Origin of the sequence: Streptomyces sp. Ru71 (assembly GCF_002920535.1) — a bacterium.
Taxonomy (GTDB): domain Bacteria; phylum Actinomycetota; class Actinomycetes; order Streptomycetales; family Streptomycetaceae; genus Streptomyces.
This window is the reverse complement of record NZ_PQSS01000013.1, coordinates 57,672-115,342: the sequence shown is the minus strand read 5'-3', so window position 1 is coordinate 115,342 and position 57,671 is coordinate 57,672. Positions and strand designations below refer to the sequence as shown.

General features: G+C 67.7%; 44 protein-coding genes and 9 pseudogenes (2 of these 53 cut by a window edge). 24 read left to right on the top strand and 29 right to left on the bottom strand.

Annotated features, from left to right (window positions below; genetic code table 11):
• The 3 genes in view from C3489_RS11250 to C3489_RS11240 are tightly spaced (at most 15 nt apart) and all read right to left on the bottom strand, a layout consistent with a single transcriptional unit that may run on beyond the window.
• Window positions 1-1,613, bottom strand: partial view of an integrase gene (locus C3489_RS11250; RefSeq protein WP_103781603.1) — the 5' portion only. Its footprint begins 10 nt before the window's first position; the window shows 1,613 of its 1,623 coding nt (coding positions 1-1,613); the start codon lies at window positions 1,611-1,613; the stop codon falls past the left edge of the window.
• A gap of 15 nt (window positions 1,614-1,628) precedes the next feature.
• Window positions 1,629-1,943 (bottom strand): helix-turn-helix transcriptional regulator, encoded by a 315-nt coding sequence (locus C3489_RS11245; RefSeq protein ID WP_103781602.1) that lies wholly within the window; start codon window positions 1,941-1,943, stop codon window positions 1,629-1,631.
• Window positions 1,940-2,869, bottom strand: a complete 930-nt coding sequence (locus tag C3489_RS11240) for a site-specific integrase (RefSeq protein WP_258054644.1) — start codon at window positions 2,867-2,869, stop codon at window positions 1,940-1,942. The genes C3489_RS11245 and C3489_RS11240 overlap by 4 nt, the downstream gene beginning before the upstream one ends.
• A 265-nt stretch (window positions 2,870-3,134) precedes the next feature.
• On the opposite strand from C3489_RS11240, the gene C3489_RS11235 reads away from it, so the two are divergent.
• Window positions 3,135-3,314, top strand: a complete 180-nt coding sequence (locus C3489_RS11235) for an ATP-binding protein (protein ID WP_374936730.1) — start codon at window positions 3,135-3,137, stop codon at window positions 3,312-3,314.
• Between the two features lie 927 nt (window positions 3,315-4,241).
• Complete coding sequence (locus C3489_RS11230) at window positions 4,242-4,538, top strand: transposase (protein WP_258054655.1); 297 nt, start codon at window positions 4,242-4,244, stop codon at window positions 4,536-4,538.
• Between the two features lie 949 nt (window positions 4,539-5,487).
• Here C3489_RS11230 and C3489_RS11225 read toward each other — a convergent pair.
• Window positions 5,488-6,192, bottom strand: a complete 705-nt coding sequence (locus tag C3489_RS11225; RefSeq protein WP_103781600.1) for a hypothetical protein — start codon at window positions 6,190-6,192, stop codon at window positions 5,488-5,490.
• Window positions 6,193-6,878: 686 nt separating this feature from the next.
• Between C3489_RS11225 and C3489_RS11220 the strand changes: the two genes are divergently transcribed.
• The 5 genes and pseudogenes from C3489_RS11220 to C3489_RS40010 all read left to right on the top strand — a co-directional run.
• Window positions 6,879-11,192, top strand: coding sequence for a LamG-like jellyroll fold domain-containing protein (locus C3489_RS11220; protein WP_103781599.1), 4,314 nt, complete (start codon window positions 6,879-6,881; stop codon window positions 11,190-11,192).
• Window positions 11,193-11,730: 538 nt separating this feature from the next.
• Window positions 11,731-18,219, top strand: coding sequence for a polymorphic toxin-type HINT domain-containing protein (locus C3489_RS11210; protein WP_103781597.1), 6,489 nt, complete (start codon window positions 11,731-11,733; stop codon window positions 18,217-18,219).
• Window positions 18,219-18,851 (top strand): SMI1/KNR4 family protein, encoded by a 633-nt coding sequence (locus tag C3489_RS11205; RefSeq protein WP_181139631.1) that lies wholly within the window; start codon window positions 18,219-18,221, stop codon window positions 18,849-18,851. The genes C3489_RS11210 and C3489_RS11205 overlap by 1 nt, the downstream gene beginning before the upstream one ends.
• A gap of 676 nt (window positions 18,852-19,527) precedes the next feature.
• Window positions 19,528-19,791 (top strand): GMC family oxidoreductase, encoded by a 264-nt coding sequence (locus tag C3489_RS11200; protein WP_219821944.1) that lies wholly within the window; start codon window positions 19,528-19,530, stop codon window positions 19,789-19,791.
• A gap of 10 nt (window positions 19,792-19,801) precedes the next feature.
• Window positions 19,802-20,152 (top strand): annotated as a pseudogene (locus tag C3489_RS40010) (histidine phosphatase family protein); the annotation flags it as partial.
• Window positions 20,153-20,209: 57 nt separating this feature from the next.
• On the opposite strand, the gene C3489_RS39305 reads toward C3489_RS40010, so the two are convergent.
• The 4 genes and pseudogenes from C3489_RS39305 to C3489_RS11180 all read right to left on the bottom strand — a co-directional run.
• Entirely contained in the window at window positions 20,210-21,022 is an 813-nt protein-coding gene (locus C3489_RS39305) for a hypothetical protein (RefSeq protein ID WP_258054643.1), read from the bottom strand.
• 9 nt (window positions 21,023-21,031) lie between these two features.
• Window positions 21,032-21,916 carry a helix-turn-helix domain-containing protein gene (locus tag C3489_RS11190; protein ID WP_103781596.1) on the bottom strand — a complete coding sequence of 295 codons (885 nt, stop codon included), beginning with the start codon at window positions 21,914-21,916 and terminating at the stop codon, window positions 21,032-21,034.
• On the bottom strand, window positions 21,913-22,143 hold the full coding sequence (locus C3489_RS11185; RefSeq protein WP_103781595.1) for a hypothetical protein: 231 nt from the start codon (window positions 22,141-22,143) through the stop codon (window positions 21,913-21,915). Before C3489_RS11185 ends, C3489_RS11190 begins: the two co-directional genes overlap by 4 nt.
• A gap of 530 nt (window positions 22,144-22,673) precedes the next feature.
• A pseudogene (locus C3489_RS11180) lies at window positions 22,674-23,036 on the bottom strand (Scr1 family TA system antitoxin-like transcriptional regulator); the annotation flags it as partial.
• Between the two features lie 101 nt (window positions 23,037-23,137).
• On the opposite strand from C3489_RS11180, the pseudogene C3489_RS11175 reads away from it, so the two are divergent.
• Window positions 23,138-23,500: pseudogene (locus C3489_RS11175) on the top strand (XRE family transcriptional regulator); the annotation flags it as partial.
• 343 nt (window positions 23,501-23,843) lie between these two features.
• A complete protein-coding gene (locus tag C3489_RS11170; protein WP_146075307.1) occupies window positions 23,844-25,904 on the top strand; it encodes an NACHT domain-containing protein in 2,061 nt (686 codons plus the stop codon).
• Window positions 25,905-27,113: 1,209 nt separating this feature from the next.
• On the opposite strand, the gene C3489_RS11160 is transcribed toward C3489_RS11170, so the two are convergent.
• The 4 genes and pseudogenes from C3489_RS11160 to C3489_RS11150 all read right to left on the bottom strand — a co-directional run.
• The gene (locus C3489_RS11160; protein WP_181139628.1) at window positions 27,114-27,425 is read right to left on the bottom strand and encodes a barstar family protein; all 312 of its coding nucleotides are present in this window, start codon (window positions 27,423-27,425) and stop codon (window positions 27,114-27,116) included.
• 102 nt (window positions 27,426-27,527) lie between these two features.
• The gene (locus C3489_RS40005; protein ID WP_374936732.1) at window positions 27,528-27,803 is read right to left on the bottom strand and encodes a ribonuclease domain-containing protein; all 276 of its coding nucleotides are present in this window, start codon (window positions 27,801-27,803) and stop codon (window positions 27,528-27,530) included.
• A pseudogene (locus C3489_RS11155) lies at window positions 27,777-28,553 on the bottom strand (IS5 family transposase); the annotation flags it as partial. The pseudogene C3489_RS11155 and the gene C3489_RS40005, both read right to left, overlap by 27 nt.
• 224 nt (window positions 28,554-28,777) lie before the next feature.
• Window positions 28,778-29,035 (bottom strand): annotated as a pseudogene (locus tag C3489_RS11150) (maleylpyruvate isomerase N-terminal domain-containing protein); the annotation flags it as partial.
• Between the two features lie 174 nt (window positions 29,036-29,209).
• Between C3489_RS11150 and C3489_RS11145 the strand changes: the two are divergent.
• The 4 genes and pseudogenes from C3489_RS11145 to C3489_RS11130 all read left to right on the top strand — a co-directional run bounded on the left by C3489_RS11145 (window position 29,210) and on the right by C3489_RS11130 (window position 32,807).
• A complete protein-coding gene (locus C3489_RS11145; protein ID WP_258054642.1) occupies window positions 29,210-30,112 on the top strand; it encodes a hypothetical protein in 903 nt (300 codons plus the stop codon).
• 112 nt (window positions 30,113-30,224) lie between these two features.
• Window positions 30,225-30,959, top strand: coding sequence for a hypothetical protein (locus tag C3489_RS11140; RefSeq protein ID WP_103781591.1), 735 nt, complete (start codon window positions 30,225-30,227; stop codon window positions 30,957-30,959).
• Window positions 30,960-30,998: 39 nt separating this feature from the next.
• Window positions 30,999-31,772, top strand: a complete 774-nt coding sequence (locus C3489_RS11135; RefSeq protein WP_103781590.1) for a transposase — start codon at window positions 30,999-31,001, stop codon at window positions 31,770-31,772.
• A 217-nt stretch (window positions 31,773-31,989) separates the two neighbouring features.
• Window positions 31,990-32,807 (top strand): annotated as a pseudogene (locus tag C3489_RS11130) (IS5 family transposase).
• Window positions 32,808-32,948: 141 nt separating this feature from the next.
• Here C3489_RS11130 and C3489_RS11125 read toward each other — a convergent pair.
• A complete protein-coding gene (locus tag C3489_RS11125; RefSeq protein WP_258054640.1) occupies window positions 32,949-33,629 on the bottom strand; it encodes an HNH endonuclease family protein in 681 nt (226 codons plus the stop codon).
• A 256-nt stretch (window positions 33,630-33,885) separates the two neighbouring features.
• On the opposite strand from C3489_RS11125, the gene C3489_RS11120 reads away from it, so the two are divergent.
• Together C3489_RS11120 and C3489_RS11115 are read left to right on the top strand one after the other, a co-directional pair.
• Entirely contained in the window at window positions 33,886-34,122 is a 237-nt protein-coding gene (locus C3489_RS11120) for a DUF6207 family protein (protein WP_103781589.1), read from the top strand.
• Between the two features lie 12 nt (window positions 34,123-34,134).
• Window positions 34,135-34,356: a hypothetical protein gene (locus C3489_RS11115; protein ID WP_103781588.1), complete on the top strand. Its 222-nt coding sequence runs from the start codon at window positions 34,135-34,137 to the stop codon at window positions 34,354-34,356.
• Between the two features lie 306 nt (window positions 34,357-34,662).
• Here C3489_RS11115 and C3489_RS11105 read toward each other — a convergent pair whose 3' ends face one another.
• From C3489_RS11105 to C3489_RS11075, 6 genes and pseudogenes are all read right to left on the bottom strand, one after another.
• The gene (locus C3489_RS11105; protein WP_103781586.1) at window positions 34,663-35,154 is read right to left on the bottom strand and encodes a DUF5994 family protein; all 492 of its coding nucleotides are present in this window, start codon (window positions 35,152-35,154) and stop codon (window positions 34,663-34,665) included.
• Between the two features lie 153 nt (window positions 35,155-35,307).
• Window positions 35,308-36,429, bottom strand: a complete 1,122-nt coding sequence (locus C3489_RS11100) for a PP2C family protein-serine/threonine phosphatase (protein WP_103781633.1) — start codon at window positions 36,427-36,429, stop codon at window positions 35,308-35,310.
• A gap of 297 nt (window positions 36,430-36,726) precedes the next feature.
• Window positions 36,727-36,948: pseudogene (locus tag C3489_RS11095) on the bottom strand (transposase); the annotation flags it as partial.
• Between the two features lie 61 nt (window positions 36,949-37,009).
• Window positions 37,010-37,660: a muconolactone Delta-isomerase family protein gene (locus C3489_RS39840; RefSeq protein WP_103781585.1), complete on the bottom strand. Its 651-nt coding sequence runs from the start codon at window positions 37,658-37,660 to the stop codon at window positions 37,010-37,012.
• A gap of 1,131 nt (window positions 37,661-38,791) precedes the next feature.
• Window positions 38,792-40,672: a Na+/H+ antiporter NhaA gene (gene nhaA / locus C3489_RS11085; RefSeq protein ID WP_103781584.1), complete on the bottom strand. Its 1,881-nt coding sequence runs from the start codon at window positions 40,670-40,672 to the stop codon at window positions 38,792-38,794.
• A gap of 182 nt (window positions 40,673-40,854) precedes the next feature.
• On the bottom strand, window positions 40,855-41,514 hold the full coding sequence (locus C3489_RS11075) for a TetR/AcrR family transcriptional regulator (protein ID WP_103781582.1): 660 nt from the start codon (window positions 41,512-41,514) through the stop codon (window positions 40,855-40,857).
• Window positions 41,515-41,539: 25 nt separating this feature from the next.
• Between C3489_RS11075 and C3489_RS11070 the strand changes: the two genes are divergently transcribed.
• The 5 genes and pseudogenes from C3489_RS11070 to C3489_RS39830 all read left to right on the top strand — a co-directional run.
• Window positions 41,540-41,944, top strand: a complete 405-nt coding sequence (locus C3489_RS11070; RefSeq protein ID WP_258054639.1) for a nitroreductase family protein — start codon at window positions 41,540-41,542, stop codon at window positions 41,942-41,944.
• 50 nt (window positions 41,945-41,994) lie between these two features.
• The gene (locus C3489_RS11065; RefSeq protein ID WP_103781581.1) at window positions 41,995-42,912 is read left to right on the top strand and encodes an NADP-dependent oxidoreductase; all 918 of its coding nucleotides are present in this window, start codon (window positions 41,995-41,997) and stop codon (window positions 42,910-42,912) included.
• A gap of 187 nt (window positions 42,913-43,099) precedes the next feature.
• Entirely contained in the window at window positions 43,100-43,450 is a 351-nt protein-coding gene (locus C3489_RS39835; protein WP_308460805.1) for a hypothetical protein, read from the top strand.
• 583 nt (window positions 43,451-44,033) lie between these two features.
• Entirely contained in the window at window positions 44,034-44,447 is a 414-nt protein-coding gene (locus C3489_RS11055) for an integrase core domain-containing protein (protein WP_103781580.1), read from the top strand.
• Between the two features lie 18 nt (window positions 44,448-44,465).
• A pseudogene (locus tag C3489_RS39830) lies at window positions 44,466-44,852 on the top strand (phosphatase PAP2 family protein); the annotation flags it as partial.
• A 79-nt stretch (window positions 44,853-44,931) separates the two neighbouring features.
• On the opposite strand, the gene C3489_RS39280 reads toward C3489_RS39830, so the two are convergent.
• Window positions 44,932-45,213 carry a hypothetical protein gene (locus C3489_RS39280; protein WP_258054657.1) on the bottom strand — a complete coding sequence of 94 codons (282 nt, stop codon included), beginning with the start codon at window positions 45,211-45,213 and terminating at the stop codon, window positions 44,932-44,934.
• A gap of 1,145 nt (window positions 45,214-46,358) precedes the next feature.
• On the opposite strand from C3489_RS39280, the gene C3489_RS11045 reads away from it, so the two are divergent.
• Window positions 46,359-46,703, top strand: coding sequence for a hypothetical protein (locus C3489_RS11045; protein ID WP_103781579.1), 345 nt, complete (start codon window positions 46,359-46,361; stop codon window positions 46,701-46,703).
• A gap of 201 nt (window positions 46,704-46,904) precedes the next feature.
• On the opposite strand, the gene C3489_RS11040 is transcribed toward C3489_RS11045, so the two are convergent.
• The 6 genes from C3489_RS11040 to C3489_RS11015 all read right to left on the bottom strand — a co-directional run bounded on the left by C3489_RS11040 (window position 46,905) and on the right by C3489_RS11015 (window position 52,319).
• Window positions 46,905-47,483 carry a suppressor of fused domain protein gene (locus C3489_RS11040; protein WP_103781578.1) on the bottom strand — a complete coding sequence of 193 codons (579 nt, stop codon included), beginning with the start codon at window positions 47,481-47,483 and terminating at the stop codon, window positions 46,905-46,907.
• A 128-nt stretch (window positions 47,484-47,611) separates the two neighbouring features.
• A complete protein-coding gene (locus tag C3489_RS39825) occupies window positions 47,612-49,066 on the bottom strand; it encodes a transglycosylase family protein (protein ID WP_103781577.1) in 1,455 nt (484 codons plus the stop codon).
• A gap of 122 nt (window positions 49,067-49,188) precedes the next feature.
• Window positions 49,189-50,862 (bottom strand): hypothetical protein, encoded by a 1,674-nt coding sequence (locus tag C3489_RS11030; protein ID WP_146075305.1) that lies wholly within the window; start codon window positions 50,860-50,862, stop codon window positions 49,189-49,191.
• Between the two features lie 102 nt (window positions 50,863-50,964).
• Window positions 50,965-51,486, bottom strand: coding sequence for a hypothetical protein (locus C3489_RS11025; RefSeq protein ID WP_146075304.1), 522 nt, complete (start codon window positions 51,484-51,486; stop codon window positions 50,965-50,967).
• 376 nt (window positions 51,487-51,862) lie between these two features.
• The gene (locus C3489_RS11020; RefSeq protein ID WP_103781574.1) at window positions 51,863-52,132 is read right to left on the bottom strand and encodes a hypothetical protein; all 270 of its coding nucleotides are present in this window, start codon (window positions 52,130-52,132) and stop codon (window positions 51,863-51,865) included.
• Window positions 52,133-52,139: 7 nt separating this feature from the next.
• Window positions 52,140-52,319: a hypothetical protein gene (locus C3489_RS11015; RefSeq protein ID WP_103781573.1), complete on the bottom strand. Its 180-nt coding sequence runs from the start codon at window positions 52,317-52,319 to the stop codon at window positions 52,140-52,142.
• Window positions 52,320-52,597: 278 nt separating this feature from the next.
• Between C3489_RS11015 and C3489_RS11010 the strand changes: the two genes are divergently transcribed.
• Complete coding sequence (locus C3489_RS11010; RefSeq protein WP_103781572.1) at window positions 52,598-53,584, top strand: helix-turn-helix transcriptional regulator; 987 nt, start codon at window positions 52,598-52,600, stop codon at window positions 53,582-53,584.
• A gap of 402 nt (window positions 53,585-53,986) precedes the next feature.
• On the opposite strand, the gene C3489_RS11000 is transcribed toward C3489_RS11010, so the two are convergent.
• From C3489_RS11000 to C3489_RS10990, 3 genes are all read right to left on the bottom strand, one after another.
• Window positions 53,987-54,400, bottom strand: a complete 414-nt coding sequence (locus C3489_RS11000) for an HNH endonuclease family protein (protein ID WP_103781570.1) — start codon at window positions 54,398-54,400, stop codon at window positions 53,987-53,989.
• The gene (locus tag C3489_RS10995) at window positions 54,397-54,960 is read right to left on the bottom strand and encodes a hypothetical protein (protein ID WP_181139626.1); all 564 of its coding nucleotides are present in this window, start codon (window positions 54,958-54,960) and stop codon (window positions 54,397-54,399) included. Before C3489_RS10995 ends, C3489_RS11000 begins: the two co-directional genes overlap by 4 nt.
• 696 nt (window positions 54,961-55,656) lie before the next feature.
• Complete coding sequence (locus tag C3489_RS10990) at window positions 55,657-56,010, bottom strand: hypothetical protein (protein WP_103781569.1); 354 nt, start codon at window positions 56,008-56,010, stop codon at window positions 55,657-55,659.
• A gap of 229 nt (window positions 56,011-56,239) precedes the next feature.
• On the opposite strand from C3489_RS10990, the gene C3489_RS10985 reads away from it, so the two are divergent.
• Together C3489_RS10985 and C3489_RS40000 are read left to right on the top strand one after the other, a co-directional pair.
• The gene (locus C3489_RS10985; RefSeq protein WP_146075303.1) at window positions 56,240-56,845 is read left to right on the top strand and encodes a hypothetical protein; all 606 of its coding nucleotides are present in this window, start codon (window positions 56,240-56,242) and stop codon (window positions 56,843-56,845) included.
• A gap of 798 nt (window positions 56,846-57,643) precedes the next feature.
• A pseudogene (locus C3489_RS40000) lies at window positions 57,644-57,671 on the top strand (DUF2795 domain-containing protein) (its annotated part continues 227 nt past the right edge of the window); the annotation flags it as partial.

Here is a 57,671-nt window from a genome sequence, read left to right as displayed (position 1 = left end):
GGCAGACGGCCCTCGTCGATGTGGTCGGCGAGATAGATCAGGGTGGCCTGAGGGTCCATGCCGAAGGCGGCGGCGACGAGCTTGGGGTCCATTGTGTTCACCATGTCGACAAGGCGGGTGCTGCGGATCATCCGGGGCGGGAAGCCACAGTCGTCGAGGACGTGGGAGAGGTATGCGGTGGAGGCCGGGTTCCGCCCGGCCTTTGTTCCTTTGGTGACCACGACGTGAGGGTTGTCGGTCCGCCATGCCTGGCGATGGGCCAGGCAGCGTTGCAGCACCGTCCATGAGGCGGGATCGAGCGGGACAGGATGGGGCCGCTTGCCGAGCCGGACCGTTTGGGCCTGCTGGTCCACGTCGTTGACCTGCAACATTCGGGCCTCTGAGCTGGAGGCGCCATGCAGCAGAGCGAGTATTCCCACGACTGCCTCGTGGGGATGGACCTCCTCGCTGGTCGTCCAGCGGCGGAAGAGATAGCGCTGCTGGTCGAGGGTGAGGGTCCTGCCGCGGAAGCCCTTCGAACTCTTGGAGGTCATGTTCCGGGTCGGATCGATCAGCACGATGTGCTGGGTCCGGGCGAAGCGAAAGAACTGGCCCAGTACGACCAGCTGGCGCTTGCGTGCTTTGGGCAAGGTGGCGAGGAACGCTTCGACGTCGTGAACATCGGTGAGGGCCCAGTCATTCTTGTTCCGCTGGTTGATCAGGAAGAGGGCCAGGTCACGCAGGATGGTCAGGGCTGTTTCCAAGGTGTGGTTGCTACGGGGGCGGGTGCCGGCCCGCCGGGCCCGCTGCTGGGCCCGCATGCGGGAGGCATCGAAGGCGATCACGGCCTGCTTCAGCGGGTCGGGGACCGCGTCGATGCGGCGTCTACGTCGACCGGCCGCGAGCTGTTCGGCCTGGTCAGTGGGCAAGGCCAGGCTATGGAGGGTGAAGAAGTCCTCAAGTGCACGGGCGAAGGAGCCCATCGACCGCCCCGGCCTGCGGGACCGCTCCAGCAGGGCCTGGGGTGAATTGGAGTGCTCGTCTTTCAGGAGTCGGCCCAAGTCGGTGACGAAGCCACAGGCCCTGGAGACGCAGTGGTTGCCCGCGACACGGGCGACGAAGGCATCGAGCCACTCCGGCGGGTCGGTGAGTTGGTCACGGAGGTGTTCACCGCGGATGAAGGGGCGGCCGGGATGCTTTTGCCAGCATGCTGAGCACAGCCCGAGTCCGGCATGTCGTCGCACCTGGCCGCATTCGTGACAGGTCCGCGGCGGTTGTTTGTCCTGGCGGGGCCGGGAACAGTGACCGCACCAGCCGGTGTCCTCGCGCAGATAGCCGGGCCTGCCGCAGCGCGGACAGACCTGCTGGGCTGCGATCTGCCCGGCTTTGCGGCGGCAGTCCCGGCACAGTCGGGTGTCGGCCGAGCGGACTGGATGGCCGCATTCTTCGCAGACGCGGGAGCACGTGACGCACCGGCCGGTGTCCTGCTGCAGCACGCGGTCCTTGCCACAGGCCGGGCATATCGCCTTGGCCGCCTGTTCCTCGATCTGGCGCCGACACCGGCAGCAGTGCAGCCGGTCGAGGAATCCGACGGGAGCCCCGCAGGTGACGCAGTCTCGTTGTTTCTTGCCCATCTCGCTCTCCGCCGATCACAGCGGCGGCATCGACCGGCCCCTTCCGGAGGCCGCCTGCGGAAGGTCGGCGACCGGCCGGGGTGGAGCGATGGGCCGCTCGACGGGGGTGGTGTCGACCTCGATCAGGTCGTTGGGGGTGCACTCAAGCGCGGTGCACAACGCGGCCAGCGTGGTCATCTTCATCTGCGATGGTTCCTTGGTGAACAGTGCGGACACCGATGCCGAGGACAGCTCCAGGCCGGCCTTCTCGGCCAGGAGCCGCCGCAGTTCCGTCCCGGTCCATACCTCTCGCTGGGCAGCGGCCATTCGCAACCGCCACCGGATCTTCATGCCGTGGTGTCCTTCCCCGTCAGCTCGGCCAGGGTGCTGGCGACCGCCCGCTGATAGGCGTCCTCGATGAAGGTCGCGGAGGGACGGACGTATCGCATGGTCGAGCTGACCGTCCAGTGTCCGAGCATTTGCTGGATCGCCACCAGGTCGACGCCGCGTTCGTAATTGTGGGTCGCACAGGCCCGCCGGAGGGCATGCGGGCTGAACCGCTCGTCGGCCGGCCGCCCTTCCAGTTGCATGAGATACCGCAGCCGGTTGCGGATCGTGCCGCGATGCAGAGGGCCGCCGGACTCGTCGGCGAACAGCACTGGCGAGCTGGGGAACTTGGGACGTACGTCTTCCAGGAACCACCGAAGCACGAGGTCGAGACCGTCGAGCATGGGAACCCAGCGAGGGCGGGGCCCGGAGGTGTGGGCGCCCTTACCGAAGCGGACGTGGAGTTTGCCGAATGGGCCACGGGCGAAGTGCGCGTCCGGCTTCTCCAGCAGCGAGGCTTCTTCCGAGCGGAGCCCGGCGTGATACAGCGTCCGGAACATCGCATAGTCCCGGGCGGCGGGTCCGTATTTCCGGGCGGTGGCGATCCTCTGCTTGATGAAATCGAAGAACACGGCCACCCTTTCCGGTGTCGGCGGTGGCAGCAGAGCCGGGGAGTCGTCGCCGACATGCCGGGAAGCGTTGAACTCGTCGACCGGGCAGACCAGCCGGACGCCGAACGCGGCCTCGATCTCGGCCGCCTTGCGGGCCTGCAGGAACCGGTGGAAGCCCTTGAAGATCTGCACGTACTCGCGCCGGGTCGAGGTCTTACGGCCCTGGACCGCGAGGTCGCCGACGACGCGGTCGATGTCCTCGGGCGTCACGTCCCACGCGGGTCGGCCGAGCGCCGTGAGGGTCCGCTCCAGCAGCCCGATGTCGTTGTCGACGGTCACCGGGCAAAACCCACGAGCCCTCCACGAAGCGACGAATGCGTCGACACACGCCGCCTGGAACTGCCACGGATCCGTCGTCAGCGGGGCCTGAGGGACGGCCCCGCCCGCGATGACCTGCAGTCTCGCCTCGGCCACCGGCACACCTTCCTCGCACCTGAACGGTCAAGGCAGCACCTTGAAAGTCAGGTTGCTACCGCGAGAACCAACGAGGACCTCAGGAGAGGGATACGGCCAGGTGGCAGCGGCAACCCGTGTGAGGGAACAAGTGCCAGCCCCAGATGACTGGGCCGGCGCCTTCGGCGACGCCACCGTCGCTGCCGCGATGCTCGACCGGCTCCTGCACCGGGCCGCTGTCGCCGGCATCGACGGCCCCTCCTACCGGCTCCGCGGTCACCAGAACCAGGCCGAATCCATCCGAGCCGGGGTGAACGCCCGTGTCTCCTGACCACGCTCCCGACACCGCCGAGGTCGAACCCGAGATGGCCCGTCGCTGCCCGGTCTGCGAGACCGTCTTCACCGTCGCCTACCGCTACAGCCGACAGGTCTTCTGCTCGCCCACCTGCAAAGCAGCCAACCGCAACAACAAACCGGCCCGGCAGACGTGCCCGGCCTGCGAGAACGAGTTCACCACCACAGTCGCCCGCCGCCGGACCTACTGCTCCGAAGAGTGCCGCAACGCCGCCCGCACCAGCGACGACATCCGGGAACAGCGCGTCTGCCCAGTCTGCGACGGCCCTTTCGCGACCCTCAAAACGACGCGCCAGATCTACTGTTCGCCAGCCTGCCGCAAAGACGCTGAGCGCCGACGCGACCAGGCGAGAGACGAAGACCGTGCCCGTCGCCTCGCCGAAACCACACCTCTGCCATCGCGGGCAGAGCTGCCACCGCCCCCCAGAACCCTCAGCAGGTCTCCCTCACGCCAACCAGTGGCTCCCGAGCGTGACCCGCTGGAACCGACCGCGACCCGGAGCTGCCCCCACTGCAACCAGCCGGTCACCATTGTCGCGCTTCTTGCGACCCCTGAAGCCGCCCGCCCCTCCGTCCCCACCACAAGCCCTGACATCGTCCCGCTAAGAAGGACCCCATGACAGTCGTCCACTGACCGTCACTGATCACCGGGCCCGCCGACCTGACGGTCGGCGGGCCCGCGCACGTGCTCCTCGCTCCCCACCTTCCCCACACCCTTCAACGGTGAACGAAGTGGGGCGAAGAGCATCAGCGGCCGTTTTCAGGAATCGCCATCATTCCACGGCTGCGGTCGGCACGGGCATGCCGCGGCGCAGGGCCTCGCGGGTAAAGGACGCTGGATCAAGCGTCGTCCTGAGAGCTTGACCAACAGTGAAAGCACCCGGTTGGACCGTGTCATGGAGGCCTGCCCCGATCTGAGCGCTGCCCGCGACCTCGCGCATGCCTTCAACGCCATAGCCCGCGAGCGGCGAGGCTCCGAACTCGTTCAATGGATGACCTGAGCGACGGACCGAAGCAGATCCAGTCCTTCGCCACATTCCTCCAACATGACTGGGATGCGGTCGTTAACGGGTTCAGCCTGCCCTGGAGCTCCGGGGCCGTCGAAGGCCAGGTCACACGGATCAAGCTGATCAAACGCCGGTCATACGGGCGAGCGTCCTTCGCTCTCCTCCAGACGCTGGTCCTCGCTCAGCCGCCGTGATCGTCAGAACGGCAGCACCCACTCGTGATCTTCGACCGCCTCGGTTCCTGCTGGCACGGCGGGCGGACAGGCGCCGGGAATGGCTTCAACTGGCTGATGGGGCGGGATGCTGGGCTCGTACGCCTGTGCGCCCGCTACGCCCTCTCCGCGGCCCCGGCTAGCGTCGCGCACCGTCGAACCCATGGGGGCTACCGGTCAAGCGTGTGCACGGCGTGGGGACTGCACAGACTGCCCGAACCGAACGGCGACGCCCTGGTGGAGGGGGTCCGATGCCAGGGCTGCCTCTAATACTGGGAGCTGGACGCGACGGCCCCGGAACGCCGGCTGGTCACGGATGACGGTCTGACCCGGCCGATGGGGGACCCGTGGGAGATCGGGCCGGGTACTGCCGCAAAGGGGCTTATGCCGCCTTTCCTGCACTCCCTTGCGTGTCCTCGTTCTTCCTGCGGCACGAATAGTGCTCCGGTAGCCCTTCCGGCCCCGGCATGCTTGCGGGCATGCCACACCCGAAGCGGCAAAGGGGGATCGGTTGCCCTGATGCATCGACGGAAACCTGGTGTGGCTCCGCTTCCTGGGCGGGTCGGCTCTCAAGGACGATCGTGCGGCTCCCGCACCTCTCCTTCGGCGCGGCACGCACCTCTGACGCCGGACGATCCTCAGTGCACCGGTCCCGCCGGTCGCCCTGCCGAACTGGTGACGCGCGCTCCTTGTCTTCCCAGGCGGGGCCGTTCGCTTCCAGGTACTTCTGCCACTGCTGTGAGGGGAGCCAGCCGTGAAGGCCGTTGTGCACGAACGGGACACGCTCGCCGGCCGCCGCTTCCACGATGAACTGAGTCAGGGTCAGGCGGCCGGTCCCCTCGAAGGTCCTTGACTGGTGAACGGGAACGAGGATGCGGTGCCAGTCTCCGCAGTACCCGGCGTCAGCCGGGTTCTCCGGGTCGTACGGCTTCTACGGGCATCGGGCGATCGCGCCCCTTGGGCTGCACTGGCCTTCCTCGACGACGAAGTTGCCGTCTCGGATCGCGATGGGGTTCTCCTGGACGCGGATGACGGAGGCCGGCAGGTTCGGTGTGCGAACGTAGGGGACAGCGCCGATACCCGAGTGGTCGGGGTCCGTGAAGTCCCACACGGACTGGATCCCACCGCGGCGACGGAACCCTTCTCGTACCCGCATTCCCCGGGCGGTCTGGTCACTCAGCTGAGGCTCGTAGCCCAGGACGATGCCGTTGGCGCCGCGTATGCGAACGTCAAGACGAGCGTGCCCGTCGGCGGCCAACGACTCGATGTCCGCGGAATAACCGTGGTCTTCGGAGTCCTTCGCTACGCGTTCTTTCCGGGCGAGATGCTCGTCCGACTCGTGACTAATGGGCTTCTCGCCAGGCTTGCGGTAGTGGGATGCGAGCAGCACTCCGTCGCGCTGGACGAGGTACATGGGGACGCGCCGGCCCCGGAGAGCCCGGCAGTCGGGGCAGATCAGCCCACGCCTTTCGACGGGAACACGGTTGCGCATCCGAAGGAGTTCGTCCAGAAGGCCCTCGCCCTGAGGAAGGCCGAGGTCCGCCCGGTCCAGGTCGAGGTTGCAACCAGCCGGTTCGAAGAAGACCGGGTTCCGAAAGAGGTCTTCGTCGCTGTCGCGCTCAAAGTCGTCGTCCATCGGCACTCCCCGCAGCCGCTTCGAGTAGGACTTGCTTTGTACGGTACGCGCATGCACTGACAACCCCGGCCTGAAATGCGACAACGCCCCCAGACCGAAGAGCCCAGGGGCGCGCTGTACGACGGTCAGGCTTCCTCGCGGTGGCGGGCGACCTCTTCCACACTCCAGCCCACGAATTGGGCGACGTCCTCGTCTGTCGTTGACGCCAGCCCAAGCCAGTCCTGCAACGCGTCGGCGAGGCTGGCCGGAATCCCGATGGGTTCTACGTCGACCTCAACGCAGTGCAAACCCCCTTACCACCAAGAAGCTCGCCCGCGACTACGGCGTGGCCTTCCGCGTGAACCCCGCCATCGGCCGTCCCGCGGCCATCCGCACGCACTGGCATTCCGCATCACGCTGACGACCGGCTCCTGATGAGGCCAGCACCAAGAGCGACCTTGGAAACGACGGCAGCGTGGATCACCGAGGAGGAGCGTTCGTCCCCTCACGGCGAAGCACGGTGCAGGGGCGGCGACCGCTGAACCGAGAGGTGGACGTGAGATGAATCACGTGCCGATATGCCCGGTAGGGGCTCTTGGGATGTAAGTGGAAAGTAAATCCCACGTGCCGAAAGTGTGCGCGACAGGTAACGTTCCGTGTCTGATTACATGATCTTTACATTCACTTGAACAGGTCGGGGGGCCTTCATGGGGAGGGGAAAACGTCGCCGCAGAGCGACGTACGGGGTCGTCATCGCCACGCTGACGACCGTAACGGCGGCAGGCGTCTCGGCCTTGCCGGCCAGCGCCCAGGACACGGCCACCGCGCTCCGTGCCAGCGCTATTGCCGCCGCAGCCGAATCGGGCGAGGCAGCCAACGAAGAACTGGCCAAGGCGGCCGCCAAGGAGAGCGGCCAGCCGGTGGAGGCCCTCAACCTGCGCGGTGAACGCCGTGACGTGGTAGCCAACGCAGACGGTTCTTTCACGGCGCGGGAGTACACGCAGCCGGTGCGTACCGTGCAGGATGGCAGCTGGGTGCCGGTCGACGACACGCTCGTGAAACAGGGCGACGGCACTTGGGCGCCGAAGGCCGCAACAGTGGGGCTTGAGTTCTCCGACGGCGGCGAGGGTCCGTTCGCCCGGATGAACCGGGTCGGGCGCGAGTACGCGCTGACCTGGCCCGGCGGCGTCCTGCCCGCACCGCACGTGGAGGGCGATACTGCCCGCTACGCGGAAGTCCTTCCCGGTGTCGACCTGGCTGTCCGCGCCGATGTCGAGGGTTTTTCGCACTACCTCGTCGTCAAGACGGCGGAGGCTGCTGCCAATTCGCAGCTTGAGTCGATCGAGCTGGGGCTCACGACGAAGGGCCTGACGGTCACCGAGACCGACAGCGGTGCTCTCGAGGCCGTCGACTCCGCCGTGGGCGGCACGGTTTTCGAGTCGGGCAGCGCGAGTATGTGGGACTCCTCGGCAGCCGCCGGGACGAGCACGGCGCCCGCCGCCCGCACGGCACTGTCCACCGCGGTTTCGGATCCCGCCTTGGATGCGGCCGACGGGGGCCGCAAGGCTCCGTTGGACGTCGATGTGGCGAAGGGCAAGCTGACCCTCAAGCCCGACCTGAAGCTGCTGCGTGGCAAGAGCACCCACTACCCGGTGGTGCTCGACCCGACGCCGCGGACCACGGGGGCGACCGCGTGGACGTCGGTGATGTCGGGGATGCCGAGTGAGCAGGACTGGAAGTACTCCGGTCATGCCGGCATGGGCAAGTGCCCGGCCGACTACAACCCGACGCAGTGCGCGGGGATCGGGGTGCGCCGGCTGATGTTCAGCGTCCCGATGTCCTTCTACAGCGGGAAGAAGATCCTTTCGGCGTCGTTCTCCGCCCGGGTCGGGGCCGTGTACTGGGCGGACGCGCGGGCGGAACCGGTCGATCTGTACCGGATCGGCGGGCAGAACTACACGATCACCTCGTCCAGCAATTGGTCGAACACGTCAAGCTCCTGGTCCGACTACCTGATGACGGTGGACCAGAAGATCTCCCCGACCACCTGCTCGAGCCCGGCCAATCTGCACTTCAGCAACGGCGAGCTCCTCACCGATGTCCAGGACGCGGCGTATGGCGGCTGGTCGACGATGTCGCTGGGCCTACGGGCGAAGGATGAGTCGACGTACGGCGGCTGGAAGAGGATCTGCGGCAACAGCTACCTGTCCATCACGTACAACACTCCACCGGCGCAGGTCGCGACGTCGCTGATGTCGTCGAACCCGGGCGGCAAGTGCGTCGTCGACGCCAACAAGGCTCCCTACATCGACTCGCTTCCGCAGCTGCGGACCGAGGCGAGGGATGCGGACAACTCCAGCTCTTACACCGACCAGGTGAAGGTGCAGTTCCAGGTCTTCTACAAGGACAAGGGCGGTGTTGAGCGCAGCTATTTCGCGGACACCCTGTACAAGTCCCCGAACCCTGGCACGGTCTTCTCCCACCAGGTGGTCCAGCCGGCGCTCGGCGCCGGGGTGGGCATGTGGGAGCCTTCGACGCGTACCTTCCACCTGCGCAACACGGCGACGGCAGGCTTCCCAGACTCCAAGCCGGCTTTCCCCGAAGCTGGAACGGTTCCGCTCACCGGTGACTGGGACGGTGACGGTGTCGAAACGATCGGCATGTTCGACCCCGCAACTCGTATCTTCCACTTGCGCAATAAGAACGATGGCCCCGACAGCTGGGCTGTCCAGTTCGGCACCGTCGGTGACATCCCTGTGGTCGGCGACTGGAACGGCGATGGCACTGACACGGTCGGTGTCTGGCGGCCGAGCAACCACTACTTCTACCTGAACAACGAGCACACCAATACGACCACGGACGTGTCCTTCGTCTACGGTGCCACCGGCATGACGCCCATCACGGGTGACTGGAACGGCGACGGCTACGACACGATCGGGATGTACGACTCGTCGAACATCATGATCTACCTGCGCAACTCCAACAGCGGTGGCGGCAACAGCAACGAGATCCGCTACGGCAGCGCGGGCGACAAGCCTGTCGTGGGCGACTGGGACAAGGACAAGATCGACACCGTCGGCGTGTGGCGGCCCGACACGCACTACTTCTACCTGAACAACGAGCTCACCAATAACGTCGCTGACCTGTCCTTCGTCTACGGCGCGGACGGCATGCTTCCCCTGAGCGGGAACTGGAGCACGGACAGCGGTATCCCCGCCGAGACGACGATCTCTTACCAGGCCCGCGCCTTCGACGGGGACCAGTGGGGGCCATGGAGCTCCGCGAATGGGGTGGGTCGCTGCTACGTCAAGCGCGACGCCGTCACGCCGAAGGCGCCGACGGTGGCCGGTGCGCCGTACAAGGACGACGAGGTGTGGCGCAGCGGCGTGGGCAAGTCCGGCACATTCAGCTTCGACGCCGCTGACACCGACGTCGTCGGCTACCGGTGGACCATCGACGACGAAGTCCAGGATCCCGTGCCTACCTCGGGAGGAGCGTCGAAGTCCGTGACCTGGACGCCGACCTGGCAAGGCCGACACACCCTGTCCGCCGAGGCCTACGACGCTGCCGGCAGAACAAGCGCCAGGGCCGAGTACTCGTTCAAGGTCGTCGACGACGGTCCCGTCGGCCAATGGAACCTCGGCGACCTGCCGGGTTCCGTCAAGGCCGTTGAAGAGATGGATCGCGCGCCCGCCATGGCGGGTTCAGGCGTCACCTTCGGCGTCCCGGGCCCGGCTTCCAGGACCGACTCCGCAGCACGGTTGGATGGTACGGCGGACGGTTACCTCACGGTGCAGGCCGCGGACACGGACACCGACCCGCTCAAGCGGGCCGCTGTCATCGATCCGACGCAGAGTTTCTCCGTCAGTGCTTGGGTAAAGCCTGCCACCCTTGACCACGACATGGCTCTCCTGAGCCAGGACAGTCTGAACGACGCTGGTTTCGTCCTCGGATACAGCGCGAGCGACAAGGGGTGGTTCTTCGAAGCGCCGGGCACCGACGCGGGAACGACCACCCGCTGGCGGGTGAAGGCCGCCGGCAGTGTCACAGCGAACCAGTGGGTTCACCTGACGGCCATGTTCGATGGCAAGGCCGCCACCGGACCGCGCTTGTCCCTGCAGGTCAACAACAATGCGGCCACCACGGCCGCGCGCACCTCGACCATGACGGTGGGCGGTGACTTCCAGATCGGCCGGGCCAAGACCGGCCAGACCGAGACCGGGGCGTTGTACGGAAGCCAGTTCGTGGGCGACATCGCAGATGTCCGCGCCTTTACGCGGACGGTTTCCGCTGCGGAAGTGGCGCAGTTCCAGCGCACCATTCCCGACCGTAAGGCGTACTGGCAGTTCGATGCGGCGGCCGACACCAGCGTCACGAACGTTCAGGCCGACGGCCAGCCGCTGACGCTGCAAGGTGCCAAGGTCCACGTCGCCACCGACGCGTTGGACGACTTTCAGGCGCTGACCGGGCAGGGACACCTGGAGCTGGACGGTGTGAACGACTGGGCGGCCACCTCCGCGCCTGTTGTCTCTGAGACGGGCAGTTACACGATAGCCCTGCGGGCTCGCCTCACCTCCTTGGACCCTGACAAGTCGCAGACGGTTCTGGCCCTCCCGGGCCAGAACACCGACCGTCTCGTCGTCAGGTATGACGCGCCCACCCAGCGCTGGCAGGCCGTGGTGACCGCATCGGACACGGTTGGTGCGCCGGCCACGGTCGTCACGTCGACGGCGCAGGCCGAGCCGACGCGGGACGGGTTCGGTGACCATCTCGCCGTGGTGTATGACGCCGTGACACGTCAGGTGCGCCTCTACGTCAACGGCGCAAGCGCCCCCGATGATGCGCGCCTCAACATTTCGCCGTGGAACTCGGTCGGCGCCGTCCAGGTGGGCCGTTCCGCCAAGGCTGCAGGCGGCGAGTACTTCGCCGGCGCCGTCGACGAGGTTCGCTTCTACGCAGGTGCCCTTGACCGTAACGGGCTGAGGCTCCTCAAGGGCCTCCAGGCCGACCCCGGCATCTAGAACTCCTGCAGGTTGGGCAGCTGTCGCATCTGACGGCTGCCCAACCCAGCTCCCTTCTTTTCACACGCGACCTGCGCGCACGCACTCGTCGCACTCTTCCATCCGTTCCCTCGTGGAGACCTTCATGCCCATACGCGGCCATTTGCTCGCCGCCCGTATGCCCAGGCGCTTGGTCACCGGTACCGTCCTTGCTCTGTCGCTGGCCCTGTCGGCCAGCGCAGCCGAGGCGGTGCCCGTCCAGCCCAAGGCAGCCGGGCTGCCGGGATTGCCCGACAACCCCGACCCCGTGACCGGTAAGGACGCGGCGAAAGCGAAGCTTCGTCTCAAAGACCATGCACGCAAGTCCGCAGTCAAGACCCTCGCCCCCGCGGCCTGGCCGGGTGCGGGCAGCGCTGAGCTGACCCTTTCGTCGGCCGCGCCGCGCTCCGCCAGGAGCGCCCTCTCGTCGGCCGTTGCGAAGGCGGACATCGGTGGTCTCCCGGTCACGGTTGCCCCCGCCTCCGGAAAGAAGGCCGCGAAGGCAGCGCCGCCTGGGAAGGTGAAGATCGCCTCCCTCGGCTCGGCGAAGGCCACGCGCTGGGGCAGCGCCGCACTGCTGACCGTGCAGCGTCAGGACGCCGCCTCCGCCCCGGCTCCGCTGCGGATCTCGCTCGACTACTCGAAGTTCGCGGACGGTGCGGGCGGTGCCTACGGTTCCCGGCTGCGCCTGCTGGAGCTGCCGGCCTGCGCCCTCACCAAGGCCCCCGGCAGCGCGGGCTGCACCGCGGTCCCGAAGGCCGTGGAGTCGGTGAACAACCCAGGCGCCCGTACGGTCACTGCCGACGTGAGTGCCACGTCATCGAGCAGCGGCCCCACCGTGTACGGGCTGTCGGCCGGCGACTCCTCCTCCAAGGGGGACTACAAGGCCACCTCGCTCGCGCCGTCGGCGAGCTGGTCGGTGGCCAACTCCTCGGGTGGTTTCTCGTGGGACTACCCCCTGCGCACGGTGCCCACTCCGGGCGGGCTGGTGCCAACCATCGGACTGGGCTACTCCTCTCAGTCGGCGGACGGCCGTACCTCGGCCACCAACAACCAGGGCTCCTGGATCGGTGAGGGCTTCAGCTACGAGCCGGGTTATATCGAGCGCACGTACAAGCCGTGCTCGGACGACGGTCACGCCGACTCCAGCGAGCAGTGCTGGGCGTTCGACAACGCCACCGTCATGCTCAACGGCAGCGCCAGCACCCTGGTCAAGGACAACGCGAGCGGCAAGTGGCACTTCGCCTCGGAGAACGGCGCGAAGATCGAGCAGCTGACCAGCGCCGACTACGTCACCGGCAACGGTGACAACGACGGCGAGCACTGGAAGATCACCACGACGGACGGCACGGAGTACTACTTCGGCCTGAACCGTCTGCCCGGTTGGACCACGGGCAAGGAGGTGACCGCCTCCACCTGGACCGCGCCCGTCTTCGGTGACGACTCCGGTGAGCCCTGCTACAACGCGACCTTCACCAGCGCGTACTGCAAGCAGGCCTGGCGGTGGAACCTCGACTACGTCAAGGACCTCCACGGCAACGTCATGTCGTACTTCTATGCCGCGGAAACCAACTACTACGCGCTCAACGGCAAGACGGACGTCAACGGCACCGCCTACCACCGCGGCGGCTACCTCAAGCGCATCGACTACGGCCAGCGCGACAATGCCGTCTACACCACCAAGGCCCCAGCGCGGGTCTGGTTCACCACCGCCGAGCGGTGCATTCCGGAAACCACCACGGACGACCCCCCAATCGTCACCTTCGACTGCGCCCCGTCGAAGATGACGATGGCGAACGCCACGCACTGGCCCGACACCCCTGTCGACCGTGCCTGCGCCGCAAATACCAAGTGCACGGCCAGCCAGTCCACGCAGACCTTCTGGACGACCAAGCGGCTGGTGCGCATCACCACACAGATGAGCACCAGTTCCGTCGCCGGCGAATACGCCAACGTCGACGCCTGGACCCTGACGCACCTCTTCACCGACAACGGTGACGACACCAAGACCCTGTGGCTGTCCAAGATCGACCACGAAGGCAAGGTAGGCGGCAGCCTCACGATGCCCTCGGTCGAACTCGGCGGCACCCACCTGATGAACCGGGTCGACAGCGACACCGACAACACCGACCCCTTCCGGCGGCTGCGCCTGGCCACCGTGGTCAGCGAGACCGGCGCGCAGCTGGACATCACCTACGCGCCGCGGGAATGCACCCCGACGTCTTTGCCGAAGCCGGGTGAGTCCACCAAGCGGTGCTATCCGGTGATCTGGTCCCCGCCGGGCTCCATCGCGCCGAAGACGGACTGGTTCCACAAGTACGTCGTCCAGGACATCGTCCAGACCGACCGCACCGGCGGCGGGGACGACCTGGTCACCCACTACGCCTACCAGGGGGCGGCCGGCTGGCGGCACGCCGAGCCCGACGGCATCACCGACCCCAAATACCTGACCTGGAGCGAGTGGCAGGGCTACGGCAAGGTCACCGTCACCAGCGGCAACGGACAGACCAACGCCACCCGCATCGACTACACCTACCTGCAGGGCCTCAACGGCGACGAGCTGCCCGACGGCACCACCCGCACCGAGACCGTGACCGACTCCACCGGCAAGACATACACCGGGCACAAGGAGTTCACCGGCTTCCAGATCGAGGCCCAGACCTACAACAACGCCACCGGCGGCAAGGTCGTCGCCAAGACAATCAGCGAGCCGTGGAAGGGCAACACCGCCACCCAGACGCGGACCTGGAAAGACCCGGCCACCAACAAGGACGTCTCGGTCACCACCTACGCCACACGGGTCCTGTCGACGGTCAGCCGCGGCTACACCATCAAGCCCGACAACACCTGGATCGCCACCAAGACGAGGTACGCCTACGACCTGACGGCGCCCAACGGCCGGCTGACCAAGACCGAAGACCTCGGAGACGTCTCCACCCCGAGCGACGACACCTGCACCGCGCTGTGGTACGCCGACGACCCCACGCACAACCTCTACGACCTCCCCGCGCGCAGCGAGGCGCTCACCGTCGACTGCTCCACAACGCCGGACCGCGCAACGCAGGTCATGGCCGATGAGCGCACCACGTATGACGACTACGGCAACGCGGTCAAGACGGAGCGGCTGACCGCCCACGACGGCACCACCGGCACCTACCAGGTGACCGGCACCACGGAGTACGACATCTACGGCCGGCCCACGCTGCAAAAGGACGCGGAGCAGAACCCGACCACGATCGAGTACACCGACGTCAACGGCCTGCTGTCCCAGGCCAGAAGCACCAACGCTCTCGGTCACGTCACCACGACCGACTACAACCCGGCCTGGGGCATCTCAGCCGGCCAGACCGACCCCAACGGCAAGCGCACGGATCTGGCGTACGACGCGCTCGGCCGGCTGACCTCCGTCTGGCTCGCCGACCGCAGCAAGAGTTCCTCGCCTACGACGCCGAGCATCAAGTACTCCTACAACGTCCGCCGTGACCTGACCACCGTCGTCAAGACCGAAAAGCTGCAGAACGACGGCACCTACGGCGCGGAGTACCAGCACTACGACAGCCTGCTGCGCGCGCGCCAGCTGCAGACCGAAGGTGCGAACGGCAGCCGCATGGTCGCCGATGTCTTCTACGACGGCACCGGCAAGCCGAAGAAGACCAACGCCACCTACAACGCGGCCGGCGCCCCCTCCGACCAGCTGCTGACCGTCACCGACGGCCAGGTCGGCGCCCAGACCGCATACACCTACGACGGCCTGGGCCGCACCACCGCCGAGATATCCCTCATCGGGGGCGACGAGCAGTGGCGCACCACCACCATCTACGACGGCAACCAGACCCACGTCGACCCGCCCACCGGCAGCGTGCCCACCACCACGATCACCGACGCCCAGGGCCGGGTCAGCGAGCTGAGGCACTACCGTTCGGCCTCGCCCCAGCCCACCGGCCCCGCCCAGTACGACACCACCAAGTACACCTACACCCGGCGCGGCCAGCTGGAGACCGTCACCGACGCCAAGGGCAACGTCTGGCGCAACGAGTACGACCTGCTCGGCCGCAAGACCAAGAGCATCGACCCGGACGCCGGAACCTCGCAGACCGCCTACGACGCCCTCGACCGTCCCAAGTGGACGATCAACGGCAACAACAAGAAGATCTCCTACCAGTACGACAAGCTCGGCCGCCCCACCTTCACCTGGGAAGGAGAGGCCAACACCGGCACCAAGCTCACCGAGACCCGCTACGACCGGCCCGGATACCTCGGCGAGGCCTACGCCGAACTCCGCTACACCAGCCCCACCGAGTACTTCGCCAGCGTCGTACAGGGCCGGGATGCCATGTACCGGCCGCTGCGCACGGACTATGTGGTGCCGGCCTCTGAGGGCAATCTGAAGGGCACCTACACCTTCACGACCACCTACCAGCTGGACGGCACCGTCGACACGACCGGCATGCCGGCCGCGGGCGGCCTGCCCGTTGAGACGTTCGCCTACGACTACGACAGTCTGCAGCGTCCCGTCTCCATGACCAGCACGGTCTCCGACTACGTCACCGACACCCTCTACACCGAGAAAAGCCAGCTCAAGAGCCTGATGCTGTCCACAGGCAGCGGCAAGAAGGTCCAGCAGTCCTTCCTGTACGAGAAGGGCACCGACCGGCTCACCAACTCCACTATCGACATTGAGGGCATCACCACTCCGGCGAAGAAGTCGCAGTACTCCTACGACCAGGCCGGCAACATTCTCTCGATCTCCGACCTCGGCGGCACCACGCCGGACGTGCAGTGCTTCGCCTACGACTCCGGCCAGCGCCTGGCCGAGGCCTGGACCCCGGCAGCCACCCAGACCGAAGCCACCGGCTCCGGCACGGTCGGCGCCACCATGAACGGCAAGACCCCCAGCGCCTGCACCAACGCCCCCGGCACCAAGGCACTGGGCGGACCGGCACCGTACTGGAAGTCCTACACGGCCGACGCGATCGGCAACCGCACCCAGGACATCGTTCACGACACCGGCCTGGACGCGTCGAAGAACATCACGCGGACCTACAGCTACGGCGACAACGCTGGCCCGCACGCCCTCACCAAGGTCGTGGAGAACACCCCGACCGGCGACCGCCAGTCCCTCTACACCTACGACAAGGCCGGCAACACCGACACCCGCACCATCGGCGGCAACACCCAAACCCTCCAGTGGGACGCCGAGGGCAAGCTAGCCAAGACCACGGAAGCAGACGGCAAGGAGACGACGTACCTGTACGACGCCTCTGGCGACCGCGTCATACGCCGCGACGCCACCGCGACCACCGTCTACCTGCCTGGCATGGAGCTCAAGCTCCCCAAGGGCGGCACCGAAGTCCAGGCCACGCGCTACTACACCTTCGCCGGCCAGACCATCGCCGTCCGCGAAACCAACGGCACGCTGTCCTGGCTCGGATCCGACCATCAAGGCACCAGCAGCCTCGCCATCAACGCCACGACCGGAGCGGTCTCCCAGCGGCGCTTCGACCCCTACGGCGCCGAACGCGGCAAGCCCACCGGCACCTTCCCCGGAGAGAAGGGCTTCGTCGGCGGCACCCTCGACCTGCAAACCGGTCTGACACACATCGGGGCGCGTGAATACGACCCGGGCATCGGCAAATTCATCTCCGTCGACCCCATCATCGACTACACCAAGCCACAACAGATCAACGGCTACGCCTACGCGGGCAACAGCCCCGTTACGCTGTCTGATCCGTCGGGCCTGATGTACGACGAGTGCACGAAATATTACCGGCAGTGCTCCGGCGGACTCCCCGTCAACACCACGCCCGCGGAGAAGGCAAAGGACGACGAGGACAAGGCCGCTCGTGAGGTCGAGGGCGCCCAGCAGAACATCAATCACACCAAGCAGCGTCTCCAGAAGACGGTCAAGACCCTTGCCAAGATCGCCATGGAGGAACTGGGCGTCGATGCAGCCCTGGACTGTTTCTCCAGCGGTGACCTGGGAGCATGCGGCGAAACCGCACTCAACATCGCCGGCAGCTTCGCCGGCGGAATCGCCGGCAAACTCCTGCGTAAATACGGCAAGCCCTGGGACTGGGCCAAGGGCTGGAAACTCGTCAAACGCATCACCAGACTCGTCAACAAACTGATCAAGGGCGTCAAGGAACTCTGGGAAGACTCCAAAGCCCTCGGCAAGGCGAAAGACGCTCTAGCCGCAGCCCGTGCCAAGGTGAAGGACCTAGCCGGTAAAGGCTCGTGCACAGTCCCGCACAGCTTCCTGCCAGGCACCAAAATCCTACTCGTAGACGGCTCCACCAAAAACATCGAAGACATCGCCCTCGGCGACAAGGTCATAGTCACCGACCCCAAAACCGGCGAAACCACCGTCCGCGAGGTCGCCGGCACCATCGTCACCAAGGACGACAAGCACTTCGTCGACCTCACCATCACGACCAAGGCTGGCAAGCCTGCCGCACTGGTCTCCACCACGACCCACCCATTCTGGATCCCCTCCGAACACCGGTGGGTCGAAGCCGGCGACCTCAAGCCCGGCATGACGCTGCAGACGCCGTCCGGCGACAGCGTCACCCTCACCGCAACCCGCCACTTCGACGAGCACCAGCGCACCCACGACCTCACCATCACCGGCATCCACACGTACTATGTGCTCGCGGGAGCCACACCGGTCCTGGTTCACAACTGCGATGGCGTCCCTGACGTTGTGATCAGTAGGAGCGACTACCCGGAAACAGCGCAGCACGTCGAAGATGCACAAGCGGCTGGATATCCTGACCACTTGACAATCGATCGAAGCGGCGCAAAGCAGAGGCGCAAAGAATCGATGCGAGGTCACAAGACAGTGCCAGGAAAAGATCGCGACGAGTATCCGCCCGCGATGTTTGAAGAGGGTGGTACAGGCTCGAGCGTCCGGCCAATTGATCGCAGCGACAACAGAGGGGCCGGATCATCCATGGGGCACCAGTGTTCAGGATTGCCTGACGGAACCGTCGTTCACGTGGTGGTGTGTTAATGCGAGACTCGACCAGGAAACTCCTCGCGCTTGCCACGCCGCCACTGTCATCAGACAACCGCCCGTTTGAGCTGAGCAGCACTCTTGGCCGTCTGGGCGATGAGCTGTCAGAAGTACTGGAGACAGTGAACGGTTTCTACGCTTTCGAGTCGGCATTGCATGTATTTCCAACGCGCTCGACAACGGGCGCAATGGACCTCGAAAGATGGAACCATTCAGAGCTTTGGCGTTCCAGGTACAGAGGCATGGCAGATAGCTACCTCTTCTTCGCTGAAGACATCTTCGGTGGGCAGTTCGCAGCGAAGGACGGAACCGTCTTTTCGTTCGATCCGGAGACGGGCGAGGGACTTCCCATGGCTTCCAGTATCGACGAATGGGCAAGCCGCCTACTTGCCGACTTCGAAGTCGAGACCGGGTTCCCCTTGGCGCACGACTGGCAGGTCAGGAATGGGCCCATTCTTGAGGGGTTCCGCCTCCTACCCAAGACTCCATTCGTACTTGGAGGAGAGTACGAGGTAGAAAACCTCCATGCACTGGAATCCTCAAAAGGGATGAGACTGCGCGCGGAACTCGCTGTCCAGATCCGAGATCTCCCGGATGGGGCGATGATCAAGTATTCCGTCACCGATTGACGAGCCCTAGAGCATGACTGGATTGGAGGTCGGTGGCCGATGGTCTCCGACCTCCACGTAGGACGCATCCAAGCGTGCGACGTCCTGGGCTTCAAGGCTCCGTTTTCTACGGCGCAATCGTTAGTTGCGCCCGGCAGGTAACCGCGCCTGCGCGACGCAATGCACGCACGGGTTTCCCCGCGAGAGAGTAAGACTCTGGGCAGCGCACCACTACAGAGCTATGTTCAGACCACGCCAAGTCCTCTGTCCCAGGCGGATAACCGCTTGCCCGTCCGAGTACGAACGGCGGGCAAGCGGCATACCTCGAACGGCCTATAGGCCCCACATTCCCCGCCTAATCGGGCAACTTCAGGCGCTGCTTGCGCGGCTGCGGGAGCGGCGAGCGGAAGCCGTAAAGATCACAACCGAGGTCCTGCGGGTCCTCGGCCAGCGCACGGGAGAAGCCGCGGACTTGGCTGCTCGATTGGCCCAACCATGACGCAGGCAGGTGACGGTTGACGGCAAGCAGACGGGGTTGCCTTCGAAGTCGAGAAGTTCTGCCGGAGGGGCGCCCAGCGCGCTGGCGTCAATGAGTGGAACGCTAGCGCGCTGCTGTCCGCGCCCCGGGCGCCATCTCCGGCAAACTAAACCAAATCCTCAGCCCACTACCCTTGGCTACTGACCAGGACCAGGCGCAGTGCCGGACACCGCCGGCGCCGAGGACATCGACCCCCTGCAGCCGACGCTCAAGTACAACGGCGCAGGCCACCCAACGGGCACCACTCGCATGGGCGCCGACCGAGCTACCGCCGTCGTCAACGCCGACGGCCTCTCCCACGCCCATTCCAACCTCTGGGTCGTCGGCTCCGCGGTCTTCCCCACTGCTGGCACCGCCAACCCCACCCTCACCCTGGCCGCCCTCACCCTGCACACGGCGGACAAGCTCGCCGCCACCCTCTGAGAGCAACGCGGTGACTGTCACGGCGCGGCTGGTCATTGCCCGCCACAGCCAAGCCCGGTGCAACGTCGAAGGACGCGTCGGCGGCCCCAAAACTTGCACCGGACTCACCAGCACCGGCCACCACCAGGCGCATCTGTTGGCCGCCCACCTCGCCGCAGAGGCACAGGGCGGCGGGTCGGTCTTCGACGCCGTGCGTGCTGGGACCCGGCCACGCGTCCATGAGACCGGCACCATCCTCGCTGAAGCGCTCGACTTGCCGCTAATCACCGATCCCGGACTCGACGGGCCCGAGCACGGGGACGCCGACGGCCGGTCCTGGCGCGAAGTCGAAGACGCCTTCCAAGGCTCGCCCGACGCCCAACCCCAACCTCCGATCCTGTGGCCACCCGGCAGACCATGGCTCGTGGCTGGATGTCCACTACTTCCTGGTGGCCGCCGCTGCCGGGTCATGGGGAGGGCGTGCTGTACGCCTGGCAGGCAGTGCTGGTCCGGGGGTGCGGGATGGCCTGGTGTGTCTCGGCCAGGGCAGTGTGGCAGTCAAGAGCCATTCGACGCGGTCGGCGAAGCGGGGCTCGGGGATGGGGAGCTCCACGTTGGGATGGCGCCTGTAGTGGCGGGTGACAGTCTCCGCGACGTAGTTTGTCAGGGCGATGATGCGGTGGCGGCGGCGCCGGGGAGTGGCTCCGGGAGCCGTGGCGAGCCGGCTGAGGGTGCGCAGGAGCGTGGGGAGGCTGGCGTCGAAGCGGATCTCCTGGGGTGGGCAGGTGCCGGCCACCGTGAGCGTGTCGGTGTGGATGGTGGTCTCCAGTTGGGTCTGGCAGCGGTAGAAGTCCGCCGCGTGCTGTTCAGCGCGGGCTTGGTGGTAGAGGAACAGGGAGTAGCAGGCCAGGGCGTGGCCGTCGCCTGCGGCGTATTGCCACCAGAATCGGGCGCCGTCTTCGATGCCGGCGACGTGCAGGGCGCAGCCCAGTAGCCAGGCTGAGTGCAGGTCGGGGATCTGGTCGGTGAGGAAGTCCAGTGTGTTCGGGGTGAGGGTGGCGATGGCTGTCTCGCACAGCGCACGTAGGTGGTCAGCTGCGGCCTGGTCGGGGAGTTCGGTGGTGCTGGGCCGGGGGCTGGCCGGTGGCAGGTCGGTGGGGTAGGGGGTGTCTTCGTAGGGGACGGTGTCGTCGGGGACGTTGGGCTGGGGGTGGAGACGGGCGCGGGCGAGGAGCTGGTCGATGGCAGGCATGGCGCGCGGTTACTCCGGGTTCGGGGTGCTGATGATGGTTTCGATGGTGGCGCGGGCGTGGTGGTCGACGGCGTGGGTGAGGGCGGGGGTGATGCCGAGGGTGTGGGCGATCTGGTCGTCGGGCATTCCGCACAGGTAGCGCAGGACGGCAAGGTCCATCTGGTCGGTGGGCAGGCGGGTGATGGCGCTGAACAGGTCGATGAGCTCGGTCAGGCCGACGAAGTGGCCGGGGTCTGTGGTGTGGTCGTGGACCTCGCTGGTGGAGAAGACGGCGGCGCGCAGGTCGGGACGGCCGTCGGTGTGGCGGGCGGCGCGGATCATGACGCGGGAGCGGAACAGGCGCCAGGTGTAGCGGTAGACGTTTGCGCTGGCGGCGGCCTGGTTCCAGTACAGCCAGAGGATGTCGAAGGCTTCGGCGACCACCCACCGGGCGCGTTGGTCTGTGAGGAGGAAGGCGCGCGCGTAGGAGGTGTAGGTGTCCTGGACGTCCTCGGTGAGTGCCCGGTAAGGCAGGGGCGGGGCTTCGCCGTCGTGGGCGACCTGCTTTATGGAACGGCGGATCCAGTCGTTGTCCTTGTGGGCTTCGCGGGCAGCTGCGGTCCACAGTCGGCGCAGGGGCTGGGTGGGCAGACCCAGGGCGCGAGTGACGCTGAAGGTGATCTCCCATGGTGGGTAGTAGCCGTTGCCCCGAAGGAGTTCGCTGATGCGGGTCTTGGAGTACCCGGAGCGGTCGACGAGGTCGTCGAGGGTCAGGCCGCTGGCGAACAGGACACTGCGTACGGGTTCGAGCCAGGCGCGGTGGGATGGGCCGGCGGCTGGGGAGATGGGTGCTGGAGGCCGGCCACGTCTGGCCGTGGGTACTGGCGGGGGTTGTGCCTCTTGGGAGTGCGTCACCGTGCCGCCTCCTCGCCGTCGTGTCCGGCGGGGGCGGCGTCGATGGGGTCAGCGGCGGTGCGACCAGGGCGGTCGTATGCCGTGATGGCCTGGACGATCTGCTGAACGAGCAGGCCCAGGGAGGGCAGTAGGACCGCGGCCGCAGCCGCATGTCCCAGCACGATCATGACCGTGCTCCATGTGAGGACCACCGCCAGGACGGCGGCGGTCACCACCTTCTTCGACATGCGCTCAAGGTTTCTGTGATGACGGTAGGCAGTAACTTCCCTTCCTGCAGGCGGTGCTGAAGCGCCATCAGGAAGGACCGCCAGAATGACCCCACCTTGGCTTGCCACGCCACGTGATCAAGGAGTTACGGAACAATGGCCTGATGCGCCACGGTGCGCTACCCCCCGCCACCCTGATCACGGAGCCAGAACTCAGCAAATTCAGCACTTTGGGGCGGATACATCACTTTCACCCCTTGGCGCTACGGCATCAGTCATCATGGAAGGCATAGGCGCCCTTCGACGCCGCGCTCCCGTGCGGCCCCCTGTGCTGAGAACCAACCAAGAGGGGGCCGCACGGTTGGAGGGTGTCCGGCTGATCATGGGCGGAGCCGGATCGAGGCGAGGGTGGCGGTCCCGTGGACGATGCAGGGCGCGGGACGCGGGTATCGCGGCGCATTGCGAGGCTGAACAGACCGGCTCTCGTCCGCTGACGGTGGTAAGTGCAGGGCCTCGATGGCGGGGACGATCAGGGCGCGAGCGTCCGCGCCCTACACGGCCACGGTGCGCAGCTCCTCGAAGACACGCAGGTAGAGGGCGATTTCGGAGGGCTGGGTGATTCGCACCCGGGCCGAGACGAGTTCGACCGAGACGAGCTGGTCGTCGTAGATGTGGAAGGTCTCCCGGGGCCACTGCGTGCGCTCGGCGGTACGGCTCGGGATGATACCGAGGGACACCTGCGGTAGGGCGCCGGCCGTCGGCAGGTGGCCGAGCTGGGCGGCCATCCCATCGGCGTTGCAGACCTGGTAGTGCGGGGCCGCCTCCTCGATGACGACGACGAACCGGTGGCCTGGCTGGCGGATGATGTGGGACTGCTCCACTCGGGCGCGGGCGGCGTCGGCGCTGTCGTCGACGGAACTCGCCCGGCTGCTCGGGGTGTACGCGTCGCGGGTGATGACGCCGCGCGGATCGACCGCGATGACGGGCCGGGAGCTGATGACCGCGCTGCATCGGCCGACCCGATCTCACCGCGCGCCTGGAGCGCGAGGTGAAGAGGCGGTGGCAGCCGCAGATCCGGGCCAAGGCCAGGGCGGCGAGCACGGGCGGCATCGTCATCGACACGCGGGCCCGCTTGGGCTACACCGCGCTGATCGAGTCGACGGACGAGGACCGCATCCGGCATCTGACCGTCGCCCTGCCGCCCGTCTACGCCGCACGCCTCTTCGAGCCCCAGGAGGCCGGCGCCAGCGACGCCCGGCTCCAGGAGATCGCGGCCGAAGCGCTCAGGGAGGTGTACTTCCAGGACGGCGGCCGCCGTGCCGGCCAGCTGGAGGAGGTCCGCTTCACGGACATCGAGCACCTCGAGTTCGACCTGTAGCAGCCGCGCGCCCCGAGCAGCCCGCGAGCCCGGTGTGACTGAGCGCTTCGGTTGGCGAGTGAGCGCTTTGCTTGGCGGGCTGTGCGCTGGGTGATCGAGGACTTCGGTGTGACGCTCGGCGTAGGTGTCGAGGTACCTCGTCACCCTCACAACTGAGGTCGTGACGTGAGCGGAGCAGGCGCCTTGGCGACCCTGTGAAGGCTCCTTGGACGAGAGGTATGCCTCTCCGGTAGGTCTCTCACTACCAGCCTTCCCCCTGCGGCAAGATCGAGTGGGACCGGACGGCGCGGAGTAAAGGACCTGGGGCATGGGCGGGGGAACGCGGTGGCTGAGTCGGTTGTACGTGGCGGTGGTGCTGCTGGCCGTGACCGGAGTCCTGTGGGCTTGGGGCGTGGACCGGGTCGACGCCGTGGGCAAGGTGATCGGTGTGGTGACCGCGCTGCTGGGCCTGCCGCCGCTGGTGTTTACAGCCTTCCGGCTGCGGTGGGGAACACCGGGACCCGGCAGTGTCTCACTCGGGGAAGCCGCTGACATGCTGGCAGAAGCGGCGCGGCGCCAGTGGGAGGCGGAGACCCGGGTCCGGCGACTGAACGATCCGTACCCGCTGCCCGTTGCATGGGAGGCGGCCGATCCCGACTCGGCGGAAGACTGGGCCCTGTTGCGCGCCGCTGCTGAGCAAGCCCCCGGCGGCCCGTCGAACGATCCCAGCCGCTGGGCCGACGGCCCCGAGGGGCTCAACGGCTCAGGGAACGACATCGAGGAGGTCTTCCTCCAGCGCATCCCGACACGCAGACTTGTGGTTCTTGGGGAGCCGGGCGCCGGCAAGACGATGCTGTTGATCCGGCTCCTGCTTGCGTTGCTCAGCCCTGCTCACCGCGAGCCAGGCGGCCCCCTGCCGTTTCTGTTCCCCTTGGCTACCTTCGACCCGACGCGCCAGGACCTGCGCGCCTGGATGACCCACCAGCTGATCCGGGAGTATCCGATGCTTGGATCCCCCGCCGCAGGCATCGGCGCGGGATCCGGGCTGCGGGACGACTCCCTGGCCCGCGCCTTGATCGACAACGGGTTAGTGATCCCTCTCTTCGACGGTCTGGACGAGCTGCCCCGTGCTGTCCGTCCCCACGCCCTGCAGTCGCTCAACGAGGCGCTTCCTGCCCAGCACCCACTCGTTCTGTCCAGCCGCACCGCAGAATACGGGCAGGCCCTCGCACCGGCACGGAACGCCACCGTCGTACGGCTGAACGGCGTTGCCGGGATCGTCCTCAAGCCCCTCAACGCCGCCGTGGCCACCGCTTACCTGAGCCGGGACGCCGGGGAGGGAACCGGCCGGAACGCCGGCCGCTGGTCCAGGACAGCGAACGCGCTGCAGGACGACCCCGGCTCGCCGCTGGCGCAGGCACTGAGCACCCCGCTCGGACTCTTCCTGGCCCGTACCATCTACAACCCGCGTCCGGGCGAATCAACCGCTGAGATCCCCCACCCCGACGCCCTCCTCGACATCGACCGGTCCTCCCGGGCCGCTGTTGAACATCACCTTTTCCGCGCGTTCCTTCCGGCTGCCTACCGCCCCCACCCCTCCCACCCCTGCCCCTGGAGTCTGGAGCAGGCCGAGCGATATCTGGCCTTCCTCGCCCGTCACTTGGAGGACACTCTGGCCGGCAGTCCTCACATCGCCTGGTGGCAGCTTTCGGCGTCCTTCCCGACCCGCCGTCTGATACTCGCACTCGGTTTCGCCGGCCTGCTCACCAGCCTGCTCGCCGGTCTCCTCCTTGGCTGGCCGGTGCTGGGCGGCGGCATCCTGGTGGTGGCCCTCCTCTGCGCCAGCGCCACGGCAGGCGCCCTGTTCACCCCTGTGCACGAGCACTCGGGGCCCAACATCCGCATTGGCTGGCTGCCCAACATCTTCGTCGTTGTGGGAGCCGGCTCCGGGCTCGTGGCTGGGCTGGTACTCGGCCTGCCGTTCGGCCTGTGGAACGCGGTCACGACCGCGGTGGGTGCCGCCCTGGTCGGTGGTCTCGCGGGCGGGTTGAGCGCCGGCGTCCCTACAACTTCCGCCGCGCTCAGTCCGCATGATCTCCTGACCGTCGACCGCCGGGTGTTCATCGGCCTGTGGATCACCGGCGCCCTCGCTGCCGGCTCCGTCGTCGGACTCGGTACCCGTTGGCAGCTTGGAGTCCTGTGCGGCCTGGCCTTCGGTACTTTTCTGGCCACAGGCGGTGCAATGTGGTGGCGATACTCAACGGCACGCATGCTGCTGGCCGCCCAACGGCGTCTCCCATGGCGTCTGATGCGCTTCCTGGCAGACGCTCACGTACGCCGGGGAGTCCTGCGCCGTGTAGGTACCGTCTACCAATTCCGCCACCTCACCCTGCAACGCCATCTGGCCCGCCGGGACGTCTCCTAGGCGCACGGGCGGATCGGCTAAAACGGCCAACTCAAGCGCCCAGTAACACCCGGACCGACTGATCGGTCCGGGCTCGCTTGCGTATCCGTGAGGGGTTGGATGTTCATGAACGCGATGCCATGCTCAGCGTCGCCGCCAGCCTTCGGTCATCCGCTGGTGGCGGGGCCGGGAGAGGGCAGGTCCTGACATGTTGATCTTGTAGCTGTCCGAGTAGTGGCTGGTGACCAGGTAGCCCTGGCCGGCGTCGTCCCAGAACGGGCATGGGTCTCCTAGCCGGAGGTCCGCCACACCACCGTCAGCGGATGCCACGGCCCGGACGGCGAGGGGGCCGACGTCATGAAGAAGCCCCCGCCTGGGTGTTGAAGTACACCCAGTACCGGCCCGCGTGATAGCGGATGGCCCCGGCCCACACACCACGGACGAAGCGGTTCATCTGCTCCCAGTTCAGATCGCACGTTCGTCACGCCATGCTCGGTATTGGCCGCTTCTGCAACGTCCCCTCTGCGGGCAGAGCCCCAGAAAAAGTTGACCGACTCGGCAATTCGATCATTTAAGAGACAATCCGGGCGAGACCCTGACACCATACAACCCATTTGCCAGCAAATTACCTACGGGAGGTCAGTCACCGTGAAGCCGGAAACGCCTACGTCGCGAAGACAGGGCACAACTCTGGACAAATACCATTCGAAGTCCACGAAGCCACTTCCGTCTCCGCGAAGAACTGTGTTTCTTATCGGCTCAAGGCTCACCGATTCACCGAAGGAGTGCACGAGAAACGATCCACCTACACCCGAATCCCCCAAGGTGAAAATTACTGCACAGGAGCCGTGTCCGACGCGCGCGGCCTCCAAGGCCTGCACGACAGTTTCAAGATCGCCGATATCCGCAGTCACCCAGTCGAACATGTCAGGATCGGTCAAGTAGCTAATAGCGTCGCCGTCTTCCTACCGATCGCCAGCTCCGCGAGATCGACCAGTCCTCATCGGGGCCGAAACGTGCCATTTGGAGCCCGGCCGGAAGGACTTCCGGCCGGGCTCCAAAATTCATTGCACGGAGAAGCTGAGGTGTGGTGCGGGCTAAGAAGAACCCGCACCACAGGATCTCAGCCTGTCACCCTCCAGGGAGGATCACATCGGTCGGCGGCCAGCAATCACATGCAGTTGAAGGAGCCACCATCGGAACTGCGCTGTGCTCGGGTTCAACCAAGAACTACTCTCTTGAAACGAAGACACGAACCTGTTTTGGGCGTCCGACTGTAAACGTCTCATCGGCTAGAGACTCGGCGACTTCAGCCAGTACCGAACATGCGTCCTCAAATCCCTCCGGAGAATCCTCGAAAAAATGCAACGAGTCTTCCCAAATGATCGCCAGTTTCTGGTCATCGGTTGAGTAGATCCCGCCCCAGAGCGAATCAGAAAGCGCGTCCAAGCTTTGCGAGCCTACCACCGGGGGATCCAACGGAAGTACCGCGCGAACGGCGTTGAAGAATGCCGCGCGACCCGTACCACCGGCAGTGGTCATGGAGTACACGCAATAACCCTGCCGGGCGACACTACTCGCAAGAGAATAGATTTCATCACCACGGACCCACGTAAGCCCTGACTTAAAACCCGTCATGCCCGATCACCGAACCTGAACAAATGCCGGATCTCCGGAATCACCATAGTGCGTCCATGTGTCGTACGTCTCACCCGTCTGATCGTTGCGGACCACGCGAAGAGGGCCAGCCCCTGGAGTGCCGGGTGGCGGCTCCACACGATACTCGCGGTAGGGAGAGCTGGCCCCCTGCCCACCAGGCAACTTTCCTTCTCGATTCCTAAATGGAATGCCCCATCTCCTTGCGGTCGGACCAGTAGGGACTGTTCCCGTGGCGGCGAGGCCGAGGAAGGCTTCGTGGATGTCGTCGCGTCTCTCCCAGCGGATACGCAGGCGGCGGCAGACGTGCAGCCAGGAGATCGTCCGCTCGACGACCCAGCGCAAGATGCCCAGGCCGGGACTGTGCGGCTGCCCGCGCTCGTCGATCACGGGCCAGATGCCCCGCTGCCAGAGCAGGCGCCGGTACTTGTCGTGGTCGTAGCCTCGGTCGGCGAAGAGTATGTCAGGCCGTCTGCGTGGCCGCCCGACGGCGCTGGCAACCGGCGGGGACCTTGTCCAGCAAGGGCAGGAGCTGAGTGACGTCGTTGCGGTTGCCGCCGGTCAGCGACACCGCGAGCGGGACGCCCTGCCCATCGGTCAGGACGTGGTGCTTGCTGCCCGGCCGTGCGCGGTCGACCGGGCTGGGACCGCTTTTGGGCCCCGCCGCGCCGCCCGCACATGCGAGGAGTCGATCACCGCCCGAGACTAGTCCAGCTTCTTCGCCGACCGCAGCTTCTTCAGCAGCACCACGTGCAGTTCGTCCCACACACCGGCCTCGTTCCAGGCGGCCGGGCGCCGCCAGCAGGTCATGCCCGAACCGAAGCCCAACTCCTGCGGCAGGTACTCCCACTGGATCCCGGTGTGCAGCACGAACAAGATCCCGCACAATGCTTGCCGGTCCGGCACCCGAGGCCGGCCTGCGACCAGCTTCGGGCCTGGCTCGGGCAGCAACGGCTCGATCAACGACCACAGTTCATCCGAGACGATCCACGGCCTCGGCTGGTGCTTCCCCACGGCTACACCAACGAACAACCGAACCGGCAGTCACATGATCATCAGCTTCTGTTAGGACCTCTAAGACGGAGCAGGCCTCGCCATGAGGCGGTTTCGCTTGGGTCACGGCGGGGCGAGTGATGGCGGCCGTTCCCGGGTGCCACCCTGGTGCGATGCGATCTGGAACCCTGGGTACGGAGTTTCGGGTGCGAGGCGGTAGTCGACGCTGACGACCAGAGCCGGTCCTCCTGGGCACCGTCGTCGACGAAGGAGCCCGGCGACACCAGCGCCTTCTCCACCAGGACGTGGAAGGCGTCCGTGTCGGTCGCGGCCAGCAGCGCCGAATGGTCCGTCCAGGCGAGATGCGCGATCTGGTGGGCGACGCTCCAACCGGGCGCCGGGGTGGCGAGCGCCCACTGCGCGGCTTTCAACTCGGCCACCAGCCGGTCGAGTTCCTCGCTCTTCTCTCGCAGGTCGTCGAACACGGGCGTCGGATCGGACACGGGACGCTCCCCTCGGGCATGGCAGCGCCGAAGAAAACAAGCAAGCAAGCATGCTTGCATAATTGTGGCCGTTCGGTGCACAACCCGGGGCGAAGGCTGCGCGGAACCTGTGTGCTCAATACACTCGGCGATCGCGGCCATCGCGGCGCACACTCGCATATCGGGGGACGAACGATGAGCAACTGGAACCCGGGCGGACAGCCGCCCCAGGGGCCGCAGCCCTACCAGCCGCAGCCACCTCAGCCCTATCCGCCCCAGCCCTACGTGCCGCCACAGCCCCAGCCGCCCTACCCGGGGCCGCCGGTGCCGCCGCCGGGCGGGCCGATCACCCGGCTGCGGCGGCGGATCGGCCCCATCCACACCGCGCGCAGGGTCTTCACCCCGTCACGGCCGGGCATCGTCTCGGATCCCGAGGTGGCGCGGATGCGAAAGATCAGGACCCTGGTCGGCGTCGGCGCGTTCCTGTGGATGTCCTACGCCTACAAGCTCGCCCCCAAGCTCAGCGATGCGGCGGACGAGCAGGTCGACAAGTCGTGGACCAGCGCCCTCGTGCTGGCGGCGACCCTCCCGGTCGTCGTCGGCATCCTGTACGGCCTGGCCGCTCCGGCGGCGCGACGGGACCTGCTGCGCCGGGCGGGGCGGTGCTTCGGCGCGATCGTGGCCATGATGGCGGCGGCCTCCGTCTTCCCGATCATCGTGCTCTCAGGGTTCTTCGAGGGCCAGGAACCCCTCGTGGAGGGCCATTTCACCGTGACGAAGGGCCTCATCCTCGCGTTCACCCTCTTCATCCTCTTCTGGGTGACGCCGTTCGTCGTCTGGGGCGTGGGACTCGCCGTCCAGCACGTGTTCCGCACCGCGGACATCCACGAGACGGTGCCGCCGCTGCTGGTCATGGCGTTGGCGTGGGAGATGGCACTGATCGACATGTTCACCGGCGCCCACGAGGGCGTGCCGACGGTGATCCGGTACGTGTTCATCCTGGGCGCCCCGCTCTCCGTCACGGCGGTGGGCCTGTGGGAGCTGCACCGGCTGCGCGTGCACTATGGGCTGGGGATGCGGGGACTGCTGATGCGCTAGGAACGGCGCCTCGCAGGACGTACTAAGGGCTGTCCCGCCATGGCCAGGGAGGCTCGTTGCCCTGCCGTCCTGCAAGTTGGCAGCGTGGCTGTGGGAACAGTTGAATGCCCTCGTGACGGACTGGACGCAGGTGGTCGATGCTCACGGGGCGGTTGGGCGCGTGCCACTGCTCCTGGATCAGGTGGAGCGAGAGGAAGTTCCGGAGGCCTGGGACGAGCTGTGGGACCGTCTCTGCCTCCACGGTGAGACAGTCTCCACGGCGAGCTTCGCAGCTCTACCGCGCCTGGCAGCTCTAGCTCCCGCATGTGCCCAGGCACTCGAACTGGCCAGTGCCATCGTGCGTGGCACGCTGCGACATCCCGACGGTGAAGCCCTGCTCGCGGGCTGTCCGAACGAGGTCGACCGGTTGCGGGAACTCGTAGACCAGAGGCTTCGGACGCGTCCGGCCGACTACAGCCGCCTCTTCGGTGATCTGCTCGCCCTTGCAGGGCAGTACCACTGGAGCGCCTCCTTGGGGGACTTCACCGACGACTTCTACACCATGTCCTGCCCCGGCTGCGAAGCGGAGGTGACCATCGCCGTCGGCGACTACGGCTGCTACGCGGCCATTCGAGACTGGGATCAGGGCGACATCGAGCGGCGGTCGCTGAGGCCCGCCCCGGCCGAGGAGCTTCGCGACCCGGGCCGATGGATGCACGCCACAGCTGGCTGGGACGGGCAGCAGCGGCTCGCCGAGGGGATCAGATACGTCTTTGGCCGGGCAGAGTGTCCGGCTTGCGCGAGTGTGTTCAACATTGCGGAGACGCACACGGCCGCGAACCTTCCCCCAGCCCTCGAAGCGTACTGAACAGGGAGAGGCGGTCCGGTCGCTTGCGATGATCTTGAAATGGCTGGCGTCATCACGGCTTCGGATCCCGCGTGGATACCCCCGTTCAGCGGGCTGAGCCCGAGGCAATTCGGCAAGCTGATCACCGCGCTCCGGCGCGAGGGCGCCGACCCGGTCCGCAGGGGCCGGCCGTGGGGCCTGCCGCTGGAGGACCGGGTGCTGCTGGTCGCCGCCTACTGGCGCACCAACCTCACCCTGCGCCAACTGGCACCGCTGTTCGGGGTGTCCAAGTCCGCGGCCGACCGCATCATCGACCACCTCGGACCCGCGCTCGCCCCCCCCCAGCAGCGCAAACGGTTCCGCACAGACCCCGTCCTGATCGTGGGCGGCACCCTGGTCGCCACCCGCGACCACAGCATCGCCGAGCAGTCCAAGAACTACCGGTACTCCACCAACCACCAGGTCGTCATCGACGCCGACACCCGACTCGTCGTCGCCGTCGGCCGGCCGCTGCCCGGCAACCGCAACGACTGCAAGGCGTGGTATCTGTCCGGCGCCAAGGCCGCCGTCGGCCGCACCACGGTAATCGCCGACGGCGGCTATCGGGGCACCGGCCTGGTCATCCCGCACCGCCGCGCACCCGGCCAGGATGGCCTTCCGGCCTGGAAAGAGGAGCACAACCGCTCACACCGCAAGGTCCGCGCCCGCATTGAGCACACCTTCGCCCGCATGAAGACCTGGAAGATCCTCCGCGACTGCCGCCTCAAAGGTGACGGCGTCCACCACGCCATGCTCGGCATCGCCCGCCTGCACAACCTCACCCTCGCCAGGTGACCGGGGAACGGCGATGGTCAACCAGCATGCCGTAGATCATTTACGGGACAACGCTTAGGTGCAGCGTACCTTCATGCACCTTACCGTCGCGGGTTTGATATGAGGGATGGTTGTCCGGATTGAACCCCTCAGCTTCCGAGGCTCGCTGTCCCTTAAGAAGTCCTAACAGAAGTTGTTGATCAAGTGACCGTCGGCTTGTCTGCTCGTTGGTCCCATCGTGGGGAAACGCCAGTCGCGGCCGTGGATCGTGTCGGACGAACTGTGGTCGCTCATCGAGCCGTTGCTGCCGGAGCCGGGTCCGAAGCTGGTAGCGGGCCGCCCGCGGGTGCCGGACCGGCAGGCCCTGTGCGGGATTCTGTTCGTGCTGCATACCGGGATCCAGTGGGAGTACCTGCCGCAGGACCTGGGCTTTGGATCCGGCATGACCTGCTGGCGGCGCCCGGCGACCTGGAACGAGGCCGGCGTGTGGGAGGAACTGCACCGGGTGCTGCTGAAGAAGCTGCGGTCGGCGAAGAAGCTCGACTGGTCGCGGGCGGTGATCGACTCCTCGCATGTGCGGGCAGCCCGGCGGGGCCCAAAAGCGGTCCCAGCCCGGTCGACCGCGCACGGCCGGGCAGCAAGCACCACGTCCTTGTCGACGGCCAGGGCGTCCCGCTCGCGGTGTCGCTGACCGGCGGCAACCGCAACGACGTCACTCAGCTCCTGCCCTTGCTGGACAAGGTCCCCGTGGTTGCCGGCGCCGTCGGGCGGCCACGCAGACGGCCTGACATACTCTTCGCCGACCGAGGCTACGACCACGACAAGTACCGGCGCCTGCTCTGGCAGCGGGGCATCCGGCCCGTGATCGCCGAGCGCGGGCAGCCGCACAGTCCCGGCCTGGGCATCTTGCGCTGGGTCGTCGAGCGGACGATCTCCTGGCTGCACGGCTTCCGCCGCCTGCGTATCCGCTGGGAGAGACACGACGACATCCACGAAGCCTTCCTCAGCCTCGCCACCTGCCTCATCACCCACCGCCACGTCCAACGCCTTTGTTAGGACCTCTAAGGCCAGCGACGGCTTCGGCAAGACGCTCCGTCACGATGGCATACGACGCGGCAGCGGACGGCTGGGAAACCGTCCGCTGCCGCGGGCGTGAGCGTGGTCGTGAACGGCCGTCGCCTACAGGACCGGGGCGCTTTACCGGGCGAGCGTGACGGTGATCGGCGCGTTGGGGCAGCGGCTGAGGTTCTCCGCCAGGGCGGCCTCTTCGCTGGGGTCGATGCTCAGGCTCCACCGCAGCTTGTCGGCGATCCAGTCGGTGACGTACTGGCAGCGGTATCCCTCGGCCGGCGGCAGCCACGTGGTGGGATCCTGGTCCGCCTTCGACCGGTTCGACGCCGCCGACACCGCGATCAGCGCCCGGTCGTCACCCAGGTCGTTGGCGTAGGCCTCCCGCTCCGCGGCCGACCAGGCCGAGGCGCCGGAGTCCCAGGCCTCGGCGAGCGGGACGAGGTGGTCGATGTCCAGGCCGCGCGGGCCCTGGATGTAGCGGTCGTCATAAGGGCTGTACCACTCTCCCCCGGACAGTGCGCAGCGCGGGCCCTGCTCGGGTGCGATGACGGCCTCGGCCTTGAGGACCTCGGCGCGGGTGTTGCAGCCGTCCTTGTCGGCGTCGACCCAGTGCTTGAACGCCTCGCGCTGGTAGCCGGTGCGGTCCTCGTCCACGATCGGCAGCTGGGCCAGGGCGTCACGCACCGGTTCGGTGATCGTCTGGCCGGGATCACGCATTGCGGCGCCGGCCGGGGCGGCGTGGGCGCTGGCGGGAAGCAGCAGGGCCGCAAGCGTGGCGGCCGCGGCGGCGGTACGGGCGAAGCGCACGAAGGGGGGTCCTCTCGAAGATCACCGACTGGTCGTGATCTTCGTAGCGGGCCCGGCAAGCGGCACGCCCGGGAAGCGGCAGGGGCTCTACCCGATCGGGGGTTAAGTGCGATGGTCGGCCCGGTCGCTGTGCCCTGACAGCACCTGGTGGTCTGACAGGCCGCTACACCGCCGCTGCCCGCAGACGGACTACCCGGTCGGGTGAACCAGGCCCGAGTCGCAGAACCACGACGAGCCTGAGGACGTACTGCCGGTCATGAAGCCGATCAACGAAGTTCACGTTGCCGAACCGGGCCTGGTCGTGGTGGAGGTGGCGGCCGCCGATGACGAGACCGCCTTCGCTTTCCAGGAGGCACTCGCCGCGCGGTGGGCGACCGCGACAGCGGAGCGCACGAGTCGGGTGCCCGGTGAACCCGGCGTGCGGCTCCGCTGCTACCTGGACCTACGCCAGCCAAGCGGTTCGGACGACATGCACGAACAATCGAACACGTGATTGAATCCGGTCATGGGACCGATTCCTGACGACCTCCACCAGGCCCTTGAGGAGTGGCACACCACCTATCGCCGGCTCGCCGTGCAGCCGCGCACCGCGCTGCGGCGACGTCTCATCCAGCTGTCGGCCGAGGTGCTGTTCCACCCCCACTGGGCCGGGGAACGGACGCCAGCCGCGTCGGCGCTGTACGCGGCTGGGCGTGGGGCGCGGTGCCGTGCCGCAGCTAACTCCTGACGCGGAGCGGCTGAAGGCGATCCTGGCCTACCTCGACCGGCAGATCGCCGAGACAGACACGATCGGCACCTACCTGCGCCTCCAGCGCACCGAAGTGGAGACAGCCCTCGCCCGGGCGGAAGCCCCCGCGGAGCGTCGGCCCCGGCGCCTGCCGAAGGGCGGCGGGAACCTCCCCGATCTCGCCCCCACGCCCGCCCGTACGGGCTACGTCGTCCAGCAGCAGCGCAGAGTCTCCACGTCCGAGCCCGCCGTGATCCACGTCACTTTTCCTGTCTGCACGAGAAGCCGGCGCCGTGTGCCTTCGCCTCATGTCGCTTCGGCCGGTGGCTCGGAACCGATGCCGGTGGTGAGAAGGATCTGCTGCGCGGAGTCCGTTCCGCCGGCCCGGGCCGCACGGGCCATCGCCGCCAGGGCCGCCTCCTGGCTCGCATGCGGGGGGACGACGAGCAGACTGAAGTGATCGCGGTCGCCGCGGGTGATGATCACGGTGTCGTCGCCGACCGGAAACTTGTCGACGTGCACGGGCCGGCCGTCGATGACCAGCCTGGACGGGATGTTGTCCCATGCGTCGGCATCCAGACCCACGCTCGCGACCGGGCCGAGGTGTTCGGTCAAGGCCCTGACCAGACCGGGCAGCTCGGCGGCTACGTCCCGGGAATGCGGCCACCACGCGCCATCGAGCGTGCCCTCGCGCGACTGTGTGGTCTCCAGGCGCAACAGGACCGTCCCCGGCCTCGCCGCCTGCTCGAACCGGTCGGGCAGGAACCCGTAGTGGGAGGCCCTTGTTTCGTCCGACATGGCTGCCACCTGTCCATTGGCAGAGACCGGGCCGCCGAGTGAGCGCCAGCCCTCGGAAGCGCCAGCTCGGGCTGCCACCGGTACTCCCACCGTACTCCGCCCGCACCGGCGGATCCGACCGATCACGGGAACCCCAGGAGGGGTGGCGGTGTCTCAGTACCACTCGATCAGGAACAGAGTGGCATCGTCGCTCGTACGCCCACCGCGCTTCTCCTTCAAGACATGGGAGAGCGCGCGCACCACAGCTCGCACCCCGTCCTGCGAGCGTTCGACGCGGTTGACCCAGTCGATGAACTGATCCTCCCCGAACTGCTCCCCGCCAGCCTCGCGCTCCTCGACCAGGCCGTCGGTGAAGCACAGGACCCGATCACCGTGCCGAAGCACCCGCTCGCTGATCACCGGCTCCTCGCCGCCGAACCCGACCGGCAGGGTGGTGGCGCTCTCCAGCCGCTCGAGGACAACGTGGTCACGAATCAGCAGCGGCTGCGGATGACCGGCGTTAACCCACTGCAGATGGCCGCTCACCGTGTCCAGGCGCATCATCTGCGCGGTGACGAAGTGGTCGGGCCCGAACTGCTCGGCGATGGCCCGGTCCATGAACGCGTAGATCTCCGCCAGCCCGATGTCGGCTCGCCGGGCGTGCCGGTACGCGCCGATGGCAACGGTCGCCATGGTCGCGGCGTCCAGCCCGTGCCCCATCGCGTCGATCGTTGCCACGTGCAGGACATCGTCGTTGAGCGCGTAGTCGAAGCTGTCGCCGGCCACCTGGTACGCGGGTTCGAGGATTCCTGCCACGGCGACCCGGGCGACGGTCATCGAAAGCGGTGGCAGCAGCGACCACTGGATCTCGGCGGCCACACTCATCGGTTCCAGGCGGCGGGCCTGGAAGATCCGGTCGGTGTAGCCGCTCTTGGTGATCAGCAGATCCGCGACCAGGGCAGCGAACCGGCGAAGGAACCGCCGGTCCTCGTCGACCACGGCGTCCAGAGTGAAGGTCAGCACCCCGACCTCATCGCCGCCGTCCAGCAACGGCAGGTACACCCGCACGCCATCGGCCTGCGGCACCTCGACGGGGACGCCTCGCAGGAAGGCCGAACCCGCAGGTGAGCCGTCGATCGGCACCGGCTCCCCCGCCGCCAGCCCCAGCCCCGACAGCGGCACCAGTGCCAGCTGGCCGTAGTCCTGCAGCAGGAGCGCCAGGTCACGACCGCCGAGCCTACCCACCTCGGCAACGATCAGCGGGCCGATCAGCGCGGGTGAAAGCCCATGTGCCATGTCCAGCAGCGCGCCCAGCAGGCGTTCACTGGGCCCATCCGACCGGTCGGGCCCCGGTGCGGCAGACCGCCGCTCACCGTACCTGCTCACCGCCGTATCCTCCCGCCGCGTGCAATCGGCCCGGGCGCGATCAGCCCCGGCCCTCTGGTGCGGTTCCCCGAGCCGGTCCTTCCATTACGCCCGACGGCAGCTCGTAACGCCCCCGGTCACGCTCCACCCCGCCAGTCGACACCGCCGAGAGGCCGGCCTGCAGACCGTTCGGCACGACCACGAGCCGTCGCGAAGCAAGCCGACCTACTGGCGCTGGACGCCGGCCGAGCGGGTGCCCTTCTTGAGGAAGCCTGTGTCGTCGCCGATCAGCACCGCGCTCTTGTCACCGATGCTCTCGACCACGAAGTCCCGCACGTCGTCACGCACCGCATCAGCGTCCCAGTCAGCCGAGTTCAGCAGGCGCTGCATTCCGTCCGGGCAGCCCTCGCCGGCTCGTTCCGCCAGCGACCACCCGTTCTTGCGTTCCAGCGGGATCAATCATTCGCCAAGTCAACCATGATCAAGTCGGGTGCAGTACTAGACGCCACCGTCACGTCGTGGGCGTACCGGCAGCGCCCGGGGTGGGCTCGTCGTGCTTGACGGTGGCGGGGTCGCTGGGGTGCCTGGTGAGAGGCACGGTCTCCGAAGTCAGCCAGTCGGCCGCCGTCATCGGCAGCGAGCCCAAGGCCTTTTGGAGCACGTCGACTGCTGGCGCTTGCCAGAGACTGAGGTTGCGGCCATGTCCTGGCAGTGTCCAAAGGCGGACGAGGCGGCCTTCCGCGGCCAACTCCTGCGCGCGTCGGGCCTCACCTGATTCCATCTCTTCAACGGCCTGCAAGTCCGTGCCTTCCGGTATGGCGACGTTGAACGTGACCAGGTATTCCCCTTCGTCCGCCGCTGACGGCACGGTGCCGCTCCCGGGGTCGTTGGCGTGCGCGCCGAGTGGGGTGGGCTTATCTGTTCGCCAAATCCGCAGGGGCATGGATGCCAGCGTCCGTTCGAGATCATCAGGTCCGTCCGCCGCGAACAGCCCGATCGTGCGCCACTCTCCCGGCCCCAGAGGTGGACGCCACAGGCGCAGGACCCGCCCCTGAGCTGCGAGCTCGCGGGTGTGCGCGGCCTCGCGGGCCCGGATTCCGTCAACCTCGGCCTCTGAAGTTCCTTCGGGAACTCGGGTGGTCATCGTCACGAGGTATTCCATGGAACATTTCCTTAGGAGGTCGGTACCGATCAGTTGCCTGTCGTTTTGGGTCAGCCGACTTGTGCGCTCAGTCGAGTTTGGAGACCTGGTAGTGCGGGACCCTGTTGCCGTCCAGCGTGGCGACCGCGAGCACGGCGAGTAACACCGGCAGTGGTGGCCGGTCGGTGACGGAGCCATCGCCTGGTCAACGATCTTGGCGCCGGTACCCGGCTGCGACAGGTCGCCGGAGACAGCGAGGACGTCCGGATCATCCGACGCCGGGATGGACCGCGCGACTGCGACGAGCGCGTATCCTCGTTTGCGATATGCCTCGGCGACACCTGCACCAATGCCTTGGATGCGCCGGTGACGATAACAACCTTCTTCGTCGAGCCCATGTCGTTATCCAAACTGCGGAGCAAGCCGACTGGTCAGGGCCGACAGTCCGGTGTCTCGGGCCAGTTCCCAAATACGTTACGTCCCGACCGGCTCCGGCGCCGCCCGAACAATTCCGGATACGGTCGGCGAGGCCGTCCAGGCCGCCGAGCCGGAACGGACCGGGGCGGCGCGGGCCGGACGGAATGGCAGGACAAGGCTCGCGAACGGGTGCGGCAGAAGAAGGCCCAGGGGGTGCAGCTGGCAGCGGACAACCGCAAGGTGCTCTTGGTGGCAGTGGCCGTGGCCGTCGTGACGTGGGTGACCTGCCGCCGCAAGCGTTGAGCCCTAAGAGGGCATCCGCGATGACGCTCTAGGCGCGACGTCCGACCTGTCGATGATGGCAGTGCTGCTTGGTCGCAGGCGCTGTCCAGAGCCGGCCGGACGGCCCCTTCGGCGGCTTGGTCTCGGCGCTTGGCTTGGGGCCATGATGTCCGGCTCGCCATTGGCCAGCATCCTGTGCCCGAGGCGGCCCCGGCCTGCGCACAGCCTGAGAGCAGGCACAATCTGAGAGCAAAGCCAATCAGCCGGAGCAGGGCAGACAACGTGCCGGGCCCCGCGGCGGTGCCGTGGCGGGAGGGGATGGTGGGGCATGACGCAGATGGACTACGCGGGCTGTTCGCCGCCACACCGAGCCCCTACCTGGTGCTCACCCGGACCTACCCTGTCGTTGAAAGTTGTCCAGGGCGGTGCGCCCTTTGAAGCAGATTGGCCCCGTCACGTGGCGACGGCGGCTCGTTCGCGGGCTGCGCGAACGGCGGCGGTGAGGCTGGGGAGGTCGTAGGCGCCGTGGTGTCTGCGGCCGTTGATGAAGAAGGTGGGAGTGCCGGCCACGCTGCTGAGGTCGGCTGACTCGACGTGCTCGGCGATGCGGGCTGCGCCGGTGTGAGCGCGCATGTCTCGTTCGAAGCGCTCGGTGTCCAGGCCGATAGCGGCCGCGTGGGCGTGCAGGTCTTCGATGCGGAGGGCTTGTTGATGGCTGAGCAGCAGGTCGTGCATGTCCCAGAAGCGGCCCTGGTGTGCGGCGGCTTCGGAGGCTTCGGCGGCGAGTTGGGCGTGGATGTGCACGTCGGTGAGGGGGAGGTGGCGCCATACGTAGCGCAGGTCTCCGAAGTCGGCGAGGAGTTCGCGGACGATGGGTTCGGCCTGCCCGCAGTAGGGGCATTCGTAGTCGCCGTATTCCACGACGGTGACCGCGGCGTGGTGTGGTCCTCGGATGTGATCGTGTTCGGGGTCCACGGGCACGGCCATGTCGACGATCGTCTCCGCCTTCCCGAGCAGGGCCCGGAGTCGCAGCGCAGGTGGCAGAAGGCCGATCGCCGCGGTGACGAGCCGGGCTGTCAGGTAGGAGCAGACGAGTGTGGCGAGGATGCCGATCTTGGCCTCGTTGAGGCGTGCACCGTGGAAGGCGAGGGTCGCGATGAGCAGGGAAACGGTGAACCCGACCCCGTACAGCGCGCCGCCGGCGGTTGCCGCGCCCCAGCCGACCGGGAGGCGTAGCCGCCCGCGGGAGGCGAGCGTGGTGAGGGCACAGGCCCCGACGATGCCCAGCGGCTTGCCCAGGATGTAGGCGATGAGGATGCCCAGGGTGACGGGCGAGGTGAAGGCTCGTGACAGTTGGTCGCTGCTGATCTCGATGCCGGCGTTGGCGAGGGCGAACAGCGGGACCACTGCGTAGCTGGTCCAGGGGTGGTAGATGCGTTGCAGGCGGTCGTTGGGGGAGAGTGCCGAGGCGATGCCGACGCGGACGGACCGCTCCAGTTCCGGGGTGGGCTGCTCGCGGAACAGCCGGAAAAGTCCGCTGGCGTGTTCCAGGTCGGCGCGCGAGGCGGGGTAGGCGTAGGTGAGCAGCCCCAGGACGAGACCGATCACGACCGGGTCCACACCCGACTCGAGCAGGGCGACCCAGGCGACGACCCCCAGCAGCGCGTACACGCTACCGTGGTGTACGCCGAGTCGCCGGGTGAGCAGGACGAGTGCAAGGGTGCCGATGGCCGCGACGAGTGCGGGTACGGCGATGCGGTTGCTGTAGGCGAAGGCGATGACGCCGAGGGAGAAGAAGTCATCGACCACGCTCAGCAGGAGAATGAAGACGCGCAGTCCGGGCGGCATGCCGCGGCCCGCGACGGCCAGCACGCCCAGGGCGAACGCGGTGTCGGTGGACATCGCCGCTCCCCAGCCCTGCTCGCTGCCGTGGCCGGCATTGACGGCAAGGTAGAGGGCGACGGGCACGATCATGCCGCTGAGTCCCGCGACGAGCGGCAGTGTGAGCCGCTTGCGCTCGCGCAGTTCGCCCATGTCGAACTCGCGGCGTGCCTCCAGACCGACGACGAAGAAGAAGAGAGTCATCAGGCCGCTGTTGACCCACTCACGCAGGCCGAGGGAGATCCCGTACGCCCCGAAGCGGACAGACAGGCGGGTGTGCCAGAACGACGTGTATGCCGAGGGTGCCGCGTTGGCCCAGAGGAGTGCGGCGAGCGCGGCGGCGACCAGGACGGCGGCGCCGCCGGTCTCGGTGCGCAAGAAGGTACGCAGCGGGGAACGCGATCCGCTGCTGCACAGCGTCTGCCCGGTGTAAGCCTCTGGGTCAGGGGACATGGGTCAGATTCTCGTTCGAGGCCTGGCGGGCCGGCGTGTGGACGGAAAGACCGGTGCGTCGGAGTGGGTCGTTTCGCAGGCTGGTGGGCTCGTGGGTCATGGCAGCGGCGCCGGCCAGGTACACGGGGGCCTCGTCGGCTGGGTCCAGGCGCTGGAGCACGCGGCCCCGCATGCGCCGTACGTCACGCTCCCCGAGCTTGGAGTACGTCGGCGTCGGGAGACGTCGCGAAGGTCTGCACGTGGTCGATGGCTGACTGCAACGCGTCTTTAAGCGGAGCGATGTCGCGCGCGACCTGGGCGAGGAATATGCCGCCCTGGAAGGCAGCAAGGAGCAGATTGGCCAGTTGGGTGGGATCTGCCTGAGCGCTGATGCGGCCGAGTTGCTGCATGCGCTCGATTCCCTCGCGGAATATGCCCGTCCACTGGTCGAACACACTGGCGAGCTCGTCGTGCACGTCGAGGTCCGTCTTGATCATCTCGCTCGCCAGGGAGCCGAGGGTGCAACCTTCCTGGTAGGCGCGCTCGTAGCCGACGCAGGAATCCGCCCATGCCCGGAGCGCGACGAGGTTGTCGAAGCCGGCGAATCGCTCGTCGCGATGGAAGGCGAGGATGCGCTCGGCCTGCCAGGCGATCACGGCCAGGACGAGGCTCTTCTTGGTCGGGAAGTAGTGGTTGAGCTGCGATCCACTGACGCTGGCGGCGCGGCGGAGCTGCTCGTTGTTCGTCGCGTGGACTCCGTTTGTGTAGATGAGTTCCGCAGCGTGCTCCAGGATGCGGGCCCGTGTGGCCTGCCCCTTTGACGTCAGCTTGTGAGGCACCGGAGCCGCCGTAGTGGTGGGCATTCCTTAACGATACCCCGAATTGGGCTTGCCAGCCCAGAAACGGCATCTGCCCGACACCCACCTCAAGGCGGTGTTCACCAAGGAGGGGGCCGACGGCCGGTTCCCCGACCCGGCCAAGCAGGAGCTGTGGGAATCCATAACCCGGGACTTCCTCGGCCTGCGCACCTACGGCTACAAGGACCTGAACCACTGGATGGATAAGCAGACCCACCTCGCGATGGGCCTGACCATGATGGCGGCCGCCGAGCTCGGCGTCGAGGCCACGTCGCTGGAGGGGTTCGACTCGACCAGTGTCGACAAGGCCTTCAAGATCCGCGAGAGCGGACACACCACGACAGTGCTGCTCGCCCTCGGCTATCCGGACCCGGCGCGGGTGCACACCACCTCGATCTCGCGTTTCGAAGCCGACCAGCTGTTCACCTTCATGTAAAACCCACCTGGAAACCAAAACCACCACACATCCGAGGAAGAAGTATTTCGATGAAAGCCATTGTGGTCACCGACCAGGCCGCGGGAGTAGCCGGAATGACGCTGACGGAGCGACCCGAACCGCTCGCAGCGATCAACGACGCCATCGTTCAGATCCACGCATCCGGCTTCGTCCCCTCAGAGATGGAGTGGCCCTCGACCTGGACCGATCGCGCCGGCCGTGACAAGACACCGTCGATCCCCGGCCACGAGCTGGCCGGAGTGGTCACCGCCCTCGGCTACGGCACGACGGGGCTCTCGATCGGGCAGCGGGTGTTCGGCCTCGCCGACTGGCACCGCGACGGCACCCTCGCCCAGTACGTGGCGATCGAAGCACGCAACCTCGCCCCCCTGCCCGGCGACGTCGACTTCACCGTAGGCGCATCCCTGCCCATCTCAGGCCTGACCGCGTGGCAGGGGCTGTTCCAGCACGGCCGCCTCCAGGCCGGCCAGACCGTCCTCGCGCACGGCGCAGCCGGGGCGGTCGGGACGATGGTCACCCAGCTCGCACGTGAAGCCGGCGCCTACGTCATCGGCACGGGACGCGCCGCCGACCGCGAGAAGGCACTCGACTTCGGCACGCACGAGTTCGTCGACCTCGACAACGACACACTCAAAGACATCGGCAGCGTCGACCTGGTCTTTGACGTCATCGGCGGCAACGTCCAAAAGCAGTCTGCCGCCCTGATCAAGCCCGGAGGAACCCTGGTGTCCGTCGTCGGCCCGGTCGAAGCGCGGCCCGCTGACGGCCTGGCCATCGACTTCGTCGTCGAAGCCGACCGCTCCCAACTCGGCGAGATCGTGCAGCGGGTGCGCGACGGACGGCTGCGGACCAACATCGGTCGCGTCGCAAGCCTCGACAACGCGGTCGCAACCCTCAACTCAACCGAGCGACGCAAGGGGAAGACAGTCATCCGCGTCCTGCCGTAGACGGCCGTGTCGGAGATCAGGACCATGACCCGCAGGCCGGTCGGTCGTCCACTGCCAGCCACCGAAAGTCGATCACCTTGGACGGACAGGAACTGCAGAAGATCGCACGCGACCACACCGCGGAACTGCCGGGCACCGACCAGGAGCATCGTTTCGACCCGACTGGGAGATCCACAAGGTGGGCGGCATGGTCTTCATACTCATGACCGACATGCCGGGACGCCCCGTCGTGATCCTCAAAGCCGACCCGGACGACGCCACAGCCCTGCGCAAGCAGTACGCAGACATCGTCCGCTCCGATGCCGCGGCTACGGCCGTCGCCGCCGCCGGCGGAACGCAGCTCCGCGGTGACCTCACCGACCTCGACAGCCTCCGCGCCGGAGCCGCGCAGGCCGACGGTGTCATCAACCTGGCCTACAGCAACGACTGGAACAACCTGGAACAGGGCATCGACGAGGAAGCGCGTGCCGTGCACACCCTCGCGGCCGCGCTCGCAGGCAGCGGCAAGCGTTCGTACATGCCGGCCCCACCCCGATGATCCCAGGCCACACCTCCACCGAGGACCACCCCAACACCACCGACGGTCCGGTCGGCGGCAACCACACTCCCAGATGGTGCTGACCCTGGCCGACCAGGGCATCCGCTCCTCTGTCGTGCGGCTGCCGCGCTCCGTGCACCAGCGCGGGTCGCAATACGGCTTCTTCTCAGTACTCATCGCCGCCGCGCAAAAACCGGCGTGTCAGCGTACGTCGGCGACGGCACACAGCGATGGCCAGCAGTCAACCGGCTTGACGCCGCCCGGCTGTTCCGCACCGCACTCGAGGACGCCGCGCCGGGCACGGTCCTGCACGCCGTAGCCGACGAGGGCGCCACCATGAAGACACTGGACGAGACAATCGGCGGCGTTCTCGCAGTGCCGGTCGAATCGGTACCGCCCGCGCGCTTCGGCGTCATCAGCCGCGTGTTCGCCCTCGACATGCCATCGTCCAGTGCACTGACTCAGGAATGGCAGTCCACCCACCCAAGCCTGATCGACGACCTCGCCGCCGGCGGCTACCCCGCCACTCGGCTGAAATCCCCGGGCCAGCGGGGTCCACCACAGCGACCGCGGTTCGCAAGCCGTGTCCATTCGCTACACCGAGCGGCTCGCCGACATCGGTGCCGCCGCCCCGGTCGGACCCGTAACGGACTCGTACGACAACGCGATGGCCTCGGCCCTCAACAGCACCTTCGGGACCGAGCTGATCGAAATTCAAGGACACTGGCGGGACGTCGAACAGGTCGAGCGGGCAATCTTTCAATTGGTCACGTGGTACAACGAGGAACGGCTCCACTCCGCCCTCGGCTACCTACTGCCCGCCGAGTACAAACGCGACTGGCAGTCGACCCCAGGAGCCCACCCCGCAGTTTGCCTGAACCAATCAAGATCGGACTCTACGAAACTCGGGGCAGCTCACCTTGGCCTTCTTGTAGCGGGCCGGCGTGCAGGCTTCGGGCCGTGCTCCGTCCATCCGGATGCCCCTGGTGATGTCTGATCGGCAACCATCAACCCCATGCGCGGCCCTACGATTCGGGGACTCGTGTACGGGTGCCCGTTCCCTGGCGCTCAGGATTCCTGGAACCCGTGCGCCTTCCCCTGCGGGGTGCCGAAGGTGCTGTCGGTGCTCGATGAGGCTGCCGAGGGCACCAAACTGTGGTGCGGCGCGGCCGGGGTGATGGCGTGGCTGGGTGGCTGGCGAGGTCGCAGAGCGGCAGCCGCCGGTGTGGCGGCTGTCGTGGTGGCGCAGCTGGTGTCCAACGGCGTGTGCAAGCAGGCGGCCGGCCGGCGCCGGCCGCCCAGGGACTGGATTCCGCACGATGAGGTCGAGGACCGCCCGGACTCCTCTTCCTTCCCTTCCGGGCATACGGCGGCCGCCGTGGCGTTCACTGCAGCCGTCGCACCGGCGTGGCCGCTGGCCGGCGCGCTGTGCGCAGTGCCGACGGCCGCGGTCGCGGTCGAGGGGGCGCAAAGCGGCCCCACTACAGCGCCATCCAAGAAAGGCGAGCACCTATGGGTGGCAGTTGAGTCTGGCGGCGACTACCTGTGGTGGCCGCGCTGCCCGTGTCAGTCCGGATACGGACGGGCGGCATGGTGGATTGGGCATCCGGCGGAGCAGCGTGGCGGGTCTGGAACCGCTCTGCGTTGAGCTGGTAGACGTGCTCCCAACCCTCTGCGTCGTCCTCGGCGACATGGACCGGCTGTTTGGCCGCCATCCCCTCCGGGTCGGTGACGATGTACACGTACTTCGTCGGCGTGCTCATCGCGTTCCGCCTTTCGCTGCGGGGGCTCTTCCTCCACCGCTCCCCGAGCCCGTACCGGCGCGGCGCTCCTCGACTTCCAGCGTCACCCGACCGGCCCGGGCGCCCATGGGCCGCCAGGTCCGCCGCGGGGCCGTTCGGCCCCTGTCCGGGCGGCGCCTTGTGCGGCACTGTCGGGACCATGGACAGGCGCGGGCGCATCGCCGTCATCGGGGTCGGCAACGACTTCCGGCGCGGGGCTGGGCTGGGCCGTGACGGCTGCGCGAGCGTGCCGGTGCCCGGCCGCTGCCGCCCGGCACCGTGTTGTCATGCTGCCCTGATCCTTCGGGGCGTGCGCAGTCATGACAACCACCATGCTGCGTAGTTCGGATACGCATTTCGCGAACCGCATGTGCGTGCCGGACCGCTACCGGTTCGGCCGTCGCGCTGATGTACCGATGGCCGGGCTGTCAAGGTGGGCGGCCAACCGCAGCCGGCCGGGTCGGATCTCCGCCAGAACCAGGCCCGCCACGGCGGCGCGGTGCACGGCACCCTACAGACTCCAGCCGGTGTCACCGGCCTGAACGAGCGGGACGTTGGTGGTCGTGAGTACGCGACCGGCGAGCGGACCACCCAGAACGTGACGGCTTTCGTGGTGCGGCGGTTCGTCAACCGCGGCCTGCTGGTCGACCTGAGCGCGAACCCGGACGGGACGCTGCCCCCGGCCAGGTCGCGGAGATGTGCCGGCGCAAGGAGCTGTGGAGAAAGGCCGGCGCTCCCCGCTCAGCAGCCCACCCCCGGCCTGACCGGCTCCGCGGGAGGGTGGGGAAGCCGGGCGAGCCGGCCAAGGTCCACGTCGGCGCCAACGCCCCGCGAACGGCTCACAGGCTGCGCACCCCGTCGCACGCGAAGCCTTCGACTGACTCACCGAGCGGCACGCGGCACCCGATCCCCATGCGGTCCAGTGCGGCTGACACGGCGGCGTTCGGCGAGCAGGCCCGGCTGCGGCCACTGGTACATGCGGACGCTGACCCTGGTGTCGCCGAGCAGGTCGCCATGCACCTCAAGACGCGGCCGTGGCGGCCCATGACCGAGGCGTGCCGCCAGCGCTCGTGGGACCACACCATTAGGGTCCGTCTGGCGGATCATGACGTCGTAAGCTGCAGCGCATGCACAGGACGCTGACCGAGCACGCCCGGTGTCTTTACGGAGACGAGTTCCGTCAGACTCCGGCGTGCGGTCAGGAGCATCGCGAGCACTACTTCGTGGAAGAGCTGACGTTCGCTGACGCGGACACGATCCTCTCGATGCTGCGGGAGCTCTGCCCGAACCTGGTCGACGGCCGGCTCCCCGTGTGGATCCGCAACCTCGCGTACCGGCTCGTACTGCTGCAGAGGCCCGACGAGCCGGCTCTCCTGCGGGAGGCCGCGCAGAACCTGTGGCTGCACGGTCCGGACTGGGACGACATCGCGGCGGAACTCACAAAGAGAGCCGAAGAACTGGAAGCCCGCTGACCGAACCCATTCGTCAGGGCTTGAGCCACAGACGGATCGAGGCCAACGTCACGGTGCCCGTGAAGACGTAGGCGCGCTTGTCGTAGCGCGTGGCCACGACCCTGGCGACAACCACGCTTCCGCTGCGTGCACCGACGCCCATTGCACCTGGAGCCGATACGCCCCTGGCGACCACGATCGATGAACGCCGAGGACGGAAACCTAGGCAACCGACGCCCTGAAAGGATCGGTGGGGATGATCTCTGCCTCGTCGAAGAGCTGCTCCAACGCCTCGTGTCCGTGGCGCCTGCGGAACTCGATCTCGGCTGTCGTCACGGGCAGGGTCCACACGATGCGGGCGTGGCCCTCGGGAACGGGACAGTGTTCAAGGCCTGGTCCGTGGAGATAGGGCAGGCTGATCAGCAGGTGATCGCAGGTTGACCCAGGCACCCACGGTTCACCGATCGGCATGCTGTGCTCCAGGTCGAGCTGATGTCCTCCGCAGTGGTAGTAGGCGATCATCGCCATGAGGTCGATGAACCGCTGGTCGCGGACGTGGGCGGTCATGACGAACTCAAGGCCGTAACCGTCCTTCTCCATCGCGGCCCAGCACCCGGCGGTCACATAGGCCCAGCTGTCACTGCGGGGACCGGGCCCCACAACGAGAACTCGCAGATCGGGCACCACCTCTCGCCGTTTTGGCCCGAGGTCGTAGTCGACGGCCTCCACTGAGTGCCCTTCGAAGAACGCCCGGACATGTGACTCAACGGCCTCCGCGGCCCAGACGCTCGCATCGCTCACCGCGCGATCATCCCACTGCGATCGACCGCCCCTGACGGCTCTGCACGAGCTCGGTCCCGCCGGTCAGCTCGGTCGGCAGCAGGCAGCGCGCGAAGCTTCTCGGTGCTGCCGACCGGGTCCCGGGGTGCTCAGCTGGTCGACACCGCGCCGGCGGGGGCGACCTGGGCCCAGGTCGTGCCGTACACCCCGCTGCCGTTGCTGGTCTCGGCGGTTCCGGCCACGCCTCCGTTGCTCTGGACGACCAGGGCGGTGACACGGCCGTCCCCGAGGCGGGCGGTGTTCACCGAGACGGCGGCACCGGCCGGGGCCAGGGTGCGCCAGCCCTCGCTCCACGGGCCGTTGGCAGAGGTTTCGACGCGGCTCATGACACCGCCGTTCGACTGCACGATCACCACGCTGAGCACGCCGCTCGTGTGGCGGGCCATGGCGATGCTCTGTGCCGCGCCGGCAGGCGCGAGGCTGCCCCAGCTGTCGTTCCAGGGCCCGTTGGGAGAGGTCTGGTAGCGGGTGCTGACCCCGCCGTTGGACTGGACGATGGCGACGGTCAGGGCACCGTCGGCGAGATTGCCGACAGCTATGGAGCTGCCCTGGGCGGCGGGCAGGTCGGTGGAGAGCGCTCCGGCGGGAGCGAAGCCGCTGCTCCATCCGCGCCAGGTGCCCGCACCGGGCGAGGTCTCGGTTGTCTCCGCGATGCCACCGTTGGTCTGCAGGGCGAAGAGATGGATCCGCCCGTCGGCCTCGACGCCGGCCGTGACGCTCTTGATCCCGGAGCTGCTGAGGAACGTCCATCCGCCCCAGCTGCCGCTGCCGGGGCTGGTCTCCGCACGGACGGCGACGCCGCCGCTGGACTGCACCACGACCAGGCCGAGACGGCCGTCGGCGAACCGTACGGACTGGGCCTGCACGGCTGACGAGGCATCGGCGAGGAACGACCACCCGCCGAAGGAGTGGCTGCCCGCGCTGGTCTCGGTTCGGGTCGCCACACCTCCGTTGGACTGGAGCACGAACACGACGGTCCGGCCCTTGGCGTCCAGCACCGCCGAGACGGCTTTGGCGGTGCCGGCTTCGGCGAAGCCCGACAGGGCCGCCCAGCCGCCGCCGGACTCGGCGGACGTCATGATGCCCCCGTTGCCCTGGACCAGGTAGGCCTCAGCGCGGTCGTCCCAGTGGACCGCCGCCGCGGGGTTGCCCGCGTCACCGGCCGCGGCGCCGGTGAACTCCGGGTACGGGTCGGCTGTGTCGGTGCTCAGCCCGGTGCCCGGCGCGCACGTCCACGCCCCGGCGCCCTGATCGGCGAGGATCTTCTCGGCGATCAGTATCTGTTCCTTCTTGGAGGCGAGGTCGGGGCGGGAGGCGTAGACCGTGCCGCCGTAGTGCTGCCAGTTGGTGAGGCTGATCTGGAGGCCGCCGTAGTACCCGTTCGCGGTGTTGATGCTCCAGTTGCCGCCGCTCTCGCATGCGGCGACCTTGTCCCACGTCTCGACGGAGGCGGCATCCGACGGGTGTGCCGTGGTCATCGTCAGTGTGAGACCGGCGGCAAGGGGGAGGAGAAGCGTGCCGGCGCGGCGGGTGAACGAGTGCATGGTCGGTTTCCTTCGGTGGAGCAGGGCGAGGGCGAGGGGCGGCGGACGTGGAAGCCGGGGCCCGGCGCGTGCGCAGCCGGGCCCCGACGGTCAGTGGGCGTTCGGTGGTGCTTGCGGCGCGGTCAGTAGGTCTTCACCGCGCCGGCCGGGGCGAAGCCCTTCCAGCCGGAGAGGGAGCCGCCGGGGCTGGTCTCGTAATTGCGCGAGATCCCGCCGCTCGTCTGGGTGACGAAGATGTCGAAGCGGCCGTCGGAGTGGGACGTGGCCTCCACCGAGGCGGCGCTGCCGGCGTCGGCCAGTACCTCCCAGCCGCTGAACGAGCCGCCGGGGCTGGTCTCGTAGGCGCGAGCGACCCCGCCGTTGGACTGCAGGATGACCACGTCCAGGCGCCCGTCGTCGTGCGCGCCCACCGAGATGTTGCTGCCGCTGATCGGGGTCACACCGGCGCGCGGGGCCGCGGCCAGCACGGCACCGGCCGAGGCGAAGTTCTTCCAGCCACTCCACGAACCGTTCACGCTGGTCTCGTAGTTGCGAGAGACACCGCCGTTGGACTGCACGATGAAGACGTTCAGCCGCCCGTCCTTCTGGTTGGCCACGGCGATGTTGCTGCTCGCCCCGGCCGACAGGGCGGTGTTCGCGGCGCCGGCGTCGGCGAGGCCGGTCCACTCGCCCCATCCGCGGGACGGCTCGGTCTCGGCGATGTGGGTGACGCCACCGTTGGTCTGCACCGCGAAGACGTCCATCCGGCCGTCCGCGTGTGTGCCGACAGCGAAGGAGGACGCCGCGTTGGCCGGAGCGAAGGAGGCCCAGTCGCTCCAGGATCCGCCCGCGCTGGTTTCGTACTTGCGGGCGATGCCACCGTTGGTCTGCAGCATGAAGACGCTGAGACGGCCGTCGGAGTGACGGGCCACCTTGATCTGGGCAGCCGAGTTCGCCGGCGCGAAGGTCTCCCAGTCGCTCCAGGCCCCGTAAGGGCTGGTCTGGTACCGGCGGGAGACACCACCATTGGTCTGCAGCGCGAACACCTCGACCCGGCCGTCCGGATGGACCCCGGTGACGACGCTCTTGGCGGCGTTCTCGGGGGCGAAGCCCGCGGCCCAGCCGCTCCAGCCGCCGGACGGCGTCGTCTCCATGTTGCGTGCGATGGCACCGTTGGACTGGGTGATGAAGGTGTCCAGCTGCCCGTCACGGGTGTGCGCGACGGAGAGCGTGCCCTGTCCGTCGGCGAAGCCGGTGGCCGCCGGCTTCGCCGGGTCGTCGACGGTGTGGTTGTAGCGGATGGCCTGGTAGGAGCTCGTGGGCCAGCCGGCCAGCGAGCTGCCGTTGATGTTGGCGCTGTACTTGTTGGTCAGCACCGAGGAGTTGTTCTCGGCGAAGTACGTGAACGTACCCGCTGCCTTGTCCTCCCAGCCGCCGAACAGGACGACATGCTCGGCTTCGTAGTTGAGGGCGTCACCGGGCAGCAGCTGGGAGTTGCTGATGTCGGTGGAAATGCTCGGCAGCGTCCATGTCGTGTAGGACTGGTCGGCGTGCCAGGCCATGGAGACGTAACCAGAGCAGTCCATACGGTAGTTGGTGCCCTGCGGGTCGGCGTAGTAGCTGGTCTTGCTGTACGGGACACCCTCGTCCACCCAGTACTGGGCTCTGGAGAGGATCTCGCTGCGGGTGATGTTCCCGCCGATGGACGACCCCGCCAGAGCGGGAGTGGCGGTGACCGCCGACAGCACGGTGGCGGTGAGGCCGACGGTGAGCAGGGCGGTGGTGCAGCGCATGACGGTGCTACGGCGAATGGACATGGATGTCTCCTGGGATGGGGTGGTGGCGAAGAGTCTGGGATCGAGCGGGGTGTGTGGCACGCTGCCGATCGCCTGTGATGCGGGAGCGCCGGGGCGGCGCGGTCAGCGGGTCAGGCCCGCCAGAACCGCGGCGTCGCCCGCGGTGTCGTAGGAACGCGGTGCGACAAAGTCCCACTCGTCGAAGTGCAGCAGGACGAGGAGGGAGCCGCGCCGCACGGCGTAGATGTGGTTGGCCTGGGCCCCGGAGGCCGAGAGGCCTTCGACGGCCGTCCACGAGCGGGACCAGGCGACGCCGTCGGACGTGGCGGCGGTCTGCCGCACCTCGGCGTCCTGGGGCAGTCCGTACTGCTTCTGCAGGGCCCGGCTCGTGGCCTGGCAGGACTTCATGTCGGCGAGCAGGTCACGGAAGGCCGAGCGGGCCGTGGCCTCGTCGGCGAAGGCGAGGGAATCCTGCACGGCGGGCGTCCTGCGAGCGCTGATGAAACCCTGCTGCTGCCAGGCCGTCGCTCCGTGCACCCTCACGCACTCGTTGAGCTGGAAGTCCTGGCTCAGCTTCCGGACGCTGGCAGGCGCGAGCTCCTTCCACTTCTGCGCCGCGGTGTCCGGCAACTGGGATGCCGCCACACGGCTCGCCGACAGCGGGCTCCTGCCCGCCGGTTCCTCGGTTTCGGCCCGGGTGGGGGCGGACGCGGGGGCGTGCCGTGCCCCTTCGGGCTTCGGCCCGGGGGCCCGTGTCGTGGGCGGTGGGGTGGTCGCAACGGCAGCCTGCCGACCGATGGGGGACGCTGCGGCTTTGACGGGCGGTGCGGGCACCTCCGAGGCGTCGGCGTGCTGGGTCGCCGTGTAGAGGGCAGTGGCGGCGAGCGCTGCGGCGCCGGCCATGACGGTGAGTCGGACGGAGCGCGGTCGTGCGGTGCGGGGCATGGCGGGTCTCCGGGAGACAGATGGAAAGCGGAACTGGGCTGGGTGCGCGCAGAGGCCGTGCTGGTCGGCCGACAACTCACGGGTCGCGGACGCGGTACCCCTGGCAACGAAGCGGGTGGTGGGCCCGGTCGAGCAGTGCGCACACCTGCCTCAGGGCGTCGGAGTCGGAAGGGGCGCGCATGAAGAGGAAGACGTCCATGCCGTGGTCGGCCGACTTCACCCGGATGTGCTCCAGGCCGTCGGTGGGCACGGCGTGGGCCCATAACAGGTCGTGCACGACGGACACGGGGCCCTTCGGTGCGGGACGGCGGGCGTCACCGACCAGGCTCGCTCGGATCACGCGCACGGCGGGCTCAGTCCCAGCTGATGCTGTCGGGAGCGATCACCGGTGCCGGCGTGTCCCAGCTGATGCTCGCGGTCGTGGTCGTCGCCGAGTCACCCGTGACCGAGTCGGCGGACGCTGTGACGGCCGAAGCGGCGGACAGCACGGCGGTCAGGACGGCGGCAGCGGCGATACGCATCGTGCGGGACATGGGAAACCCCCGGAACAGGCTTGGACGGACGGGATGGACAGAACGGGTGCGGACACCCGCTGTGCGCGCTGCACCGGAACGTCCTTGCGGACCTGGCCCGGGTCGGGGTGGTTGCCCCCGCCGTTCCGGTGATCACCATCCTGCTGGCGCGCTGACCTGCCGAAAAGGGGTTCCAGGTGGCACCACAGTGCCTGGCACCTTGGTGCCAGGATGCGTCTATGATCACCGGGCGGCCGCGTGCCGCCATGCGTTGCATCCACGACCTGGGGGGGTTGTAAGTGTTTGAGACGCTCGGGCTGGAATCCCATGTGGAGGCCGTCTACCGAGGAATGCTCGCCGAACCGTCGTACGGCGTGGCCGAGTTGTGCGCACATCTCGGCCTGGAGGAGTCGGCGGTGCGCGAGGGACTCGACCAGTTGGTCGACCTGGGACTGCTGCGAGATTCCCGCGAGTACAGCGGCGGACTGCGGCCCGTGAGTCCCCAATTGGGGCTTGAGCTGATCCTGAGACGCCAGGAGGAGGAGCTGGCCAGACGCCAGCAGCAGCTCGCCGAGAGCAGGGCGGCGGCGGCCGCCGCCGTCGCGGAGTACGCCTCGCTGCGCCCCAACACCGAGGTGGACGGGGCGGAGCGGCTGGTGGGTCTGGACGCCATTCAGAACCGGCTGGAGGTGCTGGCCGCCGAACTGGCCTCGGAGTGCATGTCCATCATTCCGGGCGGCCCCCAGTCGGCGGCGAGCCGCCAGGCCTCACGCCCGCTCGATGCGGACGCGCTACGCCGCGGAGTGCGGATGAAGACCGTCTACCAGGACAGCGTGCGCAACGATCCGGACATGCTCGCCTACGCGCGCTGGCTGACCGAGGAGGGGGCACAGGTGCGCACGAGTCCGGTCCTTCCCTCCCGACTGCTCATCTTCGACCGTACCGTCGCGGTGGTGCCCATCGACCCCGAGAACTCCCGGGCGGGTGCCTTGTGCACCCGGTCTCCCGGCATCGTCGCCTCATTGATCAGCCTCTTCAAACAGACCTGGCATTCCGCCGTGCCCCTGGGCGCGGACCGCCCCCGCCAGGACGAGCGCGGACTTTCCGCACAGGAACAGGAGCTGCTCAAGCTCCTCGCCTCCGGCCTCACCGACGAGGCCGCCGGCAAGCGCCTCGGCGTTTCCCTGCGGACGGTGCGCCGGCAGATGGCCGCCCTGATGGAACGCCTCAACGCCACAAGCAGGTTCGAGGCGGGGCTCAAGGCGGCCCAGCGGGGGTGGCTCTGACGGCGATTACGTCTGGACCGCCGGCCGGCCCGCCGTGCCTCCTGGTACGGCCGGCCGGCCCACCAGGCCTCCTGGGACTGTCGGCGGCTCCTGCACCGACGCCCATCGGCGCCGCTCCTGGGACAAGGCCGTGTGACCGGCCCGTCAAGGACCAGGAATTACTGCGACAAATTGCGCGGGGAGGCTGACAGCCACTGCAGGCGCCCGGCTCGGAGGCCGGGCGCCTGTTCTTTCGCCGAAGCCCCTGCCGATCATGGCGGGGCACAGGGTGAACGGCGCGGTGAGAGTCCTTCGGGCCAACCCGTCTTCGAGGACCGCTCGGCGATGCCGGCAGGGACAGAAAAGGACCATGCCCGTAGCTTGGGCCAAGGCCGACCTCCCCAGGAACCTGCCCGTCCCCTCCTAGCGAGCAAGCGGTACGGTGATCGGCACGTTGGGGCAGCGGCTGAGGTTCTCCGACAGGGCGGCCGCTTCGCTGGGGTCGATGCTCAGGCTCCAGCGCAGCTTGTCGGCGATCCAGCCGGTGACGCACTGGCAGCGATATCCCTCCGCCGGCGGCAGCCACGTGGTCGGATCCTGGTCCGCCTTCGACCCGTTCGACGCCGCCGACACCGCGATCAGCGCGCGGTCGTCGCCCAGGTCGTTGGCGTAGGCCTCCCGCTCCGCGGCCGACCACGCGGAAGTCCCGGAATCCCAGGCCTCGGCGAGCGGCACGAGGTGGTCGATGTCCAGGCCGCGCCCGGGCCCTTGGATGTAGCCGTCGCCATACGGGCTGTACCACTCTCCCCCGCTCAGCGCGCAGCGCGGGCGCGTCACCCTCGCTGATCACATCCATGCCACGGATCGTCCGGCTTCCCTCGCGCGAGGGAAGCCGAATGGGGGGTGTCAGCCCGGTGGGGGGCGGCGCGATCGTGCGAGCTGCCGTGGTTACGGGCCAGTTCGTCCATGGCCATGTGCAGGGCGAGTTCCAGGGCCGCTGGTGCGTTCAGGATGCCACTGCCGTCGGGGGGACAGATCCAGCTCAGATCGCCCCAGCGGCAGTGGGGCGCAGGCGTGGCGATCCAGCTGCCCGTGGTGAGGTAGCGGATGTTGTGTCCGGCCCAGATGCTCGCGGGGTCGGGCGGCAGGAAGAAGCCGACGTGCTGCCGCCTGCTGTCCAGCAGTACCGGGCCGGGTTCGAGGCGAGGCAGGCCGGCCAGGATGTCGGCTGTCCGCAAGCCGAGGCAGGCGGGGACTATCAGGACGTCCCAGAATCGTCCAGCGGCCAGGAGGTGGATGCCGGTGGTGCTGTACTGCCAGTCCCGCTTGCACAACCGGGGCTCCCGAGCGGCGGCGGCCAGCCACTCGACCGCTTTCGTCCACTGCGTCAGTGCCATCACAAACCTCCTGCGTCCACGTCGGACCCACAGCCCGGCAGACCACACCTGATCTGATCGTTCACCTTGCTCATTGCGGCAGGACAGGACTGGGACGGCAGGCCACCGCCGGGTGGCACCACCCAACCGATACGCCGCCGTCACGTGCAGTCGCGGGGCGCATTGACCCTTTCGTGCCCCAATCAGCCAGTGCGAGCGACTCGGTGCCGAGCGCACCACAGCCAACCGGGACTGGCTGGATTCCTGCGTCTGCCCCCGACGCACCGGCTGATCACTTATGGCTGTTCTTGCTTGTTGGTGACATGTGTTGAGAGCGAGCGCCCAGTCAACGGGGTGTTTCGAAGTTCGGCCAGGCAAGGCGCGCGCAGTTCACCGCATGGAGCGAGCGCCAGCGCACAGAAGGGCAGGTATATGCATTCAAGCGCTCCCGGGCGCCCTCTTGCACCCGCCGCCTTCGGGCGGCCTTTGGTGGACGCGGGCAGCCTCCGCGGGCTGCAGCCTCATCACCATCTGTCCAGCAGCGCGCCGCTTTCTCAGCGGACCGGCGGCCTGCTAGGCGCACTGCGGTCGATGAGCCGTCATGCGCATCCCTGCCCCCCTCAGGCGCTTCGTCGATACTGGGCCGCGCTGGTCACGGTTCGCCCTTCATCGCCTACCGCATCTTTGAAAATGGCTCTGTCCGCAGTTCCGTGGACTTCATGGTCGGGTGAGGGTCCGGATGCGGAGGAGACGGACGGATGCGCCGTATATGGCCCGCATGAGGGTCTTCACGCGGTGGACGTGACCTTCCACCAAACTCCAAGCGTGGGTGAGGCCAGCGGTGACGGCGTCGAGGTCCTGGCGGAGGAATCCGGCGAAGGACCGCATGGGCCCTTGGCCGTCGCCTTCAGCCTGGCGGATACATTCCAGCAGGAGGTGACCTCGGCGGTTGCGGACCATGTCCTGGAAGACGCGGGCCAGGTCGCAGGCGCGGGCGATGTCCGGGCAGGCGAGGCGGGCCTGGTCACGCTGCTCGGTCTCGCTCTCGGTGAGCTTCGCTCCGGGCCTCATGATCGAGCTTGTGATCTTGCCGTTCCGTGCGTACCAGGCCCGAACTGTACGGACCCCGTCGGCGCCACAGGAGACCGCGCACATGACCGCCTACCACCTCGGCCTCGTCATGGACGCGCGAAGCCTTCGACTCCGTCACCAAGCTCACCATCAACAGCAACCTCAACATCGCCCCGCCGCCCAATAGGGTCGACATGGCCTCTCCACTTGGAGTGCGGAATGCTGGCTGTTGGCAGAGCTGGAGGTGGGGATGTTCAAGCAGTGGCGCTGGCGCTGGCGCGGTCGGTTACGGACGATCAGCTTCTCGTTCTTCGGTCAGAGCGCCAGCGTGGAGTTCAGCCAGAGTGAGCGCGAGCGGGCAAGATCGATCCTGCTCCGCTTGGAGGACCACCGGGTGCTCCATGCGCCTTATGATCTCGAAGAGGAAAATGGGTCCTGGGGATCCATCGAGGCGCTGCGTACCTATCTGAACGAGCAGGTCGAGCAGTGCGAGTCCGAGGAACTGCGGGAGCAAGTGCGCGCGATGCGCGCCGCTGTGAGGCAATGGCTGACAGATATGGAGTCAGCACGCAGGTTGACCGAGAGAACCTTCCCGGAGGCCCCGCCCAGCGGTCGGGATCCGATCCGGTGGGCCAGGGATCGGGATCGGGTCCAATGGGCGTATGGGCTCCAGGCGCTGGGTGTGCTGCGCGGCCGGGTTGGAGTTGCCATCGCGGAGATCGGCCGGAAGTTCGACATCCCGATCGACGGTGACCTCGCCCACGTCACGCCGCCTGACGTTGATGATGCGGAGCGGGGAGCCAGGCTGTCGCCGTTGTACTTCGACGAGGCGTAGTAGTGCCAGAGACAGCGAGGAGGGCCCGGCCCGCTTGCCCGCCGCCCCTTGCGCCATCTCTGTCTGAAGCATCATGCGGCCCAGAGGAAAGAGCCCGCGATGCAGAGTCCGGCCAGACATCATCGCGGTCTTCTCCTAGCGGGTGGCGAGGCCTGGCGGAGCAGGCTGCCGTCAAGAGCGACGAACTGAAGGCCAAGGCAACCGGTTCGCGCACCAAGCGCAGGAAAAGGTGCCCGCTCCGGTCAAGGACAAGGCCGCCGAAGCCGCCGAGCAGGCACGGACCAGGGCGGCGCGGGCCGGGGCGGATCTGGCAGGACAAGGCTCGCGAACCGGTGCGGCAGAAGACGGCCCAGGGGGTGCAGCTGGCAGCGGACAACCGCAAGGTGCTGCCCCTTTCGGCAGCGGCCGTGGCCGTCGTGACGTGGATGACCTGCATCCGCGATGACGCTCTAGGCGCGATGTCCGACCTGTCGATGATGGCGCGGGCGCTGCCTAGGGCCGGTCGGACAGCCCCTTCGGCGGCTTGGTCTCGGCGCTTTAGCCCGGTCACACGAGCCCGCTCGCGGGCGGGGCCGCGGTCCCGAGGGTCGGCGGCGGACAGCCGTAGGCTGCGGTTTTCCTCGGGTGGTGCTGCCGGCTGGGGTAGTCGGACGGTGGAGTTCCATACTTCGGCCACTGCCGCGAGGGCTGCCCGGCAGCGGTCGGCGGCCTGTGCACACGCAGGACGTACGGGGGTGGCGTTGATCCGGCTGGAGTACGTCGGCGTGCGCTGGGGAGGGACGCCCCCGGAGGGTGGGCATGTCGGACACCACACGGATCCCTGAAC

Excerpts from the sequence above, each read along its gene's own strand:
- C3489_RS11065 (WP_103781581.1), top strand. The coding sequence starts at position 41,995 with ATGAAAGCCATTGTGGTCACCGACCAGGCCGCGGGAGTAGCCGGAATG.
- C3489_RS11120 (WP_103781589.1), top strand. The coding sequence starts at position 33,886 with ATGAAGCCGATCAACGAAGTTCACGTTGCCGAACCGGGCCTGGTCGTG.
- C3489_RS11030 (WP_146075305.1), bottom strand. The coding sequence starts at position 50,862 with ATGTCCATTCGCCGTAGCACCGTCATGCGCTGCACCACCGCCCTGCTC.
- C3489_RS11045 (WP_103781579.1), top strand. The coding sequence starts at position 46,359 with ATGCACAGGACGCTGACCGAGCACGCCCGGTGTCTTTACGGAGACGAG.
- C3489_RS11015 (WP_103781573.1), bottom strand. The coding sequence starts at position 52,319 with ATGTCCCGCACGATGCGTATCGCCGCTGCCGCCGTCCTGACCGCCGTG.
- C3489_RS11185 (WP_103781595.1), bottom strand. The coding sequence starts at position 22,143 with ATGTCGAAGAAGGTGGTGACCGCCGCCGTCCTGGCGGTGGTCCTCACA.
- C3489_RS11135 (WP_103781590.1), top strand. The coding sequence starts at position 30,999 with ATGGCTGGCGTCATCACGGCTTCGGATCCCGCGTGGATACCCCCGTTC.
- C3489_RS11160 (WP_181139628.1), bottom strand. The coding sequence starts at position 27,425 with ATGACCACTGCCGGTGGTACGGGTCGCGCGGCATTCTTCAACGCCGTT.
- C3489_RS39825 (WP_103781577.1), bottom strand. The coding sequence starts at position 49,066 with ATGCACTCGTTCACCCGCCGCGCCGGCACGCTTCTCCTCCCCCTTGCC.
- C3489_RS39835 (WP_308460805.1), top strand. The coding sequence starts at position 43,100 with ATGGTCTTCATACTCATGACCGACATGCCGGGACGCCCCGTCGTGATC.
- C3489_RS11100 (WP_103781633.1), bottom strand. The coding sequence starts at position 36,429 with ATGGCACATGGGCTTTCACCCGCGCTGATCGGCCCGCTGATCGTTGCC.
- C3489_RS39840 (WP_103781585.1), bottom strand. The coding sequence starts at position 37,660 with ATGGAATACCTCGTGACGATGACCACCCGAGTTCCCGAAGGAACTTCA.
- C3489_RS10995 (WP_181139626.1), bottom strand. The coding sequence starts at position 54,960 with ATGGCACTGACGCAGTGGACGAAAGCGGTCGAGTGGCTGGCCGCCGCC.
- C3489_RS11105 (WP_103781586.1), bottom strand. The coding sequence starts at position 35,154 with ATGTCGGACGAAACAAGGGCCTCCCACTACGGGTTCCTGCCCGACCGG.
- C3489_RS11225 (WP_103781600.1), bottom strand. The coding sequence starts at position 6,192 with ATGGACGACGACTTTGAGCGCGACAGCGACGAAGACCTCTTTCGGAAC.
- C3489_RS39280 (WP_258054657.1), bottom strand. The coding sequence starts at position 45,213 with ATGAGCACGCCGACGAAGTACGTGTACATCGTCACCGACCCGGAGGGG.
- C3489_RS11245 (WP_103781602.1), bottom strand. The coding sequence starts at position 1,943 with ATGAAGATCCGGTGGCGGTTGCGAATGGCCGCTGCCCAGCGAGAGGTA.
- C3489_RS11220 (WP_103781599.1), top strand. The coding sequence starts at position 6,879 with ATGGGGAGGGGAAAACGTCGCCGCAGAGCGACGTACGGGGTCGTCATC.
- C3489_RS10990 (WP_103781569.1), bottom strand. The coding sequence starts at position 56,010 with ATGAGGCCCGGAGCGAAGCTCACCGAGAGCGAGACCGAGCAGCGTGAC.
- C3489_RS11205 (WP_181139631.1), top strand. The coding sequence starts at position 18,219 with ATGCGAGACTCGACCAGGAAACTCCTCGCGCTTGCCACGCCGCCACTG.
- C3489_RS11115 (WP_103781588.1), top strand. The coding sequence starts at position 34,135 with ATGGGACCGATTCCTGACGACCTCCACCAGGCCCTTGAGGAGTGGCAC.
- nhaA (WP_103781584.1), bottom strand. The coding sequence starts at position 40,672 with ATGTCCCCTGACCCAGAGGCTTACACCGGGCAGACGCTGTGCAGCAGC.
- C3489_RS11075 (WP_103781582.1), bottom strand. The coding sequence starts at position 41,514 with ATGCCCACCACTACGGCGGCTCCGGTGCCTCACAAGCTGACGTCAAAG.
- C3489_RS39305 (WP_258054643.1), bottom strand. The coding sequence starts at position 21,022 with ATGCCTGCCATCGACCAGCTCCTCGCCCGCGCCCGTCTCCACCCCCAG.
- C3489_RS11145 (WP_258054642.1), top strand. The coding sequence starts at position 29,210 with ATGAGCAACTGGAACCCGGGCGGACAGCCGCCCCAGGGGCCGCAGCCC.